We start from the raw sequence: 57,671 nt of genomic DNA on the forward strand, positions 1-57,671 counted from the left end.
TCCGCAGTAGCTCAGTGGTAGAGCTATCGGCTGTTAACCGATCGGTCGTAGGTTCGAGTCCTACCTGCGGAGCCATATTATAGAGAAGTACCCAAGTGGCTCAAGGGGCTCCCCTGCTAAGGGAGTAGATCGCGAACGCGGTGCGAGGGTTCGAATCCCTTCTTCTCTGCCAGTAATTGGCCCGTTGGTCAAGTGGTTAAGACACCGCCCTTTCACGGCGGTAACACGGGTTCGAATCCCGTACGGGTCATACTAAAAGAGATAGCATAATCTGCTATCTCTTTTTTGTTGTGTATAAATATAAAAGAAGCTATAACAGATTATAAATAATCAATTTAAAAAAGTTATATTAATTTAAATAGGATTACCTCTTCTTATACATAAGAAAAGAGGTAATCCTATTTTTTGAATATGTTTTAACTCTCTGCTGAGCGGCCATCCGGTTTCATAACAGCATGACTATATGCGGAGTGAAGAGTTTTGTATCCTAAAAGTGCAATAGTTAAGGCAAGGCCTCCTGCTATAATAGCCACACTAAATCCTGCCCGAGCTCCAAAGTTATCAATAACTAAACCAGCTATCGCCGATCCTAGGGAGACTCCAATACCAAGTCCTGTAATTGCCCAAGTCATTCCTTCAGTTATTTTTGATTCAGGTACGATTTTTTCCACAAGTCCCATAGTAATAATCATTGTAGGAGCGACAGATAACCCTGCAAAGAAAACAATAACTACTAGCCAAGGAATAGTGTTTACGAAAACTAGTGGCAGCATTGTTATCATGGACAGTGTGACTGCTATTAAAAACTGATTATAGGGTGGAGTATTGAGTTTAAGAGTACCGAAAATTAGACCTGCAAGGCATGAACCGATTGCATAGACAGAAAGCACAAAGCTAGCAGCTACCGTGTTTTCTTGATGTTCAGCAAAAGCTACACTAACGACATCTATTGTGCCAAATATAGTCCCTATGGCGATGAGTGTGAATACTAGTACTCGTAAAGAACCAATTTTAAACACTGTTCCTTTGTTTGTAATGTCGTGAGGGTGTACAGGCGGTTCTGTGCTTTTTTGCATGGTGAATAGGCATACCCCAATTGTAAGAAAAACAGATGATAAAAGTGGGCCTGCTTCTGGGAAGAACATAACACTTAAACTGACAGATAATACAGGCCCAATTATGAAGCAAATTTCGTCGACAACCGACTCGAAGGAAAATGCTGTATGCAATTTATGGGATCCACGGTATAGTTTAGTCCAACGTGCACGCACCATGGCTGACATGTTGGGCATACAACCTGCACATAAGGCGGATAGAAATAGCGTCCAATAAGGAGCTTCATATTTCGTGCATAGAAGTAAGAGGATCGTAAAGAAAACACTGATACCTGTAGTCGGAAGAAGTATGCGAGATTGCCCTAATTGATCGGCCATCCGAGAAATATGAGGAGCTAGTAAAGCTGATGATAATGTAAAGGTGGCTGCAACAGCTCCAGCAAGCCAATAGTCACCACGTAACTGAGATAACATTGTAACAATACCAATGCCCATCATTGATATGGGCATCCGAGCTATAAATCCTGCTAATGAGAATCCTTTTGTACCAGGAGCACTGAAAATTTCACGGTAGGAATTAAACATAATAATCACCAAAGTATTTGACGTTTACATATACATTCTTCATTCTTTTAACTCCTCCTCTGTTTCATTAATACCTTCTATAAAAAGGGACAGTGAGTCAATGTAGGGGATGGGTAAGAAGTTATATTATCTTGTAAGCTAGAAATAATTGACATACGCACCGTATGCCAATATCATATTAACATACGGTGCGTATGTCAATTGAAATGTTTTATCTCTGGATAGAGAGCTGACGTTCAAAGGAGTTATTCTTTTACATAGAGAACGATACTATAATGCGATTTATTTTGAATAAAGAGAATGAATAGAAATAGGAGGAAAAGATGGTTAAAAAAACGAGAGCAGAAATGATTACTGAAACACGTGCTAAATTGCTGAGTGCAGCAAGAGAGGCTTTTGGTACAGTTGGATATGTAAACACGTCTATGGATGATTTTACAGCATCTGTCGGTTTAACACGTGGTGCAATTTATCATCATTTTGGTGATAAAAAAGGGTTGTTAGAAGCAGTTGTAAAAGAAATTGACATGGAAATGGATAATAAATTAGGGGAAGTATCAAATGAGGCGGAAGGAAAATGGGAAGGATTTGTTGGGCGTTGTCGTGCGTATTTAACAATGGCACTTAATCCAGAAATTCAGCGAATCGTACTTCGAGATGCACCAGCAGTATTAGGAAATAGTTATTATCAATCATCACAGTCGCAATGTTTAACGACGATGGCGGAGATACTTCAACAATTAATGAAGGACTTTATTATTGAAAAAACGGACTGTGAAGCCTTAGCAAGATTCATAAATGGCGGACTAGTGGACCTTGCTTGTTGGATTGCGAATTCTGAAGATGCAGAGATGCAGTTGTCTAAAGCTTTGCATGGCCTATCACTTATATTGGATGGTTTATTACTAGAAAAGAACGCTTAATTTTAACGGATATTTTTTAATATACAGTAATGGTTAAAAGGGAGGTGATAAAGTATAGGCTAATTCATTTATTTCACCGTAGTCTATATAGGCCAACTGACGTCCAGCTTATAAGGGGATAATGTGTTAGTTTGATTATAGAAATTGAATTTAGTTATAGGGAATAATCGAATCACATTCTTTTTGTTCACAATCTAAAGAAAACGCCTCCATTGAAATGGATTCCACACCTATTCTAATAACTTTACACTCTATGTGAAAAAGTTCACAAATAGGTCATAATTTGTGAACTTTTTCACAATAATACGTGCTACAATATGAATGTAAAGAAGTTAAACAACATTAAATTAGTATTTTAATTAATTACTTAAACAATCATAAAAAATAGATGTGAACAATAGAGAGGGGAAATTACCATGAAAAAAGGTATCAATCGTGTAGTATTAGTAGGAACAGGAGCTGTAGGTTGTAGTTACGCTTACTCAATGATCAACCAAGGTGTAGCTGAAGAGTTCGTATTAGTAGATGTTAATGAAGCAAAAGCAGAAGGGGAAGCAATGGACTTAAGCCATGCGGTACCATTCTCTCCATCACCAACAAAAGTTTGGAGCGGTAGCTATGCAGATTGTAAAGATGCAGATTTAGTAGTTATCACTGCTGGATTACCACAAAAGCCAGGTGAAACTCGTTTAGACTTAGTTGAGAAAAATACAAAGATCTTTAAACAAATCGTTCGCGGTATTATGGATAGTGGATTCGATGGAATCTTCTTAATCGCAACTAACCCAGTTGACATTTTAACTTACGTAACTTGGAAAGAATCTGGTTTACCAAAAGAGCGCGTAATCGGTTCTGGTACTACTTTAGACTCTGCTCGTTTCCGTTACATGTTAGGTGACTACTTAGATGTAGATCCACGTAACGTTCATGCTTATATCGTTGGTGAACACGGTGACACTGAACTTCCAGTATGGAGCCACGCTACTATCGGTGTACAAAAACTAGAAACAATCTTAGCTAACAACGAACAGTACAATCAAGAAGACTTAGATAAAATCTTCGAAAACGTACGTGATGCAGCTTACCATATTATCGAGCGTAAAGGTGCAACTTACTACGGAATCGGTATGTCACTACTTCGTGTAACTAAAGCAATCTTAAACAACGAGAACAGCGTATTAACTGTATCTGCATACCTTGAAGGTCAATACGGAGAGAAAGATGCTTACGTAGGTGTTCCAGCTGTAATTAACCGCGAAGGTGTACGTGAAATCGTAGAACTTGAGCTAAATGAAGATGAAAAAGCGAAATTCGCTCATTCTGTAAAAGTATTAAAAGAAACAATGGCACCAGTACTATAATAATTGCTAAATAATTCAGAGGTGGGAAACTGCTTCTTACCTCTGAACTTATATAATTTAATATAAATTCCTTTTCCGGTTTCCCTTGTATATCCCCAATATACCCCTTTTGCTGGATAAGGGTCGTTTATAGAAAAGAGCACTCTACTTTACGTAGAGTGCTCTTTATTATCCCGCATTAACGGGCAGTAAGATCCCCACCTCAAAATGCAGCGAAAGCAAAGAAGTTAGTTTGGTGATCACCTGCCCGTAAAAGCCCGATTGGTTCAACTAATAATCAGTGGGGGATGAACCCCCCCACTGATTAAAGTTTCACTTTATCATTTTTTAGGCGTTAATCCCAATTTCTTTAAAATATCTGTCAGTGTACCGCTTTTTGATTTTTCTACAGGTGTTTGTGATTTAGATGCATCTGGCCCTTTTTTCAAGAAGTTCTTTTCAACGAAGCGAATATCTTTTTCGTCGACAATCCCATCTTTATTAAGGTCTCCGTCTTTTACAGTTAGTCCTTTTTTACCATAGTTGCTAGCGATAATTTCAGCATCTTTAATATCGATTACTTTATCAGCATTTACATCGCCGGCAAGGTTTTCGTCAGGTCTTGCATAATAATATTGGCCAAGCAGCTTACCGTCTTTTTCAGTACCAAGTTTCGTTGTTAGGCGGCTTGTTAAATGTCCTGGCACTTCTACATATAGGTTATAGTCGCGTTTATTAACTGGAAGTCCATTTAGTTTGAAGTACCCATATTTATCTAGTGAGCCTTCAAACTTATGACGGTAAGAATCAGTTGCGTATACTTTTACGCCAAGCTTTGCATAATCAAACTTTTCATCTAAATATCCACGTTCATTTAAGAATGCACCAGGTTTAATATTTCCTTCTACTAGTGAATTTAAGGACATAACTGAGAATGTTTGATCTTGAAGTACACGCATTCTATTTGGTTCTGATTCACCTTGTTTCCAGTAAACAAAAATTGGTGACTCTAATTGAGCGTTTGCTTCATAAAATTCATCATTTTCTACTTTGAAAGTTACATCAATGAACGGGAAATCACCATCTAATCCAGCAAAGTTTTTGTCATCGATAGCGCCACCAACTGTAACCGAACTTGCCTCTAGTTTCGGTTCATTTACTTTTGCGGTTACTCCTTTTTCGGAAAGTAGCTTTTCAAAAGCAGGATTAAACTTCGCATTTGCAAATTTGAAGTTCTTCTCTAGGAAGTTTACATTAAATTGCCCAGCAACAAATTGTTTTACGTGTTTTGCGTTTAGTGTTACTGTGAACTCGTCATTTTTATATAATTCTTTTTTATCGTAACTAGCTTTCGCATATTGAGCACCTTGTGGGATAAACCAGTAGTTATTTACACCGCTTGGATAGTCAGCTCCTGCAGTTGCATAATCGAAAATATATACGCCTGTGTTCATTGGACCTTCCGTTTTGAAGGAGTCAGATGTAATGCCAACTTTAAAGTCGCCATTTGCATTAATCGGTAAAAACTTATGCAAGTATGGAGAATAGTCATAGTACATAACGCCATTCGCTTCTTGCGTAATGTTTAATCCTTTTCCTTTTAAGTAGTCAACGTTTGAATCGTATACATTTCCTTTAATCCATAGTGCTTTTTTGCCATCTTCTACTGTATAATTTTCTTCATTTAACTCGTAAATACCAGGTTTTAATCCAGTTAGTTTCACTTCTGGTGGGGTATTATCAATTACAACATAATCACCTTTTACACGTGCTTTCCCAGCCTTATCATAACCGACAAACTCAATTGTGTAGTCTCCTTCTGGTAAGTTGATTTTCTCATCACCAATTGGTTTTGCAGGATCATTTGTAAAAGGATACACTTTTCCATTAAAGAATGAGTCTAAGTAGTAATACACATCAGTTTTTAGTCCACTTGTGTTTAATGTCCCAATGAAGCCCAGAGCTTTATCTGTTTTGGAATCTTTTACGATAAGATCTAACGTTTCAAGTTCGCTGTTTAATTGGAATGCCCCGTGAACATACGATTCACCGTATGGATTAAATTTAGATGTATCAGTTGAAATTGCTTTTCTTGATAGTATTGCATTTTCAATACCAGGCTCTGATACACGAATAGAGAATGGGATTTGATATGTTTCTTCTTTATTTTTCGTGTTCGTAATATGAATATATCCTTCATATCGGCCTTGTTTTACACCGGCTGGAACATTAATTTTTGCTTCAATTTCATCTGCTTTGCCAGCATCAAGAGTAATTGTTTCTGGAGCTGAGATTTTTACACCGTTTGCGACAGCATCGTTAATAGTAGAAGAAGCCGGTGTATAAGAAATTTCTGTTTTAAATTCTTTTTTCTCTTGTTTATTATGATTAGTTACTTTTATATTTCGTTTTTGTTCAAGAGCTTCACCGTCTTTTTGATAAAACTTACCGAATGCAATAGATCCAGTTTCTTCGGGCACTTCAATTACTTCATCATTTACAACAGTTTGTGTCGTATCTAATACTTTAAAGCTTGTTTCTGTACGAACGGCGTTGTAAGCATCTACTCGCCCAGCTCCAACTTCATACACCGAATATTTTTCTTTTAAATCATCAGCTGTGTTCATAAGAGACGCTTTTACATCGAACGGAGAGTAGTCTGGGTGTTCTTGTAAAATTAGAGCAGCAACGCCAGCAATATGAGGGGAAGCCATAGATGTTCCTTGCATACGCTCATAGGAAACAGCGTAGTTTTCACCCTCTTGCGGGTCGTTAATATATTCAGGAACTGTTGAAAGGACAGCGACACCAGGCGCTGTAATATCAGGCTTAATATCATCATTTGCTGTAACAGGACCGCGTGAGCTAAAGTCTGCAAGATGATCGCCTTCTGTTTGAATGTAATTAATTTCATCGAAAGTTAAGGATGTGCTACCTTGTTCAATTTGAGCTTTTAGTTTTTCACCGTCTTCTTTCGTTAGGCGGAATGCTGGAATGTATTTTGTGCTTTCACCAACGTAGAAAGGAATTTCTCCATCCACGTTGTTATAAATAATAACGGCTTTTGCACCTGCTTGTTTTGCGTTAGCAATTTTTTCATCAAATGAGGTTGTACCACGTGCAACGAGAGCGATTTTTCCTTTTACATCTTTTTTACTAAACTCGTCAGGCGTACCGATTCCTACAGATTCAATAGGTAAAGTTTGTCCCTTGAAATCTTCTATTTTATCAGTGAAGTTTTTGCCGAACAAAATTAGGTTAGGGAATTGTAATTGTCCAGCATGACCTGATAGTTTCGGTAAGGAAATAGAGCTATCACTGGCTCCAACCGTAATAGCAAATGGCGAAGCACCTGGTGATCCGAGTGTTGATGGATTCGGTCCAGAGTTACCAGCAGCAACGACTGTAACAACGCCTGAAAGCATCGCGTTATTAACAGCGATAGATGTTGGATCAAGAGGATTGTTGCTATCATCACCTAACGATAAGTTAATAACGTTCATACCGTCAGAAATAGATTTATCAATTGCAGCGATAATACCTGAACTATCTCCACTTCCGTATGGACCGAGTACACGATAGTTATACAGTTCAATGTCAGGTGCAACACCTTTTACTGCTGAATCAGATTGGTTCTTCTTTTGAGCAGAAACGATACCTGCTACGTGAGTGCCGTGGGCTGTGTAGAAGGAAGAACCACGGTTATCAAATTCAGGAGCACCAGATTGTTGCCATTCTGAATAAGTAGTTTCCATTGGATCTGCATCATTATTAATAAAGTCCCAACCCTTTACTGAATTTGGATCTACTTTGCTAGAGTCCTCACCAGGTTTTGCGCGATAGCCTTTATATACGTCTTTTAAGTCAGGGTGATTGTAATCAATACCTGTATCTAATACACCAACTTTAATTCCTTTTCCGGTAATACCCTCACTATGTAACTTATCTATCCCGATTTGAGGGATGCTGTCTGTTAGTTTTTGGGGTGCTTTTTGCTCAGCTTGTTTTGGTAAATTTAATTTCACTTCGTAATCTTTCCAAATGCGTTTTACAACACCAATTCGTAACAACTCTTCAACTGTATTTGCTGGTAATGTCATTGCAACACCATTTAGCGCATGCTTATAAGAGCGTTTAATTTGTACAGACTGGAAGTTTCCTGATTTTACTGATGGGCTGAATTGATAAAGACGTTTTAGTCCTTTTTCGAATTCTTCATGTTCTTGATCAATACGTGCTTTTATATTTTCAGGAGCAGATTGTAATCCTTTTTCTTTTTGTTTTAATTCATTAATCTTTACTGGAGCAGTTTGAAATTCTACAATGATATTTACAGGCTCAGAACTACTCGTATTAATATCTGGTGAAATTGTAAAACCAGGGTTGGCATCTACCGTTTGTAATGCCAGGCGTTGTTCTTTAGAAAGCTTCGATAATATAGAATGAGCATTTGAAGATTCAATTTGGTTAATAGGACTTTCAGCAAGTACATTGAACGGAATGGCAGTTGAAAACAGAACGCCAGCCGTTACAATTCCAGTAACAAAACGATTTTTCTTTTTCATTTATAGGCCTCCGGTAATTTATATTTTTAAAAATTATTTCTCCACACCTGCTGTTTGCTCAGCATGGAAAGTCCAGTTTAGCTGCAGGGAATCACCTTGAAATTTATTTTGATCTTGGTCGTTATCTTCAAATGAGAAGAGAACGTGTAAGTAATCTGTTTCACCAGATTTAATACCATCTATTAAGTTATGACGTTCTAGAGACGTAGCGACATCTTCAGGTTTCATAGTTTTTAATTTTGATAGTTTTGTTTCCCACAAAATCTCATGATCATCGTTTGGATTAGATGGCTGTCCATCATTCACTAGAAACTTGACGATAATGTGATCACCTAAATCTTCACCGTCATTATTTTGCTTTGCATCTGTAACTTCATATGATGTTTCAAGTGCTACTTTTGCGATATCCAATGTACCTTTATTTTCAAGCTTGAAGTTCCTTTCAATAAAATCACCTGGTTTTAAATCTTTCACATTAACGATTACACTTGGATTAAGAGAAAGATCTAGTGTTCCAGCTTGAAATGAGTTACTCGATGTTTCTGAATCACTGAAATAGGCGAATACACCTCCGAATGTAAGGGATAAACCAAGTGAAGCGGTGACAACTCCCATTCCTACTTTTCGTTTTAATGACATAAGAAAGCCCCCTAGTTAAATTTTTATAGCAATCGTTCGCAACAAGGATAAATAAGTAAACATAGTAGTCCGCTATGAATTATAGTTACGAAAGATAACGGTTCTTTATTGAGAACAAGTATATGCTTATGAATTTCGCATTTCAATAAAATCATGACAAAAAATGTTGAGAAACATTTTTTTATGACAGATTATTTTATGGTTATTTTAAGTGGAAAATAGGGTGAAAGATAGAATAAACCTAATAAAATAAAGGTTGAGAAAAAAATAATAGGAGGAAATATAGAAGTAGAATGAAGCGTTTACAATGAATATTCGTCAAAATTCGATATTTTACACGGAAATGTGAAGAAAAACTAACATTTTTAAGAAAAAAACGAATGTTTTTTATAAATTAACAAGGATATTGCAGTTTTTCGCAGAAATAGTTAAAGTATAAAAAATTCTGTCATCTAAGTGAGGTGAGCATATTGAGTGTAATAAATTGTGAAGAAGTGAAACGAGATGAGTTTCATACAGAAAAGTACTATGAAAGTTATAACATCTTTGGTGCACATGTTGTGACGGAAGGTGAGATTCAAGGGGTACGGTTCACAGTGTGGGCTCCTCATGCGAAAGCAATGAGTGTTGTTGGAGATTTTAATGAGTGGGATTATGAGCAACATAAGATGCTACAAGTGACAGAAGAAGGCATTTGGTCCTTATTTATACCGCATATTGAAGAAGGAGAAATATATAAATATGCGATTGAAACGTTGGCTGGTGACGTCATTTTAAAGGCAGATCCGTATGCTGTATATGCAGAAGTAAGACCGAATACGGCATCTGTAGTTTTTGATATAAAAGGATATGAATGGAATGATAAAAACTGGAATCGTAAGAAAAAGAAAAAATCGATTTATAAAGAAGCGATGACAGTTTATGAATTACATTTTGGTTCTTGGAAAAAGAAAGAAGATGGAACGCTGTACTCTTACAGGGAAATGGTTGAAGAGCTCATCCCGTATGTGGTGGAACATCAATTTACACATATTGAAATTATGCCGCTTGTTGAGCATCCATATGATCGTTCTTGGGGATACCAAGGAACGGGATATTATGCAGCGACGAGTAGATTTGGTACGCCGCATGATTTAATGCATTTTGTCGACGAATGTCATAAATATGGAATCGGTGTCATTTTAGATTGGGTGCCGGGGCATTTTTGTAAAGATGCTCACGGTTTATATTTGTTTGATGGCACACCGACCTATGAATATAAAGATAAAGATGTACAAGAAAATCCAGTATGGGGAACTGTCAATTTTGATTTAGGGAAGAGAGAGGTACGTAATTTCTTAATTTCAAATGCGTTATTTTGGATGAGATATTTCCATATTGATGGTTTCAGAGTAGATGCAGTTGCGAATATGTTGTACTGGAATAAAGAAGGACAAGAGCAAAGTAATGAGCTTGCTGTTTCATTTTTAAGAGAGTTAAATGAAGCAGTGTTTGCAGAGGATGAAGATTTTCTTATGACGGCAGAAGATTCAACAGCTTGGCCATTTGTAACAACTCCAACGTATGAAGGTGGGCTTGGATTCAATTACAAATGGAACATGGGCTGGATGAATGACGTGCTGAAATATATGGAGTGTGCGCCTGAATATAGGAAACACATTCATGAGAAAATGACGTTTTCTTTACTATATGCGTACTCTGAAAACTTCATATTACCGCTTTCTCATGATGAAGTCGTTCATGGGAAAAAGTCGTTATTAAATAAAATGCCAGGTGATTACTGGGATAAGTTTGCTCAACTTCGTTTATTATATGGATATTTCTTTACTCACCCAGGAAAGAAGTTACTTTTCATGGGAGGAGAATTCGGACAGTTTGATGAGTGGAAAGACCTTGAAGATTTAGATTGGAATTTACATGATTTTGAAATGCATCGTTATATGCATGATTACTTTAATGAGCTCATAGCATTGTATAAGCGCTCAAAACCACTTTGGCAGCTTGACCATTCACCTGAAGGTTTTCAGTGGATTGATGCTAATAATAATGAGCAAAGTATTTTCTCTTTTATCCGCCAAGGGGATAAACAAGAAGATGCGTTAGTTGTCGTATGTAATTTTACGAAAGCTACATATGAAAACTATAAAGTAGGTGTACCAGATTTCGAGTATTATAACGAGATTTTAAACAGTGATGCACAGCAATATGGCGGTTCGGGGCAAGTGAATAAGAAACGTCTTAAGACAATTCTAGAACCGTACCATAATCAAGCGGCACATGTAGAGATTACAATTCCACCATTCGGCGTATCCATATTACGACCAGTGAAGACGAGAAAGGGGAGCAAAAAACAAGATGGCTCAAAAACAAAAGTGCGTAGCAATGTTACTAGCAGGGGGAAAAGGTAGTCGTTTAAGTGCATTAACAAAAAATTTAGCCAAGCCAGCTGTTCCATTTGGTGGTAAATATCGCATTATTGATTTTACGCTAAGTAACTGTGCGAATTCTGGTATTGAAACGGTTGGGATTTTAACACAATATCAACCACTTGAACTTCATAATTATATCGGAATCGGAAATGCGTGGGATTTAGACCGAGTAAACGGTGGGGTCACAGTATTACCTCCTTATGCGGAGTCTTCAGGGGTTAAGTGGTATACAGGTACGGCAAGTGCCATTTATCAAAATTTAAACTATTTAAGTCAGTATGAACCGGAGTATGTTCTTATTTTATCAGGTGACCATATTTATAAAATGGATTACAGTAAGATGCTAGATTACCATATTGAGAAAGAATCGGACGTATCCATTTCTGTTATTGAAGTACCTTGGGATGAAGCGAGTCGCTTTGGCATTATGAATACAAATGAAGAAATGGAGATTGTTGAGTTTGAAGAGAAACCACAATTTCCAAGAAGTAATCTTGCATCAATGGGAATCTATATTTTTAATTGGTCAATTTTGAAAGAGTATTTAGAGATGGATGCGAGAAACCCTGAATCTAGTAACGATTTTGGAAAAGATGTACTTCCGCTTTTATTGGATGAAGGGAAGAAGTTAATGGCGTATCCGTTTGAAGGATATTGGAAAGATGTTGGAACGGTGAAGAGCTTATGGGAAGCGAATATGGATTTGCTTCGCGATGAAACATCACTGAATTTAAACGATCGTAATTGGCGTATTTACTCTGTCAATCCAAACGAACCGCCTCAATATATTGCTGAAAAGGCGAAAGTAGAAGAATCGCTTATTAACGAAGGGTGCGTCATTGAAGGGGACGTGAAGCATTCTGTGTTATTCCAAGGAGTGACGGTGGAAGAAGGAAGTATGGTGATTGATTCTGTCGTTATGCCAGGGGCTAAGATTGGTAAAAATGTTGTGATTGAAAGAGCGATTGTTGGATCAGAAATGGTTATTGAAGATGGAACAATCATTCGTCCAGAAAAGAATGTTGACGATGTAGTATTAATTGCTGAAGGGAAATAGAAAAGGGGGATGAAATGAATGGGAGAAAAAATGTTAGGAATTATTAATGCAACGGGAAGTTTTCCTTCCTTAAAGAAAGTAACAGGGCATCGTTCACTAGCGGCGTTACCGTTTGGGGGCCGTTATCGACTCATTGATTTCATGCTTTCAAATATGGTGAATTCTAGTATTCATAGTGTAGCAGTTTTTACAAGCCATAAAAATCGTTCGTTAATGGACCATGTTGGTTCAGGAAAACAGTGGGATTTAGATAGAAAACGAGACGGACTATTTTTATTCCCGCCAAACTGCCAATGTGACCAAGATGAATTTGGGTCTTTTGCGCACTTTAGAAGACATATTGATTATTTTCTAAGAAGCAGAGAAGAGTACGTTGTTATTACGAATAGCCATCTCGTAACAGCATTAAATTTTCAAGCGGTGTTAGAGCGACATATACATACGGCAGCTGATATTACAGAAGTTTGCCATGAAGGGGTTTCGCTTCAAACATACGTGTTAAAGAAACAATTATTGTTAGACTTATTTGAGTCATATAAAGATGTGGAGCAATACAGTTTATTTGATGTAGTGAGAGAAAAACGCGGAAAATCATTACATATTGCTACATATGAGCATACTGGATATGTAGCAATTATTGACTCGATTGAAAGTTACTATAAACATAGCTTAGAAATTTTGCAACCTGCTATTTGGAAGCAATTATTTAAGAAAGAAGCGCCGATCTTTACGAAAGTAAAAGATGAGCCACCAACTCGTTATCTAAAGGGTGCAGTCGTGAAAAATACAATGATTGCAAATGGCAGTATTATTGAGGGGGAGGTAGAAAACAGTGTTATTTCCCGTTCAGTTAAAATTGGAAAAGGATCAATTATTCGTAACAGTATTATTATGCAAAAGAGCCAAATTGGAGATAACTGTATAATAGACGGTGTTATTATTGATAAAGACGTGAAAATTGGTGACGGTGTCGTATTAAAAGGAAACATCGATGAGCCGTATGTTGTAGAAAAAGGAAGCGTACAAAACAGTACGATTAATAGTTATTCCTAAAGAATCAGTGGGGGCTTTTTCCCCCACTGATTAAAGTTTTAATTTAAATGAAAACTCGAAGGGAGGAAGCTGCAAGAGGAGTAATAAAAACTTTTCGCGCAGTGGGACAACAAGTGAATATTTTATTTGCAGTATCAGAATGTGTACCGTTTGTGAAATCGGGAGGATTAGCTGATGTAGCGGGTGCGCTCCCAAAAGAGCTGAAAAAATTAGGAGTGGACGTTCGTATTATACTTCCGAATTATAGTCTCATTCCGCAAAAGTTAAGAGATGGATGTACGTTACATAAAGTAATTAACGTCCCGCTCGGGTGGAGAAATCAATATTGTGGAATTTTAAAAGGTGAGCAAGACGGAATTACGTATTACTTAATAGATAATGAATATTATTTTAAGAGAGATTCTCTGTATGGTCATTATGATGACGGGGAGCGTTTTTCTTATTTCTCAAAAGCAGTGTTAGAGTGTATTCCGCACCTTGATTTTGAAGTGGATGTTCTTCATAGTCACGATTGGCATACGGCTATGGTTAATTTCTTACTTCGTGAAAAGTATCAAGATAACCCGTTATATGAGCGTATTAAAACGGTATATACGATTCACAACTTGCAGTTTCAAGGAGTATTTCCTCCTGAAGTGATGTACGACTTGTTAGAGCTTGGTGATGAATATTTTCATAGTGAGCAGCTAGAGTTTTATGGAAACGTAAACTTTATGAAAGGCGGTATTATCGCTTCGGATCAAATTACAGCGGTGAGCCCGACGTATAAAGAAGAAATTCAATATGAATTTTTTGGTGAGAAGTTAGATGGATTACTGCGAAAATATAATGATAAGCTTAGCGGTATTGTAAATGGCATTGATACGAGCGTATATAATCCAGAAACGGATTCGTATATTAAGGCTCAGTATGATGCAGAGTCATTATATGAAAAAAGTGAAAATAAACGCGCTTTGCAGCGTTATTTTGGTTTGCCAGAAAAAGAGGATACACCAATTATTTCAATGGTAACGAGATTAACGAAGCAAAAAGGGCTTGATTTAGTACGTACTGTATTCCGCGAAATAATGGAAGAAGATGTACAATGTATTATTTTAGGTTCAGGTGATTCGGAATATGAGCAATTCTTTGAGTGGATGGCATATGAGTATCCGGAGAAGGTAAAAGTTTATATCGGATTTAATGAAGAATTAGCTCACCAAGTGTATGCGGGAAGCGATTTGTTTTTAATGCCATCGCTGTTTGAACCGTGTGGACTTGGACAACTTATCGCATTAGCGTACGGTACGATTCCAATTGTAAGAGAAACAGGTGGATTAAACGATACAGTACATTCTTATGATGAAGAAACAGGCGAAGGAAATGGTTTCAGTTTCACGAACTTTAATGCACATGACATGCTGCATACGATTCATCGTGCAATTGAATTCTATCACGATAAACCGGTATGGGAGCAGCTTGTAAAACAAGCGATGACTGAAGATTATAGCTGGGAGCAATCGGCTCTTGCTTATAAGGAATTGTATAAAAGTCTCATGGAATAACATGTAGGTGGTGAAAAAATGTTTACTCATGTTGAAAGTTTTAAATCAACTTTTCTAGAAAAGTTAGAGACGATGTATGGTAAAAGTTTTAAAGATTCTACAACTCGTGATCAATATAATACACTCGGCCATATGGTACGTGAGTATATGAATAGTCAATGGATTGCAACGAACGAGAGTTATCGATCCGGAGAGCAAAAGCAAATGTATTACTTGTCTATTGAGTTTTTGCTTGGACGTTTGCTTGGAAGTAACATCTTGAATTTAGGTATTAGAGATGTATGCGAGCAGGGGTTATCTGAACTAGGGATTTCGTTGCAAGAGTTAGAAGAAGTGGAAGCAGATGCAGGCCTTGGTAATGGTGGGCTTGGACGCTTAGCAGCCTGTTTTCTCGATTCACTTGCATCTTTAAACTTGCCAGGACACGGCTGTGGAATTCGTTATAAACATGGTTTGTTTGATCAGAAAATTGTTGATGGTTATCAAGTTGAATTTCCAGAACAGTGGCTTCTTCATGAAAATGTATGGGAAGTAAGAAGGCATGATCAAGCTGTGGAAGTAAGTTATTTCGGCAGTGTTGAACCGCTAGAAATTGACGGGCGTTTAGAGTTTAGGCATACAAATGCAGAAGTCATTATGGCAGTGCCATATGATGTGCCGGTAGTAGGCTATGAGACGAGTACTGTAAATACACTTAGACTTTGGAATGCTGAACCAGTTCCGTTCCCGCAAAACTGCAAAGATATTTTGAAATATAAGCGCGAAACAGAGGCTGTATCGGAGTTTTTATATCCAGATGATACGCATGATGAGGGGAAAATACTTCGTTTAAAACAACAGTATTTCCTCGTATCAGCAAGTTTACAAAATATCGTTCGAATGCATAGAGAAAGATATGGTCACCTTCGTCAACTACATGAAAAAATTGCGATTCACATTAACGATACACATCCGGTTTTAGCAATTCCAGAACTGATGCGTATTTTACTAGACGAAGAAAAGTTAACATGGGAAGAAGCTTGGCACATAACGACGCAGACGATTTCTTATACGAATCATACGACGTTATCAGAAGCGCTCGAAAAGTGGCCAATTCACATTTTTAAACCGTTATTACCGAGAATTTATATGATTATTGAAGAGATTAATGAACGTTTCTGTCATGAACTTTGGGAACAGTATCCGTATGAGTGGGATCGTATTGAAGCAATGGCAATTATTGCACATGACCTTGTGAAAATGGCTCATTTAGCGATTGTCGGTAGCCATAGCGTAAATGGTGTAGCGAAAATTCATACGGAAATATTAAAGCAGCGGGAAATGCGATTGTTTTATGAATTTTATCCAGATAAGTTTAATAATAAGACGAATGGAATTGCTCATAGGCGCTGGCTTATGAAAGCAAATCCACAGTTAACAAATCTCATTTCAGAGGCGATTGGAACAGAGTGGAAGAAAGAACCGATTAAGCTTCAAGAGCTACAATTAGTTCAATATGATGCGAGTTTCCAAGAGAAATTTGCAGAAGTAAAACAAGAGCGTAAAGAGATTTTAGCGGAGCGTATTCATAATACAATGGGGATTACCATTGATCCAAATTCTATTTTTGATGTGCAAGTGAAAAGATTACATGCTTATAAACGACAATTATTAAATGTTCTTCATATTTTATATTTGTATAACCGTTTGAAAGAGGATGCTAGTTTTACATTTTATCCGCGTACTTTTATTTTTGGAGCGAAAGCATCACCTGGCTATTATTACGCGAAAAAAATTATTAAATTAATAAATGAACTCGCAAGAAAAGTAAATAATGACTCGTATGTCAGTCAATATATGAAAGTTATCTTTCTAGAAAACTATCGAGTTTCTTTAGCGGAAGATATATTCCCGGCAGCGGATGTAAGTGAACAAATTTCAACGGCGAGTAAAGAAGCATCGGGAACAGGTAATATGAAATTTATGATGAATGGTGCGATTACACTCGGAACGCTAGACGGTGCTAACGTTGAAATAAAAGACCGGGTCGGTGATGATAACTGTTTCATTTTCGGTTTAACAGCAGAAGAGGTTCTTCATTACTATCAAAATGGTGGATATCGTGCAAGTGATTATTATCACCACAATGGGCACATTAAAAAGGTAGTAGATCAGTTAACGAATGGTTTCTTTGCACAGTCGGGAGCCGAATTTGAAGCAATTTACGATTCTCTCGTTATTCAAAATGATGAATATTTCGTTCTGCGAGATTTTGGTCCATATGCTGAAAGGCAAGAAGCTGTCGGTAGAGCTTATGAGAACCGAACGAAGTGGCTAGAAATGTCGATTTTAAATATTGCACAGTCTGGTCATTTTGCGAGCGATCGAACGATTTTGCAGTACAGTAATGAAATTTGGGGTATTGGTAATGCAGTTAAACAGTTTTAAAGAGGTTGCTATATTGGGAGATATATTATCGATTTACCAACAGAAATGGATATTAATAAATAAAACGGGCTTAATAAAATTAAGCTCGTTTTATTTATTTTGCTTAAGAAAGAAATGGAACAGTGGTATATATGATACCTGCCCCATCATACTCTCCTGTCGCAAAGTATGAAAATGTAAAGAAACCTGTAACCGTAAAAATTACTATAAGGAAAAATGCGAAGATAAATTTTAACATGTAAGGTCCCCTCATCCAAAAATAACTTCATAGATTATTATAGTATACGAATATTTTATTTCCAATTGTTTACTGGTTAAAAATGAGAAGTCAGACATGTTTTGTATGTTGTAATGGAATGATTATTTGTAATGGATTTTGTGTTTTTTGTAAATGTCATGTTGTGATGGACGTGTGCATACTCCCAATCATGATCATTAAAATTTATGTTTCGGGGAGGGAGAAGTGGAACGACATCGAATAAGTTGACGAAACGAAAGCTACTAGCTACTTGTAGTTTATAATAATTTCGAAAAGCGATATCTCCTACTTTTGGAGAAGCGAATGTATAAAGTCCATACTGTGCGAAGGCAGTATTTATACGTGCATCTAATATGTGTAATGTGGCAAGCGCGCCACCTAGACTATGCCCAGTAGCTAGCAGTTTTTTATGTGCTGGCAATGATACGAGCATATCCATAATAGAATCACGACAAGACTCATAAATAGAGAGAAAACCGTTATGGACATTCCCGCCATTTAAAGCATAAGGATAAGGTTTTTGATTGACGAGAGAATCAATAATCCAATCTGGATCTGTTTGAGTGCCTCTGAAGGCAACGATAATTGTATCCTCAGATTCTAATATAAATCCGAACCATTCTGTTGTTTGAATGGCCTTTCCTTGAAAACCTTGTACATATTGAAAACCATCTGGTATTTCGAAAATACCATTTTGTTTATATTGTTCATACGTTAACTCACAACAAGAAGCTAACAGTATGGCAGTGTCTTTATCAAAGGATAAAGGAGTACGCATTAAGGTAGCCCTCCTTAAGAAAAGGTATAGTTTAATATATGCGGTGAGGAACTTGATTCATTCTTTTGGAAAAAAGACTTGAACCTACAGTTACGTGAGGGAGTATGATTTTTGTAAACATATTGTTAGGAGGAGTGTAAGATGAGCAAAAGGGAAGGCTGTTCAATTGGTGAGTTTGCAAAGAGGACAGGCACATCAATACGGACACTACAATATTACGATGAAATTGGACTACTTAAGCCTGAAAAGAATGTTAGCTCTGGTCACCGTGTGTACAAAGGAAAAGATATATTAGAACTACAGAAAATAGTGAGTATTAAAGTATTAGGATATAGTTTAGAAGAAATACGCGTTATGCTGAAAATGCCAAGTTTGAATGTAAATTTAAAAGAAACGTTGGAACAACAAAGAAAAGCCTTTGAAGAAAAGAGAAGACACATTGAAGTTTCGATAAAGGCGCTTGAACGAACAATGGTATGTCTTGAGGAAGATGAAGAGTTAGATAGTGACATATTAATGAGTCTAATTAACAGCATTCAAAAAGAAAACGAACAACGTTTATGGCTTGAAGGATATGTATCAAAAGACTTGGCTGATGGATTATATAATAAGTCGGAAGAAGAGGGCATAGCACTTGATAAAGAATTTGTGCGTTTAGCAAAAGAAGTGAAAAGGTTATTTGGAAGACAAATTGAGGATTCAGAAGTGCAAAAATTGGTTGATGAACATATGACGGCGACTCTTAAGTATGTTGGTGAAGAGACAATGTATTCTCTAGGTAAATTAGAGAATGTAGAAGAACAATATAATAATATGATGCCATCTCCTTACACGGAAGAAGAAGAGGCATGGCTTAATGAAGCGATGGAGTATTATATGATTCGAAATGGTATGTATAGCCCTCCGCAGTAAAAATAAAGTGCCATAGTCATAAACTTTAGAGAAATGCCTCCGATGTTTTTTTGCATTGGAGGCATTTTTTACTCTTTTCCATCTAAAAGGTGAACAAGGCCACCTAATATACTACTTTCACCAGTACTTTATAATGCTGGGCTTGTAAGAGGTTTGAAAAAATAGCCTGTATATATTTGAACGATGATTACCTATTTACTTGTGTTTGTTCGCACTATATACCGAAAATTTCGGGAAACGAAACATATTATTTATCTGTTTGTTTTTGCTTTTTTTTCAAATACTCCGCACGTAATTGTTCAAGTTGCTGCTTTTTATCAAATTTGGCAGGCTTCTGTTTTTCATGAAACTTTGCCACAGCTACCTGACTTTTGGAATCCAATTGATATTTTCCCACTTTGTTCACCTACTTTTCTTGTCTTGAAAGAGAATCTATTCAACAAATATAATATACCTTATTTTACTGAAGTAAACCTTATTACTTTATTTCATCTGCTTTTTCTCGTTTGTAGACGTAAATTAAAACACCCTTTCACTGCATTACTGCAAGCAAGGGTGTTTAATTTTAGTATTATATTAGTCGATGGACAAGCCTGCATAAGGGCCCTTTTTACTCTTTCCCATCCAATAAACGACCAAGGCCACCTAATACACTACCTTCGCCAGTACTTTGCGCTGCTGGGCTTGTAAGGCGTGCTGCTAATCGGCTAAGTGTTAAGGACTGAATCCAAACTGTTCCAGGACCTTCTAATGTTGCGAAGAATAAACCCTCGCCGCCAAATAGAGCTGTTTTTACTTTACCAACGAATTCGATATCATAGTTAATATCTTTTGTCATGGCAACGAGACAACCTGTATCAATGCGAAGTTTCTCACCAGGTTTTAATTCACGTTTATATACAGTTCCACCTGCGTGCATGAAAGCAAGGCCGTCACCTTCAAGTTTCTGCATGATAAACCCTTCACCACCGAAGAAACCAGTTCCTATTTTTTTCGTAAATTCAATTCCGATAGAAACACCTTTTGCGGCACAAAGAAAGGCATCTTTTTGACAAACTACTTTTCCTTGATATTCTGTTAAATCTACAGGAATAATTTTACCAGGATAAGGAGCAGCAAATGAGACGTGGCGTTTGCCGTGACCTGTATTTGTAAATACAGTCATAAACATACTTTCGCCTGTAACGAGACGTTTACCAGCGCCCATTAATTTGCCGAATAAACCGTTAGATGGGCCAGAACCGTCACCAAAGATTGTTTCCATTTCAATGTAATCTTCCATCATCATCATTGCGCCAGCTTCTGCGATAACGCTTTCTTTTGGATCTAATTCAATTTCAACAAACTGCATATCATCGCCATATAACTTATACTCGATTTCATGTGCTTGCATTTTTTCACCTCATAAATATGTAGTAATTATATTGTACAGAAGTTAAAAGAATTAGAGTACTGTATTTTTGTTAATTTTTGAATAAAAATAGAATGAAAATTTAAGGTTATACTAGGATTATAAAAAATGATGGAATGAAAGTGTTCTCATTTGACGTTTTCGATATAGCATGATATAGTGAAAGCACTATTGAGCTACATAATGTGGTACGGAAATAAAGCACGTTGTATTAAAGGCTGTAAGCTTGTTATACATTCATGTCCTTTATATCCACCTTTTCATGTGGATTCATAGTTTCATTTTTATTTAGGAGGTACATGACATGCAAACAGGTAAAGTTAAATGGTTTAACGGCGAAAAAGGTTTTGGCTTCATCGAAGTTGAAGGCGGAGAAGACGTATTCGTACATTTCTCAGCTATCCAAGGCGACGGCTTCAAAACTTTAGAAGAAGGTCAAGAAGTTTCTTTCGAAATCGTTGAAGGAAACCGCGGACCACAAGCAGCTAACGTTACAAAAAACTAATTAGCTAGCGATAAAAAGCATTCCGATTTTCGGAATGCTTTTTTTTATTCTTTGGAACTAGATTCATTTGAAGATAATTCACCTTTGAAGGTACGTTCTTCAAAATCATCAAGCATTTGTTCATATTCTTCATGCTCTTCTGTAGCGAAAACTTGTGGGTTTTTCCCGTACATATCCGTACCGATAAAGTTTTCAAAATCCTCCACGTAGCCTACGTTTTCTTCACTATTTACATACATGCCATTATAGTTTTTTGAATCTTGTCTTTCTAAATCAGACGGCGTTTCAGATGTTCCGTAATTTGCGACATCTTGCCACGCATCTTCCGCATCGTACTCAACAGAATGGTCCTCATCATGCTTGTGGAAAGAAGGAGACAACACTTCTTCTTCAACTGGTCGTGTATTCATATTTAACTTATTTGTCGCGTGCTGTATGCATGTTGTAGCAGTCGGCATTGCTTCCAATCTTTCAAATGGAATTTCTTCGCCAGACACCTCGCAAATGCCGTACGTACCCGCTTCTATTTTTTGTAGGGCATGTTTCGTCCCCTCAAGCTGTTTATGCCAAAGTTCAATAAGCCCGAAGTCTTTTTCCCGTTCATATAGCTCTGTAGCCATATCACCTGGATGGTTGTCATAGCTAGACAGTTCTCCTACTGAATCGCGTTCAGAAGCACGATCTGTATTTTCATGAGTTTGTATCGTTTGTTCCAGTTCTTGTTTTTGTTTTTCTAAAATGGATTTAAATTGACCTACTTGTTGTGGAGTTAACATAGTCGTCCACCTTCCTACAATTCAGTTTCTTTACATAGTATGAGCGTTGAGAGTAGGAATTATGAGATGAATTTCAGATATGAAAAAGGAGCCGTATAAGCAGCTCCTTTTATAGAAAGTATCCAAGTAATAATCCGATTCCCATTAGGAAACCGAAGATTGTATTTGTTTTTGCTGTTGCAATCATCGCAGGTACCATTTCCATTGGAATGCTTTTGCCGATAAAGCCTTTCGTCGCTTTAAATGCTTTCGGTGCACTTAAAAATACGATAAGCATCCATGGTGATACGATGCCCACGATAATTAAAGCAATTGTCCAAATGTAGGAAACGATGAACATCGAAGCAAGTACACCAACAGCTCTTTCACGTCCAACGAGAATTGCTAACGTTTTACGACCGTTTTCTTTATCGCCATCCAAGTCACGAATATTATTAGCTAGTAAAATGGCACCAATTAAAATGGAGCTTGGAATAGATAGTAAAATGACTTCTGATGTTACAGTGCCAGTTTGAATAAAAAATGAAATCCCAATAATAATGACACCCATAAATAATCCGGCTGTCAACTCTCCAAATGGTGTATATGCAATTGGAAGTGGGCCACCTGTATAAAGGTAAGCAACGGCCATACAAACAAGACCGATTGCAGCAAGCCACCAACTAGAATTTATACAAATATAAATACCTAATAGTATTGCGATGCCGAAAAATCCAAATGCTAAGTTAAGCACTGTTTTTGGCTGAATGCCATCGCGAACGATAGCGCCGCCGATACCAACTGAACCTTCGTGATCAAGTCCTCTTTTATAATCAAAATATTCATTAAACATGTTTGTTGCTGCTTGAATGAGAAGACAAGCAAGAAGCATCATAAGGAAAAGAAGAAGATGTATTTGATTTATACCTCCGACCTGCATCGAATATGCTGTTCCGATGAAAACAGGTACGAAAGCGGCTGTTAATGTATGGGGACGTAGTAAACTCCACCAGATGCGCCAGCCTGTTTGCTTACTTGGCTTTGGCGCCGTAGGAGAGGAATTCGTTTTGACGTTCATTTCCATGGTGAATCCTCCTTTGGTCACATATTGTACACAACTAAGTGTAGAAAAAGCATCATTTAGTGTCAACGTTTATTTTCTAGGAAGAGAAGGTGAATTTCTCAGAAATGCTAAACGTTGACAGGCCTTTCGTTTGAGGTGTATCTTAAAATCAAGCGTAATTATGACTATTTTTCGCCCATAGGGGGGAGACAATTGTGATTCAAACGAAACAAAAAGGTTTGCAAGAAGTTCTTATTGCAGCTATCAAGCGTGCAACTAACGAAAAAACATTGGTTAGTTTTGTAAAACAAATAGACTGGGTGGATCCACTTCTGTTCTATGCAGCAGGAAAAAGGATTTCATTCGAAAATAGATGTTATTTTGCAGACCCGGCTCAGCATGTAATATTTGCAGGAATTGGCTCTGTTTTCACTATAGCAAATTCTTCTCATAAGCGCTTTCAAACCGCTCGCGACGAGTGGGAGAAAGTAAAAGAGAATGCATTTGTCCAAAGAGATGAATATGAATTTGGAACGGGTCCACTTTTATTTGGTGGTTTTTCCTTTGATCCAGAAAAAGAGAAAACGGACCTATGGAAAGAGTTTAAAGATACGACATTTTCACTACCAGCATTTTTATTAACTGTAAAAAATGAAAAAGCATGGTTAACGATGAATATATTTGTTTCAGCAACAGATTGTGCAGAAACTCTTTATAACGAAATGATTTCTTTAGAAGAGAAAATTTTGGGAGAGAGTAAATGTGCGCTAAACGGATCGAAATTAGCTGTTATTTCTAAAGTAGAAGTGGATCCGAAAGGCTGGATGAAAGCAATTGAAAAAGTACAAGATGAGATGAAGCAGGGTAACGTGCAGAAGGTTGTATTGGCGAGGGAACTTAAAGTAGAGATGAATCATTCGATTGATTCTGCTCTCGTTTTAGAAGCACTTCGCATTGGTCAACCAGATTGTTACGTATTTTCTTTTGATTATAAAGGAGCATGCTTCTTAGGAGCGACGCCTGAGAGATTAATTCGCAAAGAAGATGAGAAATTTACATCGATGTGTCTTGCGGGTTCAATCGGTCATGGTCATTCTATAGAAGAAAGTGAACGAAATAGTAATGCGCTTCTTCATGATGAAAAGAATTTAGCTGAACATGGGTATGTTGTTAACATGATTCGCTCGGTACTAAATGAACATTGCGAATACGTTAATATTCCGGAAAGCCCAGGCTTATTAACAACGAAAAACTTAATTCACTTATATACGCCTGTAGAAGCAAAAGGCGATGCGAGTCTTTTAACAATGGTAGAAGAATTACATCCAACACCAGCTCTTGGCGGGACACCTCGTTTGGAAGCGATGAAACTGATTCGTGATGTTGAATTGTTAGACAGAGGATTGTATGGTGCACCGATTGGCTGGATAGATGATGAAGGAAATGGTGAATTTGCGGTTGCACTGCGCTGCGGATTATTAAACGGCGAGAAAGCATCCTTATTTGCCGGTTGTGGTATTGTAATTGATTCAATCCCGCAGCTTGAATATGAAGAAACAAGTTTGAAGTTTAGACCGATGCTTGGTGCTTTGGAGGAATTAATGAAATGAACAATCATATAGAAGCATTATCATATTATTTAGGCGCGTTCGTGGATGAACTGACGCGTCTAGATGTATGTGATGTTGTCATTAGTCCAGGCTCACGGTCAACGCCGATTGCTTTACTAATGGAACAACACGAAGGAATGAACACATATTTACATGTAGATGAAAGATCAGCAGGATTTTTCGCGCTCGGTATTGCGAAAGCGAAAAAACGCCCAGTAGCATTATTATGTACGTCAGGAACAGCAGCAGCTAATTACTATCCAGCTGTATGTGAAGCTTTTCATTCAAGGGTCCCGCTTATCGTCTTAACAGCGGATAGACCGCATGAATTAAGAGATGTGGGTGCACCACAAGCAATGAATCAATTTAATTTATACGGTACTTTTGTGAAACAATTTACAGAGATGGCACTGCCAGAAGCGAGTGAAGCGATGTATCATTACGCTCGTATGACGACGCAGCGCATAGTAGCAAGTGCTTGTTTAGCGCCGCAGGGTCCTGTTCATCTTAATTTTCCAGTTCGCGAGCCACTTATCCCTGATTTCTCACTAGAAAGCTTATGGGATAAAGGACGTAGTGAATATACAGGAGTAGTTCAGCAAGGAAACGTGACGATGCCGAGTGAATATGTAGATTCTCTTGTAGGGCGCCTTTCACATATGGAAAAGGGGCTTATTATTTGTGGAGATGATAGTCATTCAGAAATTGCAATGTTTGCAACGCAACTAGCTGAAAAAACTGGCTATCCTATATTAGCAGACCCACTTTCTAATATTCGTAGCGGACACCACGATAAAACGATGGTAATTGACTGTTATGATACATTTTTACGAAATGAGCAGTTAAAAGAAAAATGGAAACCGGACGTGTTAATTCGCTTTGGTGGTATGCCTATTTCTAAATCATTAACGCAGTTCATAAAAAAACAAACGAAAGCAGTTCATATCGTTGTCGATGAATCAGGACAATGGAGAGATCCAGCTCTTGTTGCGACAGAAGTTGTGCAAGCAAGTGACATTGAATTTTGCAAGGCAGTAATAGAAAAAATGCCAGTTATGAAGAAGAATGATTGGTTCGTAATGTGGCAACATATAAACGAAAAAACGAAGGAAACGCTTCGTGAAATGGAAACATATGAAACTGCATTTGAAGGAAAGGTTATTACAGATATTGTGCGCGTATTACCAGAAGACGCAACGTTATTTGCGAGCAATAGTATGCCAATTCGTGATACAGACTCATTCTTCTTCACATCGGATAAAAACATCCATGTGATGGCAAACCGTGGCGTAAATGGTATTGATGGAATCATTTCGACAGCTTTAGGAGCGAGCATTATTTGCGATCCACTTGTATTAGTGATTGGTGATTTATCATTTTATCACGATTTAAATGGGCTATTAGCAGCGAAATTACATGAATTAAACATAACAATTGTCGTTGTAAATAATGATGGCGGGGGTATTTTCTCATTCTTACCACAATATGAGAAAAAGGAACATTTTGAATCATTATTTGGAACACCAATTGGACTTGATTATGAGCACGTTGTCAAAATGTACGGTGGTTCATTTAGCCGTGTAAATGGTTGGGAGCAATTCCGTGAAGAAGTACAAAAGGGAGCAACGACAAAAGGTTTACACGTTGTGGAAATTTGTACGAACCGTGATGAAAACTTAACATTGCACCGTACGTTATGGGCAAAAACACAGGACGTAATTACTACATCGTTGCAAGGTGAATCAAAATGAACGTAACACTGCAAGGTGTATCGTATGAATATGAAGTAGTTGGAAGCGGGGAACCACTTCTACTTCTTCATGGTTTTACGGGAAGCATGGAAACGTGGCGTTCTTTTATCCCTTCATGGAGCGAGCAGTTTCAAGTCATTTTAGTAGATATTGTTGGGCACGGAAAAACGGAAAGCCCTGAAGATGTGACGCATTATGACATCCGAAATGTGGCATTGCAAATGAAAGAACTATTAGATTACCTTCATATTGAAAAAGTACATATACTTGGCTATTCAATGGGCGGTAGATTGGCGATTACGATGGCATGTCTATATCCAGATTATGTACACTCTCTTTTATTAGAAAACTGTACAGCTGGGCTCGAAAACGAAGCAGATAGAAAAGAACGTCGTGAAAAAGATGATCGACTTGCTAATAAAATTGAGCGAGAAGGCGTTCAAAGTTTTGTTTCTATGTGGGAAAATATTCCGCTTTTTGAAACGCAAAAACGTTTAGCAGAAAACGTACAAGAAGCGGTGCGAAAAGAACGGCTTGCTAACAACCCAAAAGGGCTCGCGAATAGCTTGCGCGGCATGGGAACAGGGGCTCAGCCTTCATGGTGGGATGAGCTGAAAAACTTAAAAATACCTGTTCTTTTAATGAACGGAGAATATGATGAAAAGTTCTTTCGCATATTAAAAAACATCGAAAAATGCGTTTCTGATGCGAAAATTGTCAAAATTGATGGTGCTGGCCATGCAATTCATGTGGAACAACCGGAAAAGTTTGATACAATAGTAAAGGGATTTCTAAAAACTATGCAGTGATGCTTTTTTCAGCAAGAAGGAAGTCACACTTATAGAGGAGATCAGAAATATACAAGGAGGTAGTTGTAATGGCTATTGAATGGGTAACAGAAGGCAATTACGAAGATATTATTTATTCAACATACAATGGTATCGCAAAGATTTCGATTAACCGCCCTGAAGTACATAACGCATTCCGTCCAAAAACGGTAATGGAGTTAATCAATGCATTTGCACACGCTCGTGATGATGCAAATGTTGGCGTTATCATTTTAACAGGAGAAGGTGGACGTGCATTCTGTTCTGGCGGCGACCAAAAAGTTCGCGGTCATGGTGGATATGTAGGTGACGACCAAATCCCACGTCTAAACGTATTAGACTTACAACGTCTAATTCGCGCAATTCCTAAACCAGTTATCGCAATGGTAGCAGGTTATGCAATCGGTGGAGGACACGTACTTCATATCGTATGTGACTTAACAATCGCTGCAGACAACGCTGTATTCGGACAAACAGGTCCTAAAGTAGGAAGCTTTGACGGTGGATACGGAGCTGGTTACTTAGCTCGTATGGTAGGCCACAAGAAAGCTCGCGAAATTTGGTACCTATGCCGTCAATATAGTGCTGGGGAAGCACTTGATATGGGCTTAGTAAACACTGTAGTACCATTAGAAGAGCTTGAAGCAGAAACAGTACAATGGGCACAAGAAATCTTAGCAAACAGCCCAATGGCACTTCGTTTCCTAAAAGCTGCATTCAACGCAGACACAGACGGTCTAGCTGGTATTCAACAACTAGCTGGAGATGCGACGTTATTGTACTACACAACTGACGAAGCAAAAGAAGGTCGCGACGCATTCAAAGAAAAACGCAGTCCGGACTTCGGTCAATTCCCTCGTTTCCCTTGATCAAAAGCGGAAGCGGCTCGCTTAGAATGTGAGGGGGATGGAGCTTCTGACGTAGAGGCGCTTTTTGCCTCGTAGGAAGAAGTGAAGCCACCGAACATTCTAGCTGCTGTAGCTGGATGTTTTAAAAGCGGAGCCGACTGTTTAGCCCCGTTGGCTAAGGTTCTTTCGCACAGAAAGTGTTTTTTACTTTCTCGTGCGGAAGGTTCTTAGACGGAAGGGGCTAGGAGGCGCAGCTGAATAAGGTCAAACCGGAAACAAAACAACTAAGAGACTTGATATCATATCAAGTCTCTTTCTTTCATGAAAGGAGAATGAATGATGGAGACGATGCCAAATTGGTTAATGCAACGTGCATTTTTAACACCAGATCGCACTGCAATTGAAATAGAGGAAGAGAAAGTTACTTTTATGGAGCTACATGAAAAAGTAGTATCTGTTTGTGAACACCTCACGCATGTTGGAGTGGAGCGAGGGCAAAAGGTGGCTGTTCTGATGAAAAATGGTATGGAGATGATTACAGTTATTCACGCCCTATCTTATGTAGGTGCAGTAGCTGTGCTTTTAAATACGCGTCTTTCAAGAGAAGAGCTACTTTGGCAAATGGATGATGCTGAAGTTGTTTGTTTAGTAACGGATCAAGATTTTGATGCTAAAGATGTTCCTGTTTATTCATTCGCCGAAGTGATGAATGGACCAAAAGAGGAAGCCTCTATACAAGAAGAGTTTTCTTTAGAAGAAGCGATGACAATTATTTATACGTCTGGGACGACAGGCAAACCGAAAGGCGTTATTTTAACGTACGGCAATCATTGGGCAAGCGCAGTCGGTTCGTCGCTTAATTTAGGACTTCGTGATGATGATTGTTGGTTAGCCTGCATGCCGATGTTCCATGTTGGCGGGCTATCTCTTTTAATGAAAAACATTATGTACGGCATGCGTATTTTACTTGTTCCGAAATATGATGCTAATTTTATTCATAAAGCACTTCAAAAAAGAGGAGTAACAATTATTTCTGTCGTTTCTAAAATGTTAACTGATTTATTAGAGCGACTTGGGGCAGAGACATATCCATCTTCTTTACGATGCATGTTACTTGGCGGAGGACCAGCGCCAAAACCACTATTAGAAGCATGTGTAGAAAAAGGGATTCCTGTATATCAAACGTACGGTATGACAGAAACATCTTCGCAAATTTGTACGTTATCCGCAGATTACATGTTAACGAAAGTAGGATCAGCTGGAAAACCACTATTTCAGTGCCAACTTCGTATTGAAAAAGATGGCGTAGTAGTGCCACCATTTGAGGAAGGTGAGATTGTAGTAAAAGGACCGAACGTAACAGGCGGTTACTTTAACCGTGAAGATGCGACGCGAGAGACTATTCAAAACGGGTGGCTTCATACTGGCGACCTCGGTTATTTAGACGAAGAAGGGTTTTTATACGTATTAGATCGTCGCAGTGATTTAATTATTTCTGGCGGAGAGAATATATATCCAGCTCAAATTGAAGAAGTGTTGCTTTCTCATCCGGCAGTAGCGGAAGCTGGTGTTGTCGGCATGGCTGACGATAAATGGGGACAAGTACCAGCTGCTTTTGTTGTGAAAAGCGGGGCGGTAACAGAAGAAGAAATTCTTCATTTTTGCGAGGAGAAGTTAGCGAAATATAAAGTGCCGAAGAAAGCATGTTTCTTAGAGGAATTACCACGTAACGCTTCGAAAAAATTGTTAAGACGAGAGTTAAGACAATTAGTGGAGGAGATGTAGGTGGAAATAAAAAAAGCGACACTGTATATAACGGAAATGCCACTCGTAATCCCGTTTGCTGCAAGCTACGGGACTTACGAAAAGCGTGAGAGTATCGTTATTGAATTAGAGGATACGGACGGGTACATCGGATTTGGGGAAGTCGTTGCATTCTCTGAACCGTGGTATACGGAAGAAACGGTGAAGACAGCGCTGCATGTACTGCAAGACTTTTTAATACCTGATTTATTAAAGGCTGAAATTTCTCATCCGAATGAGGTACCGGGTCTATTTCAACATATAAAAAGAAACCGAATGGCAAAAGCCGGAATAGAGGGGGCTGTTTGGGATTTATATGCGAAGCGTCAAAAGAAATCGCTAGCGACAGTACTTGGCGGAACTAGTCATGAAATTGAAGTCGGCGTTGTAATTGGGATCAATACAATTCCGGTTATGTTAAAACAAATCGAGAAGTACGCCGAAGAAGGATACGAGCGTTTTAAAGTGAAAATAAAGCCAGAGCATGATTATGAGTTATTAAAAGAAATTCGAAAAGAGTTTCCGCATATCCCGCTAATGGCAGATGCGAATTCAGCGTATACATTAGCGGATACGGAGAGGCTGAAACGACTAGATGAATTCCAATTAATGATGATTGAACAACCGTTAGCGGATTACGATTTTCTTGATCACGCGGAGTTGCAAAAGAAAATTGAAACGCCGATTTGTTTAGATGAAAGTATCCATAGTTTAGAAGATGCGCGCGTTGCGATTACGCTTGGTAGTTGCCGCATCGTTAACATTAAGCCAGGGCGAGTAGGCGGATTAACAGAGTCGGTTCAAATTCATAATTATTGCATGGAGCATAACATACCAGTTTGGTGCGGTGGTATGGTAGAAATGGGGATTTCACGAGCGCAAAATGTTGCTCTTGCTTCATTACCTAACTTTATGATTCCAGGAGATATATCCGCTTCTAGTAGACATTGGAAGAGGGATATTATTTCACCGGAAGTGATGCTTGAGGGCGGGAAAGTGATGGTGCCGCAAAGCGTTGATGCTGAGTATGAAGTAGATCGCGGAAGGCTGGCGGAAATCACGAAGCAGCGGATTGTGTTTGAACGGTAAATGGAAGTTTCATTAGGATGCCCGCAAGTAGCGAGAGGATTTTGTCGTTCATTGTCGGTAAGTCGATATATTTCAATAATCGCTGATATAATTTGAGTTACGGTCGATATATTTGGAAAATAGCTGATATAATTTTATTTACCAAGGTTACTTTAACGAGTAGCCTTTTCGTATTGTACAAATTGGATAGACTAGTTTACAATCGAGCGTATAAAAATGGAATGGAAAAGGGGGAGTAAAATGAAGCGCATTTCAATTTTAATAGCTGATGATGAGGCGGAAATTGCTGACTTAATTGAGATACATTTAGAAAAAGAAGGGTACCATGTTGTGAAAGCAGCGGATGGGGAAGAGGCAGTTCATATTATTGAAACGAAGCCAATCGACTTGGTAGTTTTAGATATTATGATGCCGAAAATGGATGGTTATGAGGTGACGCGTCAAATTCGCGCGAAACATCATATGCCGATTATTTTTTTAAGCGCGAAAACTTCGGACTTTGATAAGGTGACAGGTCTTGTACTAGGTGCGGATGATTATATGACGAAGCCTTTCACACCAATAGAATTAGTTGCACGTGTAAATGCACAACTGCGTAGGTTTTTTACGTTAAATCAACCGAAAGTAGCGGAGAGTAAATCTGCTTTAGAAATAGGCGGAGTCGTAATTAATCCTGAGCGCAGGACGGTTGATGTGTATGGTGAGCAAATTGAATTAACGCCGAAAGAGTTCGATATTTTATATTTATTAGCGAGTCATCCGAAGAAAGTATACAATGTGGAAAATATTTTTCAGCACGTATGGGCGGATGATTATTATGAAGGTGGAAATACAGTAATGGTACATATTCGTACTTTGCGGAAGAAACTTGGAGAAGATAAAAGAAAGGATAAATTAATAAAAACAGTGTGGGGAGTAGGTTATACTTTCAATGGCTAATATGATGAAAAGTTTTCGATTTAAAATGATTGCCTTATTTGCGTTAAGTATGGTGCTTGCAGCAACTGTAACTTATATAATTTATAAAGGATTGCAGTTGTATTATAAAACGATGGTTCGCTACGAAGAGCCTTTAGCACAATTTAGGTCAATGGTAAGGGAATTTGGAGACATTAACTTCTTTTTAATTTTCTTTATTCCGTTATCTATTATCTTTTTCTTCTTTTTGACAAAAACGTATTTAAAATACTTTGATGAAATTTCTAATGGGATTCATCATCTTGCGAACGGTAACTTTACGAATAAAGTTCAAGTTTCATCAAATGATGAGTTTGGAAATATCGCGCGTGAAATAAATGTTGCAAGTGAAAAGTTAAAAGAAGCTGTTGAAAGAGGAGATTTTGCAGAAAGTAGTAAAGATCAGCTTGTTGTGAATTTAGCTCATGATTTAAGAACACCGTTAACATCCGTGTTAGGATATTTAGATTTAATTCTTAAAGATGAAAATTTAACAAAAGAACAAATTAAACATTTCTCCACAATTGCATATACGAAATCGCAAAGGCTGGAAAGTTTAATTGATGAGCTATTTGAAATTACACGTATGAATTATGGCATGCTAAAACTGGATAAAAAGCCGATTGATATAAGTGAGTTGCTTATACAGTTAGAGGAGGAATTGTATCCGTTATTAGAAAAACATCATTTAGAAGCTAGATTGAATGTGGATCCTCATTTACCGATGCACGGTGATGGGAAATTGTTAGCTAGAGTATTTGAAAACTTGTTAACAAATGCCGTTCGTTACGGGTATGATGGGCAATTTGTTGATATGAATGGATATGTTGATAATGGAGAAGTTGTCGTACAAATTATGAATTATGGAGATAGCATTCCAGAAGAAGATTTACCGTATCTTTTTGATATGTTTTATACAGGTGATAAAGCGAGAACTGAGAACCGTGGCGGGACTGGCCTAGGACTATTCATTGCGAAAAATATTGTCGAGCAACATAACGGTACGATTTCTGCTGAGAGCAATGTAGTTAGAACGCTATTTGAAGTACGATTGCCAAAAGACGAGAATGTAACAATTTAATAAAAATTTAAACTTTACCCCACTTTTTATTTTAATAGTTTTTTCTATTCTATACGTAAGTTACGTTAAGGAGGAACTAGAAATGAAAAAGTGGGTATTTATTTCTTTTTTTATAGCATTCACAGTATGTGTAGGCGTTTATATATCACCGTTATTTCAAAAGGAAATCGATGTTAAAATTGTCGGGAAAGATGAGCTAGTAAAGGCGGCAAACACCGAGGGGAAAGAGATTACGAAGGAACAAATTTATAAGGGCGATTTATTATTAGTTAACAGGGATTATCCAGTAAAAAAAGATAGTATTAGGTCTGATATTATAAATGTAAATCATAATAGTGAATTAGTAAGAGGTTATGTAATATTTGATAGAAATCTTCGTTTATCAAAGGATGTTGTGAAAAAGTTTTTGAACGTTGTCGATGCGGCTGGAAAAGAAAGTGTTAACCATTTTTTGATTAGTAGTGGTTATAGAGATTTCCAAGAGCAAAAACAGCTATATGAAAAAATGGGATCTGATTATGCACTTCCAGCAGGATACAGTGAACATAATTTAGGATTATCACTGGACATTGGGTCTACTCAAAAGAAAATGGAGAAAGCGCCTGAAGGAAAATGGATTGAAGAGAACGTATGGAAGCATGGCTTTGTATTACGTTATCCGAAAAATAAAAGTAACATTACTGGAATTCAATATGAGCCATGGCATATCCGTTATGTCGGCCTACCTCATAGCGCAATTATGCAAAAAAAGAATTTTACACTAGAGGAATATTTAGAGTTTTTAAAAGAGGAAAAAGAGGTTTCAACTGAAGTAGAAGGTAAGAAATATACTGTTTCTTATTATAAAGTTTCTGAGAATACGAAAGTGAACGTTCCAGCAAACAAGCAGTATGAAATTTCCGGGAACAATATGGATGGGGTTATTGTGACGGTTCAGGAATAGAGAAAAAGGCTGTGCCATTTGGGACAGCCTTTTCTTATATAAGAAAGGAAGTGACGTTTTTTGTCGGTAAATCGATATTCTTTGTCGAATCGTTAATATATTATAAGTTATGATAGATATAATTGAAAAATCGTTGATATATTGTAAGTTATGATAGATATATTCAAAAAATCGTTGATATAATTTCCTATACTATTAGCATTTTGGAGGAGCATCTTTTTATGTATTTTTAAACATTATAACGTTATATTTACTTCTCCCTTTTTTTGTGTTACGCTAAACGTGTGAAAGAGATATAAAATGAAACTTTAATGTAAGCGTATTCTTATGGCTTCTTATAGAAAAGGGTGGAAATACAATGACAGAACGATTCGTACTACGTAATGTGAAACGTGTGAACGGGGAAGAGATTGACATTGTAATTGAAAATAACAAAATCGCACAGGTGACGAAAGCTGGTGCTGGCGAGGGTGGAAAGGTTCTTGATTACTCTGGTACTTACGTATCGAGTGGCTGGATTGATTTGCACGTTCACGCTTTTCCAGAGTTTGATCCGTATGGCGATGAGGTAGATGAAATTGGCGTTAAGCAAGGGGTAACGACAATTGTTGATGCGGGTAGTTGCGGTGCTGATCGCATTGCAGATTTAGTAAAAAGTAGAGAGCGGGCAAAGACAAATTTATTTGCCTTTTTAAATATTTCTCGCATCGGTTTGAAACGAATTGATGAATTATCCAATATGGAATGGATAGATAAAGAGAAAGCGATAGAAGCAGTAGAAAAGTATAAAGATGTAATCGTTGGGTTAAAGGCGAGAATGAGTAAAAGTGTCGTTTGTGATAGTGGAATTGAACCGCTGCATGTAGCGCGCGCTTTATCTCAAGAAACATTATTACCGATTATGGTACATATCGGTTCAGCGCCTCCCCGTATAGAGGAAGTTGTACCTCTTTTAGAAAAAGATGATGTGATTACACATTATTTAAACGGGAAAGAAAATAATTTATTTGATGAAGAAGGGAAACCGCTACCTGTGTTGTTAGATGCGGTGAATCGCGGCGTGCATTTAGATGTTGGTCACGGTAATGCTAGCTTTTCTTTTAAAGTAGCAGAAGCGGCGAAGCGTCACGATATTGCCTTTAATACAATTAGTACGGATATTTACCGGAGGAATCGTATACATGGTCCAGTGTATAGTATGGCTCACGTTCTTTCGAAATTCCTTTACTTAGGTTATCCACTAGAAGAAGTGATTGATGCGGTTACGAAAAATGCGGCAGAGTGGCTTAAGAAACCAGAGCTTGGCCGTATTCAAGAAGGGGATATTGCAAACTTAACTTTATTTACGGTTAAAGATGAGAAGGTTACGTTAATTGATTCAGAAGGGGATCAGCGCATTGCTGAAAAAAGAATTGATACGAAAGGGGTTGTAATTAATGGGTCATTCATTGAATGCTAAGTACGGATTAAAAAGAGTGATTAATGCGAGCGGTAGAATGAGTATTTTAGGTGTATCTGCTCCTACAGATACAGTAATGGATGCGATGAAACATGGTGGACAAAATTATGTGGAAATTGCTGATTTAGTAGATAAAGCAGGAGACCATATTGCGAGAATTCTAGATTCAGAGGCAGCGGTCGTTGTGAATTCAGCATCGAGCGGAATTGCGCTTTCTATCGCTGGTATCGTTACAGAAGGAAATCGCCGTAAAAGTGAAAGACTTCATCAAGAAGTAATCGCGAAAAACGAAGTGATTATGTTAAAAGGTCATAACGTTCAATACGGTGCTCCTGTTGAAACGATGATTTACTTAGGTGGAGGAAAACTCGTTGAAGTTGGCTACGCAAATGAAGGGAAAGCAGAACATATTGAAGATGCGATTGGCGAAAATACAGCAGCAATTCTTTATGTGAAATCACATCATGCAGTGCAAAAAAATATGATTTCTGTTGAAGAAGCATGGGAAGTAGCGCAGCGAAATAACGTACCACTTATCGTTGATGCGGCAGCTGAAGAAGACATTCAAAAATATGTGAAGTATTCAGACCTTGCCATTTATAGTGGTTCAAAGGCAATTGAAGGACCTACTTCTGGTATTGTTGGCGGTAAACGAAAATATATCGAATGGCTGAAAGTGCAATTACATTGCATCGGAAGAAGTATGAAAGTCGGGAAAGAGACAACTTTTGGCTTACTTCAAGCGCTTGATGAGTACGGAGTAAAAGAAGATAAGAGCGAGCAAGAAAAAGAATTGCTACAAGTACTTATGCCGCTAAAAGAATTAAATGGTGTAAATGTAACGATCGTTCAAGATGAAGCTGGAAGAGCAATCTTTAGAGCTCGTATTCATATTAACGAGAAAGAGTTAAACAAATCAGCAAGAGATGTTGTGACTGCATTACGCGAAGGGGAAATCGCCATTTATACACGTGATTACGGAGTAAGACAAGGATTCTTTGATATTGATCCACGTCCACTTCAAGGTGATGACATACATGTGATTGAAGAAAAATTGAGAGAAATCGTAGGGGGAAACTAAAATGACAAACATTCAAAAACGTTTTTATAAAGGCCGCGTAGCATTAAATGTATTAGCAAACAATATAGAAAATGCAAAAGATATTTTTGAAGCAGCAGAAGGTTATGTAGTAGTGGGAGTGTTATCAAAAGACTATCCAACAGTAGAAGAAGCTGTTACAGCTATGAAGGCATACGGAAAAGAAATTGATGACGCTGTATCAATCGGACTAGGCGCAGGAGATAATCGCCAAGCAGCAGTTGTAGCTGAAATTGCGAAGCATTATCCTGGTAGCCATATTAACCAAGTGTTCCCTTCAGTTGGAGCAACGCGTGCAAATCTCGGCGAAAAAGATAGCTGGATTAATAGTTTAGTATCACCAACAGGAAAAGTAGGTTACGTAAATGTTTCTACTGGCCCAATTAGTGCGGCTGGAGAAGAAAAAGCAATCGTTCCAATTAAAACAGCGATCGCACTTGTACGTGATATGGGCGGAAATTCATTGAAATACTTCCCGATGAAAGGGCTAGCTCACGAAGAAGAATATCGCGCAGTTGCGAAAGCTTGTGCAGAAGAAGGATTCGCATTAGAGCCAACAGGTGGAATTGATAAAGAAAACTTTGAAACAATTGTACGTATTGCGCTTGAGGCAAATGTAGAGCAAGTTATCCCGCACGTATACTCTTCTATTATTGATAAAGAAACTGGTAATACGAAAGTAGAAGATGTTCGTGAATTATTAGCAGTCGTGAAAAAGCTAGTTGATCAATATGCGTAAGAAAATTGCAGCGTTCGGCGAAGTAATGATGCGCCTGCAAGTACCTGGATATGAATTGTTGTCGCAAGCTAACACGTTAAATTACTCATTTTCAGGTACAGGTGTGAACGTTGTAGCGGCACTTTCTCACTTAGGGCATGAAGGGCTTCTTATTTCAACTTTACCGGAAAATTCGGTTGGAGATGCAGCTGTATCTTACATTCAAAAGTTAGGGATTCAAACTTCTCTTGTTTCAAGAGGCGGTAAATATGTAGGTATGTATTTTTTAGAAAATGGATTCGGTGCACGTGCAAGCCGCGTTACATATTCGAATCGATTAGAAAGTAGCTTCAATACGGCATGTGAAGAAATGTATCAATTTGAAGAAATCGCAAAGGAAATTGATATCGTTCATTTTTGCGGTATTACACTTGCGATGAATGATACGGTGCGTCATCATATGAAATCTTTAGCGAGAGCAGTTAAAGAAAACGGAGGAACCGTCGTTTTTGATTGTAATTATCGTCCCTCACTTTGGGGAGAAGACGGATATGAACAGGCAAAACCGCATTATGAAGAAATGCTAGGACTTGCTAATATCGTTATGATGAATGAAAAAGATGCGATGTTCGTTCTTGGGATGAAAACAGAAGAGACGGAGCGTGAGGCGCAGCTGCTGGATCTCATTCCAAAGGTAGCTGAAACGTATCATATCGCTACAATCGCTGGTACTCATCGCTCTATTAACAGTGATAATACACATTGGCTTCGCGGGTTTATATGTAAAGATGGTTCGTTCACTTTTGCAAAAACACTTACGTTTTCTGTATATGATAGAATAGGTGCTGGAGATGCTTATACGAGCGGGATTATTCATGGCGAGATAGAAGAGTTTGCACCAGAGAAAGCTGTTTCATTTGCGTCAGCAGCTGGAATGCTAGCACATACAATCGTCGGTGATACGCCAATGTCATCAGAGAAAGATATACTTCGGGCGATGACGGCATCAGTAGGTGATGTAGAAAGGTAGTGGGTGTAACAGTGAACGTAACGAGGAAAAAAGGACCATTATATTTACAAATAAAAAATATTATTCGTGATCGAATATTGCATGGCGTATATGCGATTCATACGAATATTCCTTCAGAACCGCAATTAGAAGAAGAGTTCAAAGTTAGTAAGATTACAGTGCGTAATGCCATTAAAGAACTCGCTCAAGAAGGATACTTGGAAAAGAAAAGTGGTAAAGGAACGAAAGTGATTCGTAATACTTCTGCGACAAAACTGTCAAAGGGTAAGAAATTTACAGAAGTATTAGTGGAAGAAGGATATAAAGTACAGAAGAAATTGCTAAAAGCAGAAGTCGTGCATAATGAAGAAGGAACAGTGCCATTTCGATTATTCGGGAAAGAGAGTTTCCGTATCGAACGTTTATATACGTTAAATGATGCACCGTACATTCATTATACGCACTATTTCTCAGCAGGAATGGCAAGTACAGATTTATCGGACTTTGATTTACAATCGCTTTATGATTTAGTTGAAGACCGAGGTATACATTTAGAAAACTTCAGAGATGAATTCGCTGTTGGGCTTGCGCCTAGCTTCGTTGCAGAAGCGCTAGGTGAAAAAGAGGGAACAGCGTTATTAAAACGTATGCGCTATTCTTATGATGAAGTTGGCGAAGTAATTGAATATAGCGAAGGCTACTACAATACAGAAATGCAGCATTATGTAGTGAATTATGACGTATAAAAAGAGGGGATGTTCCCTCTTTTTTTATAAAGTAAAACTTTAATTAGTGGAGGAGGGCATCACCCACTAATTATTAGCCCACACCAATCGGGATAAAAGTAAGGAGAATGAGAGATGGATATATACTTATTAATCGTCACGTTACTTGCGATCACAATTGTTATTTTAGGGGTATCATGGTGGAAATGGCATGCATTTATTAGTTTAACAGTTGCGAGTTTATTTTTAGCTATTATGTCTGGACTGAACTTAACGAAAATAGTGGCTGCCTATGAAACTGGTGTTGGTAGTGTACTAGGACATTTAGTTGGTATTTTGGCACTTGGAACTATATTAGGGAAAATGATGTCTGATTCAGGGGCAGGCATGCAAGTTGCAGATTTCTTTATTCGATTTTTCGGCGTAAAAAAATTACCTTGGGCTATGTTATTTGCAGGGTTTGTTATAGGGATTCCCGTCTTTTTTGAAGTAGGTATTGTTATTTTATTACCACTTGTAATTTCAATTCGAAAAACAACGAAGCAAAACATATTATTAATTGCTTTACCTGTTATTGCGGGATTATCTATCGTACATGGGCTAGTACCTCCGCATCCAGGTGCCATGACTGCAATCGGTATTTATAACGCGAACTTAGGAAAGGTACTTTTATATTCATTAATTATCGCGTTACCGACGGCTATTATAGCAGGCCCAATATTTGCAAAGTGGGTACATAAGAGGGTTATACCTGAAAATGAACCGGAGCTTGTTCGAGTTACGACAGTATCAACTGATTTGCCAAGTCGTAAAGTTTCATTCTTTATTATTTTATTACCAGTTGTATTGATGATTTTATCAGTAGTTGCACCATATATTTCATTACCGAAAAAATTGACTGAATTTTTCGTATTTATAGGAAGTCCAGTAATCGCCTTACTTATTTCATGTTTCGCAGCATTTTATTTACTTGGTATCAAACAAGGTATTAATAAAAAGATGATTAAAAAATTAACAGATGAAAGTTTATTGCCTGTCGGTTCTATTATTTTAATAATTGGTGCAGGCGGTGGATTTAAACAAATATTAATTGAAAGCGGCGTTGGAACAGCTATTGCACAAATGGCAGAACATATTTCGTTATCACCAATCGTATTAGCTTTCATGGTAGCTGGTTTAATTCGAATTGCAACAGGTTCAGCTACAGTAGCATTAACGACAGCAGCAGGGATTGTTTCACCAGTTATTCAGCACATGTCTGGTGTGAATTTAGAGCTTCTCGTTATTGCAACCGGTGCAGGTTCATTAATGTTTTCTCACGTAAATGATGCAGGGTTCTGGCTTGTAAAAGAGTATTTAGGTTTGACGGTGAAGGAAACATTTAAAACGTGGACGGTGCTGGAAACATTGTTATCATTTATTGCATTTGGTTTTGCTCTTTTGTTGAATATGTTTCTTTAAAGGATACCTGAATAGGTATCTTTTTTTTGATTAAGCCCAATTCCTAAAACAAGCCCGTTTTTAGGTAAGCCAAGCTTCCTATTCGCCCTGAAAACATAATATAAATGGAATCCCCTCATTTAGAGCAAGGTGAACTTGTTATGAATGATACTAAAGGAGGAATAGGGTAATGAGCGAAAAGTGTGAACACAGACATGATGATTGTAACCGCAGACATGGTTGCGGAGGCGGTTTTGCGCTTCTAATCGTATTGTTTATTTTATTAATTATCATCGGTGCTAGCTGCTTCGGCGGAGGCGGCGGTTGTGGCTATGGTGGTTACGGCGGTTACGCAGGCGGCTACGGTGGATATTGCTGCTAATTATTAAAAACTATTGAAAATAGCCTTGTGCATATTGCACAAGGCTATTTTATTCATATTTTTATATGCTGTGATAATTTATTAATGTACAGAGAACGGATTAAGAAGAAGAAAATGATCTCGATAATCCCGAAAAAGGTGAGTACGATACATGTCTCTTTTAGTAAGGAGAAAGAAAACATGCTTTGTAAAAACTTAACCGCAAATAATGTGTGAACACCAGCAACGATGTAAGGAACGAAAAATAAAATTCCTAATTGAATCGTTGCAGAGCGAAACATTTCTGATTCAGTTAAGCCAAGCTTTGTAATCGTAATATACTTTTGTCTTTCAGTTGTTAAGTCATTATACATACGGAAATATAAAACACTAGCTGCTCCGATAAAGAAAATAAAGCCGAGAAATGCCCAAATAAAGAATTGAGCGACTGCATTTCCTTTACTATGAACGAGTTCATCCGTAGCTGTATAAATATAAAATGGTTTAATGAAATTTTCTTCATTTTTATGTGCTTCATACAAAATTTCTGCATCATGATCTAAGCTTTTTAATATATTTTTTGTTGGGACAATTGCATTTTCCCAATTTTCCACGAAGTAGTTATAGACTGTAATTGTTTCAATATGAGGAATCATATTTTCAATTACTTCATCTTGCATCACAATTAAGTGAGGTAATGCAAAGGGAGGCTCAATTCCTCTATTAATAAAACCTTTAATTTGAAATTCCTTTTTATTAGAGCCAAGTGTAATTGTGTTCTGCTTCGCAAATGGGTTAGACACGAGATTTAATAACGCTGGTGAATAGCGAGAAATATTATAAACTTGTGAAGAATCGAGAGTGATTTCTGGTCTGTTTAATTGCTGTGCTATTGCGTTATAATCACTCATTTTCATAATGGCAATTGACTCTTTTGAAGCTGTATCTTTTAAAACGGTAAACTTATATTTGTCATATTGAAAATTAGCATTTGTAAGTTCAGTTTCAATCGTAGTAATATGCTTTTGTTCAAATGCATTAACACCTTCTGATGTATAGGTGAATGGTATTGGATATCTTTCTAGTATGGGTGCTTTCGTATTATTGTTTGCAGCAAATAACCCGATAATAATTGTAAATGCAAGTGCAGATAGCATAGAAACAATAAAGAGTACATTAATATTACTGCGTGTACGAGAAACTAAATCTGAAATCCATAACATATTTATTTGTTTTAAGTAAAACTTTCTTCGTTTCTTTAAAATATAGATAAAGAGAAGAAATGTTTGTGAAAAAAATAAATACGTCCCAATCACTACAAGCGGTAAAATAGATAGCATAATTAAGAATACAGATCCATTTTGTGCATTTTTTTCCGTTATGTAGCCTTGCGGATAACCGGCAATATAATAACATAGTCCTAAACAAGTTAAAGCAAATAGTGAAATGAGTATAGATGGTTTTTTTTCGCTCTTCTCTTTGTTAACACCCTTAATAAGCTTCGTTGTTTTTCGAGTACGAATAAACATTGGTGTAAATGTAGAAACGATTAAAAATAAAATGATAAACGTTACGGTTGTAACGATAATCGCTTCTGTTGGCCAATATAAATAGAGACCTTTCGCGTTTGTTAATTTCGAAGTGACTAATAAGAAAAAGTTAGAAAATACAAGTCCACCTTGAATGCCGATAAAGATGGATAATATCCCAATTATCATGTTTTCGGTAAATAACAATCTTTTTAATTGTCTCTGTGAGATACCAAGAATAGTGAGTATCCCGAATTGCTGCTTCCGTACATTTAAAAATGTTCCAATTGAATATAAGAGAAAGAAGAACGAGAACATAACAATCACAAGCTGTGCTGTACTAGCTAAATTCATTAGAGGATCACGTTCTTGAAAGCTTTGTACACTCTGTAAGCGTGGATGATACGCGTATACAGTAAATGAAAAGAAAACCATGATAGAAAACGCACTACTTACAAAGTAGGCGAAATATGCTTTTGAATTACGTGAGACATTTTTAAATGCGAATTGCCAAAACGTCATCCACGTCTTCCTCCTAATAAGGCTAGAACATCTAATATTTCTTGATAAAACTTCTCGCGATATAATCCGCGGTGCAGTTCATTGTAAAGCTCTCCATCTTTAATGAAAATAACACGGTTACAATAACTTGCTGCAAATGGATCGTGCGTAACCATTAAAATCGTTGCATCTTCTTCTTTGTTTAATTTCGTAAATAACTCCATTACATCAATAGCGGCTTTTGAATCCAGGTTCCCTGTCGGTTCATCGGCTAGTAAGAGAGAAGGGTGATGAATAACAGCACGTGCTACTGCAGTACGCTGTGCTTGTCCTCCAGAAACTTCAAAAATACGTTTGTCCAAAATATGATCAATTCCAAGCTTTTTTGAAATGTTATCAAGCTTTTCATCCATTTCTTTTAATGGAACATTATCTAATGTTAAAGGTAGTACGATATTTTCACCGATTGTTAGTGTATCTAGTAGGTTAAAGTTTTGGAAAACAAATCCTAATTCTTGGCGGCGGAAAATAGCTAACTTCTCTCTACGAAATGTGTGTGGTTTTTTTCCGTTAATAACGACGTCACCAGAAGTAGGAGAATCAATTGTAGAAATAACGTTTAAAAATGTAGATTTCCCGCTACCAGATGGACCCATAATGGCAACGAATTCCCCTTTATCTACGTGTAAATTTATATTTTTTAAAGCAGTATGAGGGACTTTTCCCTCATATACTTTTGAGACGTTTTTTATGTGTAATACTTCTTCCATAGTAATCACCTTTCTACTTTTAAAACTTAATATGTTGTGATAATTTTTGCATATAAAAGGAACGAATTAAAAGGAAAAATAAAATTTCAACTGTTCCAAAAATCAACAGTACGACTGTAATCTCAGCGAAGAACGAGAGATGTAAAACTTCTTGTAGCATCTTTGTCGCAAACATCGTATGGATTGACGCCATGATGTAAGGCACGAAGAAAAGAATCGCAAGCTGAATTGTCGCTGAACGTTTCATTTCAGTTTCAGTTAAGCCAATTTTCGTAATCGTTATATATTTTTCTTGCTCATTTGTTAAATCTGTATACATTCGGAAGTAAAGAACACTACCAGCACCGATAAAGAAGATAACACCTAAGAAAGTACCAATTAAGAAGAACGAAGCGACATTTAGTTTTGTCTTATATAGGGAATCGCTCGCTTCACTTGCATGGAAAGGTGGATGCTCTGCTTGAATTGCTGCATTATCGTTATCAATTTTTGTTATAAACGATGAACCGATATTATGTGCTTTTTCCCAATCTGTAACTTTGAAGTTATATACACTCATTTGTTTGGAAACTGTGGATAAGGATTCTACATTTTCATCAGATAGTATGAGTAATTGGTATATTAAGCTGTTTGGGAATGGGCTATAACTTTTATATTCTTTCACTTGTAGTTGTAAATTGTTTTGAGTAAGTGTAAGAGTATTTTTCTTTTCTTCATTGTGAAGTGTTCCAATAACTTGATCATCTAAGTCTTTCATAAGAATATAAGATTCATTCTTATTTACCGTGAGTTTTTCCCAATTTAATGCTTTAGCAAGTACATTATAGTCACTTTGTTTAATTGCGTAATAGAGCTGCGTGTTATCTTCAGCTGAAGATACCTCATATATATCCGTTTTAAATTTTGTATAAGTAAAGTGCTCTTCATTAAATTTCTGCTCTAACCAGTTTAAATGTTCATCAGCTAATGTATTTTCAGTATGCGATAAATACGTAAACGGGAAAGGGTTCTGTCTAATTGCATCAAACTTTGTAAAATTCCCAAAACCGTATAAGAATGTAATCATTGTAAAAGCGAGTGTTGATAGCATCGCTACAATAAAAAGCATGTTAATGTTTGTCCGAATGCGCGCTGCTAAATCCGAAATCCAAAGCATATTAATTCGTTTCATATAAAACGTTCTTCGCATTTTTAAAATACGAATAAGTAAAAAACTAATTTGTGAAAAGAAAAAGTATGTTCCAGCTGCAATAAGCGATGGAATAACAAATATACTAGAGACGGCATATAAAAGCCCAATGATATCGCCTAACGACATAAAATATAATGGATTGGATTCTAATACATATCCAGTTATTAAACATGCCGCACCAAATAGAGAGATGAGCACGGATGCTTTTCTTTCTTTTTGTTGTTTTCCTTCTTTTAAAAGACGTACGGCTTTTCTCGTGCGAATGAGCATCGGTGTAAAAGATGATACGAGAATGAAGAGCCCGAGAAAGATGATGATAGTTAAAACGATAGCACTTGTAGGCGGATATAAATATAAACCAGGTACGTGTGTAATTTTGGCGGTAACTAATAAAAAGAACTGTGAAAAGACAACTCCAAGTTGAATGCCAAAAAATATAGAAAGAGCACCAATTAACATATTTTCTATAAATATGAGTCGCTTTAATTGTTTTTGGGATATGCCAAGTACTGTTAAAATCCCGAACTGTTTTTTTCGTACTTTTAAAAACGTCCCGATTGAATACAGTAAAAAGAAAAATGAAAAGAACACAATGACAACTTCTGAAATTGTCATTAATATGTTCAGAGAATAATTCACGTCTGTCATATGCAATTTAGGATGAAATAAATAAACTGCAAATGAGAAAAAGATTGCGATGGAGAACGCACTGCTTACAAAATAGGCGAAATAAGCTCTGGCGTTCCGCGTCACGTTTTTAAATGCAAACTGCCAAAATGTCATTCACCTGAACCTCCTGATAGGGTGAAGATGAGAAGAGCATAAGAAATACTCTTTTCATCAAGTTTGTTTTAAATATTTTGTCCACTCGTGTATTGTGATAATTTTTGCATATAAAGTGAACGAATGAATACGAAAAATACGATTTCAACGAATCCAAAAATAATAAGAACGGCTGAAACCTCTTTGAACAGAGATAAACCAATTACATCTTGTAGCATTTTTGTTGCGAACATTGTATGAATGGATGCCATAATGTACGGAATGAAAAATAAAATACTAAGTTGAATGGTTGCAGATCGTTTCATCTCTGTATCTGTTACACCGATTTTAGAAATCGTTATATATTTCTCTTGTTCGTTCGTCAAATCCGTATACATTCTAAAGTAAAGAACGCTACCAGCTCCAATGAAGAAAATAACTCCTAAAAATGTCCCAATTAGGAAAAATGCAGCACTGCCTGATGTTATTTTGTATAACGATCCTGCTGATTCAAAGGAACGAATAAGAGGTCCTTCATACTGGGATTTATTTCGATCTTTTTGAACTTTTTCTATAAAATTATCAGCAATTTCATATGTCTGTTCCCAGTTTTGAATTTTGTAATTGTATGCTGATATATGCTTTACGGTGCTAGGTAAGTTATTTACGATAACATCAGGCAAAACTATCGTTTGATATGAAAAGCCAGATGGAATTGCATTCACATGCTCATAGCCTTTCACTCGTAATTTCGTATTTGTACTAGAGAGTGTAATGTAATCTCTTTTGTAGCTTTGCTCAAATTCGTTGAATATGGTGATATAAGATGTCCCTGTTAGCACATATGCTTCGTTATCATCCATAAATAGTTGTTTCATTCGTAAAGAATATGCAAGTTTGTTATAGTCACTTTGCTTAATTGCGTATACGTCATTATAAATAGCTATATCTTTATCTTCTTTTAGTGGTGTTTCATATATATCAGCTTTTATTTTTTGATAGGGGAAATGCTCTTTTTGTAATTGTTGCTCAAGCCAATTTAAATGCTCTGTAACAAAAGGATTCGCATCATAAGAAAAATAAGAAATTGGAAAAGGAGAAGTTCTATTAACTTCTAGCTTAATAAATTTCCCGAATCCATATAGAAACGTAATCATTGTGAAAGCAATTGTAGATAGCATTGCTACAATAAAAAGCATATTAATATTCGTTCGAATACGGCTCGCTAAATCCGAAATCCAAAGCATATTAATCCGTTTCATATAAAACTTCCTTCTTTTCTTTAAAATATAAATCAGTAAGAAACTAATTTGTGAAAAGAAGAAATATGTTCCGATTGTAACAAGCATTGGGATAACGAAAATACTTGAAACCATATATATAACACCGATTTGCGGGCTTACTGATACGAAATATTTAGGATTTCCAGCTAACGCATAACCACCAAATAAACAAATCGCACCAAATAATGAAACAAGTATGGATGGTTTTCTTTCTTTTTGTTTTCCACCATTTGTTTTTAAAAGGTGTACCGCTTTTTTTGTACGAATAAGCATTGGTGTGAATGCAGATACAATGATAAAAAGACTAAGGAAAACAATGGTTGTTAAAATAAACGCGTTAGTAGGACCGTATAAATATATTCCTGGAACATGCGTAAGTTTGGATGTTACTAATAAGAAAAATTGAGAAAAAACAACTCCAAACTGCATGCCGAAAAAGATAGATAAAATCCCGATTAACATATTCTCCATAAAAACAAGACGATGTAATTGTTTTCTCGATATTCCTAAAATGGTCAAAACACCAAATTGTTTTTTTCTAACTTTTAAAAAAGTACCAATGGAATATAGTAAAAAGAAGAAAGAGAAAAATACAATTACTACTTCTGAAAATATCATTAATCCTGAAATTTCAGAAGTCATGTCAAAGTTTTGTAATTTCGGATGGAATAAGTAAACAGCAAACGAAAAGAACACAGCAATGGAAAAGGAGCTACTAACAAAGTAAGCAAAATAAGCTCTTGAGTTGCGCGTGACGTTTTTAAATGCAAATTGCCAAAATGTCATAGATTATACCTCCGGCTAGAAGATATAGAAGTAGTTGTATTGCAAAAAATGTATGAGAGTGAGTTCTCATACATTTTGCTTGCATATGTTACGATCATGCTTCGGTCACCTTCTCCGTATGTTCTGCTTGATTATTTGCAGCGTTGTGGAAGATGATTTTAATCGTCGTTCCTTTACCAACTTCAGAATCTAGTTTGACAGAGTGACCTAAATAATCACAAATTTTACTTACAATATAAAGTCCCATACCAGTAGATTCTCCGAATGCGCGACCGTTTTTCCCAGTGTAAAATGGTTCAAATACTCTTCGAATATCTTCTTGCGGAATACCAACACCTTCATCGCGAACTTCTAAAATAATATCTTTTCCGTTTCGGTAAGCAGATAAGAAAACTTTCTTTCCGCGCTCACCAGAGTAACGAACAGCATTTGTCATTAACTGATAGATGATAAATTTTAGCCATTTTGCATCAGAAGCAACTTTTAAATCAGAATGGACTTCTAAAACAGGGAAGACACCATTACGAATGAATAGTTCTTTTAATCCGTTAATATTTTTTGTTACCGTATCTTTTAATGAAATCGTCTCGACATGGAAATCTTCATGGAAGTTATTTAACCTAGCCATGTATAAAGCCATATCAAGCCCTTGGTTTAGACGCTCTAATTCTTTTTTAAACTTTGGAATTAAATGCTCATCTTCCATTTCTAGCACCATAAGCTGCATAACAGAAACAGGTGTTTTCATTTGATGTACCCAATGGTTAATGAATAATTGATGTTCTTGTTGTTTTACTTCATACGATTGTAGTTCTTTTTGGAAGAGACGGTACTGTGTACGTACGAGTTCATTGACACCGTGAGGCATCGGAGCAGTTGCTCTTTCAATAAACGCATCTTCCATTTTTTCTGGTTGCTCGCTTAATCTATGGTACATTCTACGATTGCGAACGTAACGGTAAGCGAGGAAACAAATAAATAAATATAAACTTAAAACGACGAAGTAAAATTTATTGTTTTGAAATCCATCTACTGCATCATAAAGAACGAAAATGATACCGAAGTTTAAAACGTACAGTAGGAAAAATGCAAAATGATCACGTAAAAATAGCTTCATGCTTATTCACTCCAAGTTGCGTTAAAGCGATATCCAAGTCCACGTACTGTTTCAATAGAGTTCTCAATGCCAAGCTCATTAAACTTTTTACGAAGACGCGTAATGTTTACGTTTAATGTATTTTCTTCAACGAAGCTCTCGTCATCCCAAAGCGCAGCTAATAAATCTTCACGGCTCGCTGTACGAGGGAATTTAGATAATAACATTTCAGCTAAAATAGCTTCTTTCTTCGTTAAAAGAACTTGTTCAGATCCGAAGTGAATTTCAGGACGTTCTGGGAATAGTTTTAAACCTTCTACTTCAACGATACGTTCAGAAATATTTGGTGCATAATCACCGTAAATACGACGTAATTGTCCTTTAATTTTCGCCATTACAACATCGTAGTGGAACGGTTTTGTAATGTAATCATCCGCACCGCTTTCAATTGCCATAATTTGTTCCATCTCACCAGCACGAGCTGAAATGAAAATAATTGGACAAGTAGATTCATGACGAATTTGACGGCACCAGTAGAAACCATCGAATTTCGGTAAGTTTACATCAAGTAAAACAAGATGTGGTTTCACAGCGTTAAACGATTCCATAATATCATCGAAATTCTCCGCTACCACAGCCTCATAACCGTACTTCTGAATGTGAGATTGCAGTAATGATGAAATATTTGGATCGTCTTCAACGATTAAAATTTTATACATATGTATATTCCTCCTCAAAAAAAACAATTGTAGCTATAGTGTATCATGTGTTTCAAGTCTTTTCATTATGTTGAAAGATAAGCTAGTAAACAGTATAGGTTAAAAGTGAGAAAAGTAAAAAGGGCGCTGGATTAAATTGACAAATAACGGTAATCGGTTTAACATTTAGATAAATATCTAAATGTCTAATTATCGAAAGGAAGAAAGACATTGAATCAAGCATTCAAAGCATTAGCAGATCCAACAAGGCGAAAAATTTTAGACTTATTAAAAGAAGGTGATCTAACCGCTGGTGAGATTGCTGAACATTTCAATATGACAAAACCAAGTATTTCACACCACTTAAGCGCACTTAAAAATGCTGAACTTATTCAAGATGAAAAGAAAGGGCAATTCGTTGTGTACTCTTTAAACACAACGGTCTTTCAAGATTTATTGACTTGGGTGTTTACATTTACGAATAAGGGGGAAGAGGGGAAATGAGGAAGCATATATTTCCGTTATTATTAATTGCTTTAACGATTATTGCATGGTGTGCTGCATGGCCTTATTTACCGGGAGAGGTTCCGAGTCATTGGAACATTGATGGTGAAGTAAATGGGCATATGTCAAAAATGGGAATGTTGATTTTTGATGTAGCAATTATGGTTTTTATATATGCTTTATTGACTGTATTGCCTAAGATAGATCCGAAACATAGGAATTATGAGAAGTTTTCTAAAGGTTATAATGTAATGAATTATAGCGTATTATTCCTATTATTTTTAGTAAGTACCATTGGAATTGGGGCTGGATTAGGTTATGACATTCCAATGAATAGTACACCGCATATTCTTGTTGGTCTTTTATTTATAATCATCGGCAATTATTTACCACAATGTAAACCAAACTACTTTGTAGGTATAAAAACACCGTGGACATTAAGTAACGAAGAAGTGTGGAGAAAAACGCACCGTTTTAGCGGAAAGGTGTTTGTTGTATTAGGCGTTATTATGATTTTAAGTATTTTTGCTCCGGCAGCGTGGAAAGGTTTCCTAATCATTGGCATTATTACCGGTGCAGTAGGATTAACAATGGGATATTCATATATTGCTTATAAAAAAGAAATAGGGGCTTAATAAAAAATTATGGGGGAGAGAGGATGAAAAGACACGTATTACCATGGAGTTTAATTATTGGTATTGCAATTGGATGGTATATTGTATGGCCACATTTACCAGAACAAATTCCACGTCATTATAATGCGTCAGGAGTAGTAGATGGATATTTTTCTAAAGTAGAAGCAAGTTCTGTTTCAATAGGTAGCATGATGTTGCTGTATTTGATATGGCTAGCTCTTGGGTATATTGACGTAACGAAAGATAAGTATAAACAGCATGCTAAAGTCCTTTCCGCAATCCGTTATGCTATTCTTTTGATAGGATTCGGCTGTAACTTATTTGCGCTATTAGCAGCGTCTAATTATATTGCATCGGGCTCCATTGCATTTAATTTTGGACTTGGAACATTGTTTCTTGTACTAGGTAATTACATGCAACAAACGAAGCCAAACGGGTTAGTAGGCATCCGAATGGGCTGGACATTAGAAAATCCTGTAGTTTGGAGAAAAACACATAGATTTGCTTCGAGAGTATTTGTAATAGGTTCACTTTGTATATATGCCGGGGCTTTGCTTCCAGATCCATTTAATATTTTTATGGGAATTGGAATCATATTAATATGTATTATCGTATCAAAAATAAAGTCATATAGTATTTATAAAGAAGAGTTGAAAATGTAAATAAAGCTGCTTTTCCTTTTAGGGAAGAGCAGCTTTGTTTTTTTATCACTTCTTCAAAACCGGTATCCAAATTTCACTTTTAAAGTTTGGATAAGATATGTCTTTCTGTTCATTCCACAATACTTCCGGTCCTTCCGCTAGTTCATAGTTCGAAGAAGGGAACCATTCAGAATAAATACGTCCCCATACATTTTGTAGTGCATCAGGAAATGGGCCGACAGCTTCGAATATAGCCCATGTTGAAGCTGCGACTTCGAGTTGTTTAAACTGCTCTGGACAATCCTTTGTTGTGGCTACTCCAATATAATGATCGAGTTCTCCTTTTTCTTCCATTCTTCCTTCAGAAAAATTAGTAGAAGCACTAATAATTCCAGTAGGTTCAATGTTTGAAAGGGACTTTAATGTTTGAATAGACTCTGGGTTTAAACTTTTCCACATAGAAGCAATTTCTTTATTTACACCGTTAAAAACGATTGGTACTCGTTTTGTAATACCTATAATTCGAAAGGGCTCTTTTTCTTCAATTCGATAGTTCATTTCATTTCCTCCTTGAATGGATAATTGGAAGGTCATTGGTGAATAAGCCTTCAAAGAATGGCTACTATTTCGGGCCTCTGAAGGTGTTATACCGTGCAAGTTTTGAAATGCACGAGCGAATGAATCTGGTGAGTTGTATCCATATTTTATAGCGATATCAATGACTTTTACATTGTTGTTTTTTAGTTCAAAGGCAGCGAGAGTAAGACGTCTACAGCGAATATATTCTGATAATGATATGCCAGCTAAAAAAGAAAACATTCTCTTGAAATGATATTCGGAGCAGTAAGCTATTTTTGCAACTTCTTTAAAATCAATTTCATTCGTAAGGTTATCTTCAATATAGCGCATTGCAGCATTCATATTTTTAAGTGAATCCATATTATGACCTCCTCTGTACATAGAATAGCAGGAACGAAATGGCCCCATCCGACATTTCGTGCACAACTTTGTAGGTAACTTTTTCACCTTACAAAATTGTAATGTTCCTGTAAGGAGAATGAATGGATGGTATGATATCCCAATGTTATAGTAACAAAGTACTTTAATTCATTATGTTAACTTTTTGATTTCTTTACTTATGTGCCTTACATAACTGTCATGTTTGTGTAAGAAATATCGATAGTGGCAAGAGTAGAGAGTGTATATAGTTGAAAATAGAGAATAGAAGAAATGAGGGATGTCGAGATGAAAACAGTATTAGAAGCAAAAAATATTGAAAAAGTATATGACACGGGTGGTAATAAATTTGCAGCGTTAAAAGGTATTAACTTACAAGTAAAAGAAGGTGAGTTCGTTGGAATTATGGGACCTTCTGGTTCTGGTAAGACGACTTTACTAAATGTTCTTTCTACAATTGATAATGCGACGAACGGTGAAATTTTAATTGATGGAAAAGATATTGTGAAAATGAATGATGATAAGTTAGCATTATTCCGCCGCGATCATTTAGGTTTCATTTTCCAAGATTATAACTTATTAGATACGTTAACAGTGAAAGAGAATATTGCTTTACCACTTGCGTTATCAAAGGTGAAAGCGAGTGAGATTGATCGCCGCGTTCTTGAAATCTCAAAGAAATTTGGTATTGATCATATTTTAAGTCAGTTCCCATATCAAGTGTCAGGTGGACAGAAGCAGCGCTGCGCAGCATCACGTGCAATCGTTACGAATCCAAGTATGATTTTCGGAGACGAGCCAACTGGAGCGCTTGATTCTAAATCTGCAACAGATTTACTTGAAAGTATGAAGTCATTAAATGAATATGATAACTCAACAATTTTAATGGTAACGCATGATGCATTTGCAGCAAGTTATTGTAAACGAGTTATTTTCATTAAAGATGGTGAACTATATAAAGAATTGCACCGTGGTGAATCAACGCGTAAACAGTTCTTCCAAAAAGTCGTTGACGTAATGTCTTCTATTTCTGGAGGTATGGCTGATGACCTTATCTAGCATTGCCCTCCGCAACATACAGCGGAACTTTAAAGACTACTTTGTATATTTCGCATCTATGATTTTTAGTATCGTTATTTATTTTACATTTAAAGCACTGCAATATAATTCACAAATGGAAAAAGCAGCAGAAGCTTCAAAAAAAATTAGCGGAGCATTCCAAGTTTCAAGTGTGATGCTTATCATTTTCGTAGCAGTGTTCATTATATATTCGAACGGATTCTTTACACGTAAACGTAAAAAAGAAGTTGGCTTATATTCGTTATTAGGTATTCGTAAAAGACAAATTGGTAAAATGCTCTTTTATGAAAATATGTTAATGGGATTAATGTCATTAGTAATCGGGATTGCGATCGGTAGTGTCCTTTCGAAATTATTCCTTGAGTTATTAGTAAATATGATGGGATTAAATTTAAACGTTCATTTCGAAGTACCGATGGCTGCCATTATTGATACAGCAATTATTTTCTTTGTGATTATTTTATATACATCACTTCAAGGATATCGTTTAATTTATCGCTTTAAGTTAATTGAACTTTTCCGTGCAGAACGTGAAGGAGAAGCAATGCCAAAAGGATCTGTCATTATGGCATTAATTTCAGTTTTCTTAATCGGTTCAGGTTATTTTTTAGCGCTAATGTACATGAAAGCAGTTATGTATGCAGACTTTATGGTCGTTGCATTATATATTTTATTAGCGACAGTAGCAGGGACTTATTTACTGTTCATGTTCTTCACAGTATTTGTATTGAAACGTGCAAGAAATAATAAGTCAGCATTTTATAATGGTATGAATATGGTAACGACATCGCAGTTACTATATCGTATTAAAGGAAATGCGAAATCATTGGCGACAATCGCTATTTTAAGTGCAGTTACATTAACAGCGGTTGGTACGTCAGTTACGATGTATTACAACACATTTACGCAATCAAAAGTTGCTGCGCCGTATAGTTATTCCTATGAGAAAAAAGATGCAGCATTAGATAAAAAAGTAAATGAAATACTTGCTGGAGAGAAGAATAATCACCCAGTCACCTATGAATCAGAAGTTGAAATGATTCCTGTGAAAGGAACATTTAAAGGTGAAAGAGCTGATCAAGTTCTGAACACACACTATAATGTTACGAATCAGTACCAGCTTATTTCTCAATCAAGCTTTAATAAACATGTGAAACATTTAGATGTAGAACCTGTAAATTTAAGTGCGAATGAAGCTTTCGTATATGATAGCTTATATATTGAGAAACTTGATTTTGGTCCTCTTTATACAGGAAATACAGCTGTATTCCCTGTTGGAAATGAGTCAAAAGAATTAAAAATTAAAGGTGTAAATAATAGAAGCCTTACAAATTTAAATGAACTATTTGTAATCGTTCCTGATAAAACATATGAGCAAGTGAAACAAGTAAACGAAACGCGTACTGTAAAAAATATTGATGTAAAAGGTGAGCGAAATAGTAAAGAGTTAACAGCAAAATTAGCAAGTATTATGCCAGCTGGAGAATCAGAAGTTTTAAAACCATTTAACGATTTCTATACAGGGTTCCAAATGGGGCTTGAAACGACAGGCTTAATGATGTTTATTGGGTTATTCTTAGGATTAGTATTCCTATTAGCAACAGGCTCAATCATTTACTTTAAACAATTAACAGAAGCAAGTGCTGACCGTGATCGTTACATTGTCCTTCATAAAGTTGGTGTAACGAAGCAAGAAATGAAGAAAGCTATCGCAAAACAAGTAAGCTTTATCTTCGCTATTCCGTTAGTAATCGGTATTTTACACAGTTTATTTGCACTAAAAGGTTTATCAAATATATTACCATTTGAAATTATGATTCCGCTTCTCATTAGTATTGGAGTATACGGTGTCATCTATATTGGATATTACTTCTTAACGGTTCGTTCTTATTATAAGATCGTGAGTGCGAAGTAATAAGGGGCAGCTATCGCTACACGCGATAGCTGTTTTTTTATTCTTCATAAAATCTTAAGAAACTTCCTCAATTTTTATTAAGAAACGATAGTTATACTTAGACACAAGTTAAAAACTATCGAACGAATGAGGAGAGGTTTACATGCAGCTCATTACATTTTTACATGAATTTATAAAGCATCCAAAACATACTGGTGCAATTGCGCCAAGTTCAAAAATATTAGCGAAGAAAATGGTCGATGTAATTGATTTTAATAAAGCGAAATGTATTGTAGAGTTAGGGCCTGGCACAGGGGTTTTTACGAAAGAGATTATGAAGAGAAAAAAGAAGGAAACAATATTTCTTCTTATTGAAATTAATGAAGTATTTTTCAAAGAATTAAAAAAAAAGTTTAAAGATGAGCAGAATGTCATTGTTGTACACGGTTCAGCTGAAAATATAAAGAAGTATATGGAGGAGCTCAATATAGAATGCATTGATTACGTTTTATCAGGGTTGCCTTTCACTTCTTTACCAGAAGAAGTTTCAAAGCGCATTTTAAATAATGCGATGGAAGCGATACATGAGAATGGTGAGTTCATTACATTTCAATATTCACTTGTGAAAAAAGGGTTTATACAGCATTTCTTCCCTGAAATTACACTAGAAAAAGTATGGCTCAATTTCCCGCCAGCCTACGTCTTTAGTTGCAAAAAAGAACTAAGGAGAGCGTATGCATAATGGAATTACATGAATTATTATCCTATATCGAGCAATACGGTTATTGGGCATTATTTTTCTGTTTATGGTTAGGTATTATCGGTATGCCAATTCCAGATGAAATGATTGTTATGAGTGGTGGTTTCGTATCTTCAGTAGGTATATTAAGTGTTGTTCCTTCATTTGTATTAACATATTTAGGTGTTGTATCAGGGCTTTCTTTAGGATATATATTAGGGAAGGTATTTGGCACGAAGGTACTCCATAAATTGATGAAAAAGAAAAAAGCAAAGTATTTAATAAAATCACAAGAAATGGTTGATAAATACGGACAGTACGCGTTAGTTACAAGCTATTTCATACCAGTTGTAAGACATATCGTGCCGTATTTAGTTGGAATGAATAACATGTCATTTAAGACGTATGCATTGTATTCTTATACGACAGGATTTGTTTGGACACTCGTTTATTTTGTGCTCGGTGCTTTATTTGGAAAGCATATTGAAAGTATTGTAGCGATTGCGATAGAATATGGCGTGTATTTTGGCGTGATTGTTTTTATAGTTACAGGTATTCTTTATTTATATAGACAAAAAAGAATCACGCTGATGAGTAAATAGAAGTAAAGAAAGTTTCTTCCAGTATGAAGGACAAGATAGGATTATAAGTATAAAATTATCTTTATTTAATGGTAAAATATAGGTAAGTAGTTAAGGGAGGAAGAGCGTTGTGCTACTCATTTTTAGCCTTATCTTAATTGGAATTATGTGCAGTATGAAAATAGTATCCTTACACATGATAGAACGACAAAAGGTAGAGGAACGATATGTATATTGTCCAAAATGTGATACGAAAATTAGAAGAGGAAATTCAGCTCCTTTTTGTTCGAAATGTAATTTAATATTTTAAAAATAAAAAGTCCGAAATCACTTTATATAGTTTCGGACTTTTTATTTTTAAGTAAACATTAATCCACCTAGTTCTCTTTCGTTTGTTTATTAGCTAAAATGGATTATGAATAACAATAGTATGTAAACGAAAATAAATATAAATGTACACATGGAGTGTTATATTTGGAGATTTTAATCATAGTAGGATGCCTATTAATAGGAATTATTTTGATTAGTATAAGTATCTATCGATTTGTTAAAGAAATAAAAGAAAAAAATTCAAAGAAAGAGAAATGGAAAGTAGTAGCTGGAAATTTGATAGAGTTATTTAGTGATCCATTGCACGGAGCACCGTTCTATTTTTTAACTGGGGGTCTCTTTTTTGTAATTGGGCTGTTATTTCTTTCTATGGGAATGGGATGGCTTGAAATTGATTAAGGCGTATTAACAAAGATGTTTGATCATGTTAGTGAAGTGGCTTGGAAGTTAAACCATAAAGTGCTGCTGATGAACGATAAAGGAAAAACTGTATGGATGTTAACCTTTTTAGAGAAAGATATCCCATTATTATGAAGTCTTTTGCAGAGATGGATCGAGAAGTTTTGAGGGTTTTATTACCTGATGAAAGAGGGATTCTTCCTACGAGGCCAGAGTGTGATGAGTGTTATAAGACTCAATTGGATGATATTGAGGAGAGTTGATAAAAAAAGAG

At 36.6% G+C, this 57,671-nt stretch carries 50 protein-coding genes and 3 tRNA genes; 37 read left to right on the forward strand and 16 right to left on the reverse strand.

The window, feature by feature from the left end:
• The 3 genes from AC1Q8M_RS14750 (at window position 1) to AC1Q8M_RS14760 (ending at window position 250) form a co-directional block, all read left to right on the forward strand.
• Window positions 1-75 (forward strand) — tRNA-Asn (locus tag AC1Q8M_RS14750).
• A gap of 6 nt (window positions 76-81) precedes the next feature.
• Window positions 82-172 (forward strand) — tRNA-Ser (locus AC1Q8M_RS14755).
• 6 nt (window positions 173-178) lie between these two features.
• Window positions 179-250, forward strand: a tRNA-Glu gene (locus tag AC1Q8M_RS14760).
• 166 nt (window positions 251-416) lie between these two features.
• Here AC1Q8M_RS14760 and AC1Q8M_RS14765 read toward each other — a convergent pair.
• Window positions 417-1,640 (reverse strand): MFS transporter, encoded by a 1,224-nt coding sequence (locus AC1Q8M_RS14765; protein WP_075720466.1) that lies wholly within the window; start codon window positions 1,638-1,640, stop codon window positions 417-419.
• Between the two features lie 323 nt (window positions 1,641-1,963).
• Between AC1Q8M_RS14765 and AC1Q8M_RS14770 the strand changes: the two genes are divergently transcribed.
• Together AC1Q8M_RS14770 and AC1Q8M_RS14775 are read left to right on the forward strand one after the other, a co-directional pair.
• Entirely contained in the window at window positions 1,964-2,563 is a 600-nt protein-coding gene (locus tag AC1Q8M_RS14770; protein ID WP_098361100.1) for a TetR/AcrR family transcriptional regulator, read from the forward strand.
• Window positions 2,564-2,979: 416 nt separating this feature from the next.
• Entirely contained in the window at window positions 2,980-3,924 is a 945-nt protein-coding gene (locus tag AC1Q8M_RS14775; RefSeq protein ID WP_000715346.1) for an L-lactate dehydrogenase, read from the forward strand.
• 320 nt (window positions 3,925-4,244) lie between these two features.
• On the opposite strand, the gene AC1Q8M_RS14780 is transcribed toward AC1Q8M_RS14775, so the two are convergent.
• Both AC1Q8M_RS14780 and AC1Q8M_RS14785 read right to left on the reverse strand, forming a co-directional pair.
• Complete coding sequence (locus AC1Q8M_RS14780; protein ID WP_098361101.1) at window positions 4,245-8,468, reverse strand: S8 family serine peptidase; 4,224 nt, start codon at window positions 8,466-8,468, stop codon at window positions 4,245-4,247.
• A gap of 33 nt (window positions 8,469-8,501) precedes the next feature.
• Window positions 8,502-9,107 carry a CalY family protein gene (locus AC1Q8M_RS14785; RefSeq protein WP_000054003.1) on the reverse strand — a complete coding sequence of 202 codons (606 nt, stop codon included), beginning with the start codon at window positions 9,105-9,107 and terminating at the stop codon, window positions 8,502-8,504.
• Window positions 9,108-9,577: 470 nt separating this feature from the next.
• On the opposite strand from AC1Q8M_RS14785, the gene glgB reads away from it, so the two are divergent.
• The 5 genes from glgB to glgP all read left to right on the forward strand — a co-directional run bounded on the left by glgB (window position 9,578) and on the right by glgP (window position 17,617).
• Window positions 9,578-11,515: a 1,4-alpha-glucan branching protein GlgB gene (gene glgB, locus AC1Q8M_RS14790; protein WP_000111412.1), complete on the forward strand. Its 1,938-nt coding sequence runs from the start codon at window positions 9,578-9,580 to the stop codon at window positions 11,513-11,515.
• Window positions 11,463-12,593 carry a glucose-1-phosphate adenylyltransferase gene (glgC, locus tag AC1Q8M_RS14795; protein WP_000057604.1) on the forward strand — a complete coding sequence of 377 codons (1,131 nt, stop codon included), beginning with the start codon at window positions 11,463-11,465 and terminating at the stop codon, window positions 12,591-12,593. Before glgB ends, glgC begins: the two co-directional genes overlap by 53 nt.
• An 18-nt stretch (window positions 12,594-12,611) precedes the next feature.
• A complete protein-coding gene (glgD, locus tag AC1Q8M_RS14800) occupies window positions 12,612-13,646 on the forward strand; it encodes a glucose-1-phosphate adenylyltransferase subunit GlgD (RefSeq protein WP_000504162.1) in 1,035 nt (344 codons plus the stop codon).
• A 113-nt stretch (window positions 13,647-13,759) separates the two neighbouring features.
• Entirely contained in the window at window positions 13,760-15,190 is a 1,431-nt protein-coding gene (gene glgA / locus AC1Q8M_RS14805) for a glycogen synthase GlgA (RefSeq protein ID WP_023901191.1), read from the forward strand.
• An 18-nt stretch (window positions 15,191-15,208) separates the two neighbouring features.
• Entirely contained in the window at window positions 15,209-17,617 is a 2,409-nt protein-coding gene (gene glgP, locus AC1Q8M_RS14810; protein WP_098855643.1) for a glycogen phosphorylase, read from the forward strand.
• Between the two features lie 103 nt (window positions 17,618-17,720).
• Here glgP and AC1Q8M_RS14815 read toward each other — a convergent pair whose 3' ends face one another.
• Both AC1Q8M_RS14815 and AC1Q8M_RS14820 read right to left on the reverse strand, forming a co-directional pair.
• Complete coding sequence (locus AC1Q8M_RS14815; RefSeq protein WP_000911065.1) at window positions 17,721-17,855, reverse strand: hypothetical protein; 135 nt, start codon at window positions 17,853-17,855, stop codon at window positions 17,721-17,723.
• Window positions 17,856-17,931: 76 nt separating this feature from the next.
• Entirely contained in the window at window positions 17,932-18,654 is a 723-nt protein-coding gene (locus AC1Q8M_RS14820) for a lipase family protein (RefSeq protein WP_001260111.1), read from the reverse strand.
• A 141-nt stretch (window positions 18,655-18,795) separates the two neighbouring features.
• On the opposite strand from AC1Q8M_RS14820, the gene AC1Q8M_RS14825 reads away from it, so the two are divergent.
• On the forward strand, window positions 18,796-19,566 hold the full coding sequence (locus AC1Q8M_RS14825) for a MerR family transcriptional regulator (RefSeq protein WP_098361103.1): 771 nt from the start codon (window positions 18,796-18,798) through the stop codon (window positions 19,564-19,566).
• 247 nt (window positions 19,567-19,813) lie between these two features.
• Here the strand turns inward: AC1Q8M_RS14825 and AC1Q8M_RS14830 are convergent, their stop codons facing one another.
• Both AC1Q8M_RS14830 and AC1Q8M_RS14835 read right to left on the reverse strand, forming a co-directional pair.
• Window positions 19,814-19,963: a hypothetical protein gene (locus AC1Q8M_RS14830; protein WP_000521642.1), complete on the reverse strand. Its 150-nt coding sequence runs from the start codon at window positions 19,961-19,963 to the stop codon at window positions 19,814-19,816.
• 213 nt (window positions 19,964-20,176) lie between these two features.
• Complete coding sequence (locus tag AC1Q8M_RS14835; protein ID WP_001147841.1) at window positions 20,177-20,959, reverse strand: TIGR00266 family protein; 783 nt, start codon at window positions 20,957-20,959, stop codon at window positions 20,177-20,179.
• Between the two features lie 322 nt (window positions 20,960-21,281).
• Between AC1Q8M_RS14835 and cspD the strand changes: the two genes are divergently transcribed.
• Window positions 21,282-21,482 carry a cold-shock protein CspD gene (gene cspD / locus AC1Q8M_RS14840; RefSeq protein ID WP_001193052.1) on the forward strand — a complete coding sequence of 67 codons (201 nt, stop codon included), beginning with the start codon at window positions 21,282-21,284 and terminating at the stop codon, window positions 21,480-21,482.
• A 44-nt stretch (window positions 21,483-21,526) separates the two neighbouring features.
• Here cspD and AC1Q8M_RS14845 read toward each other — a convergent pair whose 3' ends face one another.
• Window positions 21,527-22,258: a yteA family sporulation protein gene (locus tag AC1Q8M_RS14845; RefSeq protein WP_098361104.1), complete on the reverse strand. Its 732-nt coding sequence runs from the start codon at window positions 22,256-22,258 to the stop codon at window positions 21,527-21,529.
• A 109-nt stretch (window positions 22,259-22,367) separates the two neighbouring features.
• The gene (locus AC1Q8M_RS14850; RefSeq protein ID WP_098855644.1) at window positions 22,368-23,321 is read right to left on the reverse strand and encodes a 1,4-dihydroxy-2-naphthoate polyprenyltransferase; all 954 of its coding nucleotides are present in this window, start codon (window positions 23,319-23,321) and stop codon (window positions 22,368-22,370) included.
• Window positions 23,322-23,515: 194 nt separating this feature from the next.
• Between AC1Q8M_RS14850 and AC1Q8M_RS14855 the strand changes: the two genes are divergently transcribed.
• The 16 genes from AC1Q8M_RS14855 (at window position 23,516) to AC1Q8M_RS14930 (ending at window position 41,041) form a co-directional block, all read left to right on the forward strand.
• Window positions 23,516-24,910 carry an isochorismate synthase gene (locus tag AC1Q8M_RS14855; protein ID WP_098390785.1) on the forward strand — a complete coding sequence of 465 codons (1,395 nt, stop codon included), beginning with the start codon at window positions 23,516-23,518 and terminating at the stop codon, window positions 24,908-24,910.
• On the forward strand, window positions 24,907-26,661 hold the full coding sequence (gene menD / locus AC1Q8M_RS14860) for a 2-succinyl-5-enolpyruvyl-6-hydroxy-3-cyclohexene-1-carboxylic-acid synthase (RefSeq protein ID WP_098855645.1): 1,755 nt from the start codon (window positions 24,907-24,909) through the stop codon (window positions 26,659-26,661). The genes AC1Q8M_RS14855 and menD overlap by 4 nt, the downstream gene beginning before the upstream one ends.
• Window positions 26,658-27,470 (forward strand): 2-succinyl-6-hydroxy-2,4-cyclohexadiene-1-carboxylate synthase, encoded by an 813-nt coding sequence (menH, locus tag AC1Q8M_RS14865; protein ID WP_098361105.1) that lies wholly within the window; start codon window positions 26,658-26,660, stop codon window positions 27,468-27,470. The genes menD and menH overlap by 4 nt, the downstream gene beginning before the upstream one ends.
• A 68-nt stretch (window positions 27,471-27,538) precedes the next feature.
• Complete coding sequence (gene menB / locus AC1Q8M_RS14870; protein ID WP_065229489.1) at window positions 27,539-28,357, forward strand: 1,4-dihydroxy-2-naphthoyl-CoA synthase; 819 nt, start codon at window positions 27,539-27,541, stop codon at window positions 28,355-28,357.
• 318 nt (window positions 28,358-28,675) lie between these two features.
• On the forward strand, window positions 28,676-30,121 hold the full coding sequence (locus AC1Q8M_RS14875) for an o-succinylbenzoate--CoA ligase (protein ID WP_141549514.1): 1,446 nt from the start codon (window positions 28,676-28,678) through the stop codon (window positions 30,119-30,121).
• The gene (gene menC / locus AC1Q8M_RS14880; protein ID WP_098361107.1) at window positions 30,122-31,228 is read left to right on the forward strand and encodes an o-succinylbenzoate synthase; all 1,107 of its coding nucleotides are present in this window, start codon (window positions 30,122-30,124) and stop codon (window positions 31,226-31,228) included.
• A gap of 240 nt (window positions 31,229-31,468) precedes the next feature.
• Window positions 31,469-32,167 (forward strand): response regulator transcription factor, encoded by a 699-nt coding sequence (locus AC1Q8M_RS14885; protein WP_090976770.1) that lies wholly within the window; start codon window positions 31,469-31,471, stop codon window positions 32,165-32,167.
• A complete protein-coding gene (locus AC1Q8M_RS14890; RefSeq protein WP_098361108.1) occupies window positions 32,160-33,266 on the forward strand; it encodes a sensor histidine kinase in 1,107 nt (368 codons plus the stop codon). The genes AC1Q8M_RS14885 and AC1Q8M_RS14890 overlap by 8 nt, the downstream gene beginning before the upstream one ends.
• 82 nt (window positions 33,267-33,348) lie before the next feature.
• Complete coding sequence (locus tag AC1Q8M_RS14895; protein WP_000759402.1) at window positions 33,349-34,209, forward strand: D-Ala-D-Ala carboxypeptidase VanY; 861 nt, start codon at window positions 33,349-33,351, stop codon at window positions 34,207-34,209.
• A gap of 358 nt (window positions 34,210-34,567) precedes the next feature.
• Window positions 34,568-35,668 (forward strand): amidohydrolase/deacetylase family metallohydrolase, encoded by a 1,101-nt coding sequence (locus AC1Q8M_RS14900; protein ID WP_097877602.1) that lies wholly within the window; start codon window positions 34,568-34,570, stop codon window positions 35,666-35,668.
• The gene (locus AC1Q8M_RS14905; RefSeq protein ID WP_000510109.1) at window positions 35,646-36,749 is read left to right on the forward strand and encodes a DgaE family pyridoxal phosphate-dependent ammonia lyase; all 1,104 of its coding nucleotides are present in this window, start codon (window positions 35,646-35,648) and stop codon (window positions 36,747-36,749) included. Before AC1Q8M_RS14900 ends, AC1Q8M_RS14905 begins: the two co-directional genes overlap by 23 nt.
• Before the next feature lies 1 nt (window position 36,750).
• Entirely contained in the window at window positions 36,751-37,506 is a 756-nt protein-coding gene (gene dagF / locus AC1Q8M_RS14910) for a 2-dehydro-3-deoxy-phosphogluconate aldolase (RefSeq protein WP_098855647.1), read from the forward strand.
• Window positions 37,499-38,515, forward strand: coding sequence for a sugar kinase (locus AC1Q8M_RS14915; protein ID WP_090976782.1), 1,017 nt, complete (start codon window positions 37,499-37,501; stop codon window positions 38,513-38,515). Before dagF ends, AC1Q8M_RS14915 begins: the two co-directional genes overlap by 8 nt.
• The gene (locus tag AC1Q8M_RS14920; RefSeq protein ID WP_069356377.1) at window positions 38,515-39,240 is read left to right on the forward strand and encodes a GntR family transcriptional regulator; all 726 of its coding nucleotides are present in this window, start codon (window positions 38,515-38,517) and stop codon (window positions 39,238-39,240) included. The genes AC1Q8M_RS14915 and AC1Q8M_RS14920 overlap by 1 nt, the downstream gene beginning before the upstream one ends.
• A gap of 114 nt (window positions 39,241-39,354) precedes the next feature.
• Window positions 39,355-40,680 (forward strand): gluconate permease GntP, encoded by a 1,326-nt coding sequence (gene gntP / locus AC1Q8M_RS14925; protein ID WP_000356187.1) that lies wholly within the window; start codon window positions 39,355-39,357, stop codon window positions 40,678-40,680.
• Window positions 40,681-40,849: 169 nt separating this feature from the next.
• Window positions 40,850-41,041 (forward strand): YjcZ family sporulation protein, encoded by a 192-nt coding sequence (locus tag AC1Q8M_RS14930; RefSeq protein WP_001290392.1) that lies wholly within the window; start codon window positions 40,850-40,852, stop codon window positions 41,039-41,041.
• Between the two features lie 53 nt (window positions 41,042-41,094).
• On the opposite strand, the gene AC1Q8M_RS14935 is transcribed toward AC1Q8M_RS14930, so the two are convergent.
• The 6 genes from AC1Q8M_RS14935 to AC1Q8M_RS14960 form a co-directional block, all read right to left on the reverse strand.
• Window positions 41,095-43,071, reverse strand: coding sequence for an FtsX-like permease family protein (locus tag AC1Q8M_RS14935; RefSeq protein WP_098361109.1), 1,977 nt, complete (start codon window positions 43,069-43,071; stop codon window positions 41,095-41,097).
• A complete protein-coding gene (locus tag AC1Q8M_RS14940; protein ID WP_000393250.1) occupies window positions 43,068-43,820 on the reverse strand; it encodes an ABC transporter ATP-binding protein in 753 nt (250 codons plus the stop codon). Before AC1Q8M_RS14940 ends, AC1Q8M_RS14935 begins: the two co-directional genes overlap by 4 nt.
• A gap of 19 nt (window positions 43,821-43,839) precedes the next feature.
• Window positions 43,840-45,795, reverse strand: a complete 1,956-nt coding sequence (locus tag AC1Q8M_RS14945; protein WP_492334160.1) for an FtsX-like permease family protein — start codon at window positions 45,793-45,795, stop codon at window positions 43,840-43,842.
• 68 nt (window positions 45,796-45,863) lie between these two features.
• Complete coding sequence (locus AC1Q8M_RS14950) at window positions 45,864-47,843, reverse strand: ABC transporter permease (RefSeq protein WP_098361111.1); 1,980 nt, start codon at window positions 47,841-47,843, stop codon at window positions 45,864-45,866.
• Between the two features lie 94 nt (window positions 47,844-47,937).
• The gene (locus AC1Q8M_RS14955) at window positions 47,938-48,960 is read right to left on the reverse strand and encodes a sensor histidine kinase (protein WP_000765341.1); all 1,023 of its coding nucleotides are present in this window, start codon (window positions 48,958-48,960) and stop codon (window positions 47,938-47,940) included.
• 2 nt (window positions 48,961-48,962) lie between these two features.
• Complete coding sequence (locus AC1Q8M_RS14960) at window positions 48,963-49,658, reverse strand: response regulator transcription factor (protein WP_000276738.1); 696 nt, start codon at window positions 49,656-49,658, stop codon at window positions 48,963-48,965.
• A 210-nt stretch (window positions 49,659-49,868) separates the two neighbouring features.
• On the opposite strand from AC1Q8M_RS14960, the gene AC1Q8M_RS14965 reads away from it, so the two are divergent.
• The 3 genes from AC1Q8M_RS14965 to AC1Q8M_RS14975 are packed head-to-tail and all read left to right on the forward strand — an operon-like array spanning window position 49,869 to window position 51,438.
• A complete protein-coding gene (locus AC1Q8M_RS14965; protein WP_001070531.1) occupies window positions 49,869-50,141 on the forward strand; it encodes an autorepressor SdpR family transcription factor in 273 nt (90 codons plus the stop codon).
• The gene (locus tag AC1Q8M_RS14970; RefSeq protein ID WP_098855648.1) at window positions 50,138-50,776 is read left to right on the forward strand and encodes an SdpI family protein; all 639 of its coding nucleotides are present in this window, start codon (window positions 50,138-50,140) and stop codon (window positions 50,774-50,776) included. The genes AC1Q8M_RS14965 and AC1Q8M_RS14970 overlap by 4 nt, the downstream gene beginning before the upstream one ends.
• Before the next feature lie 23 nt (window positions 50,777-50,799).
• Window positions 50,800-51,438, forward strand: a complete 639-nt coding sequence (locus AC1Q8M_RS14975) for an SdpI family protein (protein ID WP_098361112.1) — start codon at window positions 50,800-50,802, stop codon at window positions 51,436-51,438.
• Window positions 51,439-51,483: 45 nt separating this feature from the next.
• Here AC1Q8M_RS14975 and AC1Q8M_RS14980 read toward each other — a convergent pair whose 3' ends face one another.
• Window positions 51,484-52,356, reverse strand: a complete 873-nt coding sequence (locus AC1Q8M_RS14980; RefSeq protein ID WP_098361113.1) for an AraC family transcriptional regulator — start codon at window positions 52,354-52,356, stop codon at window positions 51,484-51,486.
• A 306-nt stretch (window positions 52,357-52,662) separates the two neighbouring features.
• Here AC1Q8M_RS14980 and AC1Q8M_RS14985 point away from each other — a divergent pair, with 306 nt between their 5' ends.
• From AC1Q8M_RS14985 to AC1Q8M_RS15010, 6 genes are all read left to right on the forward strand, one after another.
• Window positions 52,663-53,433 carry an ABC transporter ATP-binding protein gene (locus tag AC1Q8M_RS14985; RefSeq protein WP_000859656.1) on the forward strand — a complete coding sequence of 257 codons (771 nt, stop codon included), beginning with the start codon at window positions 52,663-52,665 and terminating at the stop codon, window positions 53,431-53,433.
• Window positions 53,420-55,369 (forward strand): ABC transporter permease, encoded by a 1,950-nt coding sequence (locus AC1Q8M_RS14990; protein WP_000176150.1) that lies wholly within the window; start codon window positions 53,420-53,422, stop codon window positions 55,367-55,369. The genes AC1Q8M_RS14985 and AC1Q8M_RS14990 overlap by 14 nt, the downstream gene beginning before the upstream one ends.
• 142 nt (window positions 55,370-55,511) lie before the next feature.
• Complete coding sequence (locus AC1Q8M_RS14995; RefSeq protein WP_001176062.1) at window positions 55,512-56,090, forward strand: class I SAM-dependent methyltransferase; 579 nt, start codon at window positions 55,512-55,514, stop codon at window positions 56,088-56,090.
• Window positions 56,090-56,689 (forward strand): DedA family protein, encoded by a 600-nt coding sequence (locus tag AC1Q8M_RS15000; RefSeq protein WP_098855649.1) that lies wholly within the window; start codon window positions 56,090-56,092, stop codon window positions 56,687-56,689. The genes AC1Q8M_RS14995 and AC1Q8M_RS15000 overlap by 1 nt, the downstream gene beginning before the upstream one ends.
• 109 nt (window positions 56,690-56,798) lie before the next feature.
• Window positions 56,799-56,978 (forward strand): hypothetical protein, encoded by a 180-nt coding sequence (locus tag AC1Q8M_RS15005; protein WP_001986677.1) that lies wholly within the window; start codon window positions 56,799-56,801, stop codon window positions 56,976-56,978.
• Window positions 56,979-57,142: 164 nt separating this feature from the next.
• On the forward strand, window positions 57,143-57,397 hold the full coding sequence (locus AC1Q8M_RS15010) for a hypothetical protein (RefSeq protein ID WP_000404319.1): 255 nt from the start codon (window positions 57,143-57,145) through the stop codon (window positions 57,395-57,397).
• The last annotated feature ends 274 nt before the right edge of the window (window positions 57,398-57,671 follow it).

The organism is Bacillus sp. GW823-FHT06A10 (assembly GCF_058795375.1).

Coding starts and splice junctions, on each gene's coding strand:
- AC1Q8M_RS14905 (WP_000510109.1), top strand. CDS start 35,646: ATGGGTCATTCATTGAATGCTAAGTACGGATTAAAAAGAGTGATTAAT.
- AC1Q8M_RS14765 (WP_075720466.1), bottom strand. CDS start 1,640: ATGTTTAATTCCTACCGTGAAATTTTCAGTGCTCCTGGTACAAAAGGA.
- AC1Q8M_RS14900 (WP_097877602.1), top strand. CDS start 34,568: ATGACAGAACGATTCGTACTACGTAATGTGAAACGTGTGAACGGGGAA.
- menH (WP_098361105.1), top strand. CDS start 26,658: ATGAACGTAACACTGCAAGGTGTATCGTATGAATATGAAGTAGTTGGA.
- AC1Q8M_RS14945 (WP_492334160.1), bottom strand. CDS start 45,795: ATGACATTTTGGCAGTTTGCATTTAAAAACGTGACGCGGAACGCCAGA.
- AC1Q8M_RS14875 (WP_141549514.1), top strand. CDS start 28,676: ATGGAGACGATGCCAAATTGGTTAATGCAACGTGCATTTTTAACACCA.
- AC1Q8M_RS14770 (WP_098361100.1), top strand. CDS start 1,964: ATGGTTAAAAAAACGAGAGCAGAAATGATTACTGAAACACGTGCTAAA.
- AC1Q8M_RS14985 (WP_000859656.1), top strand. CDS start 52,663: ATGAAAACAGTATTAGAAGCAAAAAATATTGAAAAAGTATATGACACG.
- AC1Q8M_RS14970 (WP_098855648.1), top strand. CDS start 50,138: ATGAGGAAGCATATATTTCCGTTATTATTAATTGCTTTAACGATTATT.
- AC1Q8M_RS14845 (WP_098361104.1), bottom strand. CDS start 22,258: ATGTTAACTCCACAACAAGTAGGTCAATTTAAATCCATTTTAGAAAAA.
- menD (WP_098855645.1), top strand. CDS start 24,907: ATGAACAATCATATAGAAGCATTATCATATTATTTAGGCGCGTTCGTG.
- AC1Q8M_RS14915 (WP_090976782.1), top strand. CDS start 37,499: ATGCGTAAGAAAATTGCAGCGTTCGGCGAAGTAATGATGCGCCTGCAA.
- AC1Q8M_RS14990 (WP_000176150.1), top strand. CDS start 53,420: ATGACCTTATCTAGCATTGCCCTCCGCAACATACAGCGGAACTTTAAA.
- AC1Q8M_RS14835 (WP_001147841.1), bottom strand. CDS start 20,959: ATGCAAGCACATGAAATCGAGTATAAGTTATATGGCGATGATATGCAG.
- glgD (WP_000504162.1), top strand. CDS start 12,612: ATGGGAGAAAAAATGTTAGGAATTATTAATGCAACGGGAAGTTTTCCT.
- AC1Q8M_RS14930 (WP_001290392.1), top strand. CDS start 40,850: ATGAGCGAAAAGTGTGAACACAGACATGATGATTGTAACCGCAGACAT.
- glgP (WP_098855643.1), top strand. CDS start 15,209: ATGTTTACTCATGTTGAAAGTTTTAAATCAACTTTTCTAGAAAAGTTA.
- AC1Q8M_RS14850 (WP_098855644.1), bottom strand. CDS start 23,321: ATGGAAATGAACGTCAAAACGAATTCCTCTCCTACGGCGCCAAAGCCA.
- AC1Q8M_RS14890 (WP_098361108.1), top strand. CDS start 32,160: ATGGCTAATATGATGAAAAGTTTTCGATTTAAAATGATTGCCTTATTT.
- glgC (WP_000057604.1), top strand. CDS start 11,463: ATGGCTCAAAAACAAAAGTGCGTAGCAATGTTACTAGCAGGGGGAAAA.
- gntP (WP_000356187.1), top strand. CDS start 39,355: ATGGATATATACTTATTAATCGTCACGTTACTTGCGATCACAATTGTT.
- AC1Q8M_RS15000 (WP_098855649.1), top strand. CDS start 56,090: ATGGAATTACATGAATTATTATCCTATATCGAGCAATACGGTTATTGG.
- AC1Q8M_RS14940 (WP_000393250.1), bottom strand. CDS start 43,820: ATGGAAGAAGTATTACACATAAAAAACGTCTCAAAAGTATATGAGGGA.
- AC1Q8M_RS14935 (WP_098361109.1), bottom strand. CDS start 43,071: ATGACGTTTTGGCAATTCGCATTTAAAAATGTCTCACGTAATTCAAAA.
- AC1Q8M_RS14785 (WP_000054003.1), bottom strand. CDS start 9,107: ATGTCATTAAAACGAAAAGTAGGAATGGGAGTTGTCACCGCTTCACTT.
- cspD (WP_001193052.1), top strand. CDS start 21,282: ATGCAAACAGGTAAAGTTAAATGGTTTAACGGCGAAAAAGGTTTTGGC.
- AC1Q8M_RS14885 (WP_090976770.1), top strand. CDS start 31,469: ATGAAGCGCATTTCAATTTTAATAGCTGATGATGAGGCGGAAATTGCT.
- AC1Q8M_RS14815 (WP_000911065.1), bottom strand. CDS start 17,855: ATGTTAAAATTTATCTTCGCATTTTTCCTTATAGTAATTTTTACGGTT.
- AC1Q8M_RS14780 (WP_098361101.1), bottom strand. CDS start 8,468: ATGAAAAAGAAAAATCGTTTTGTTACTGGAATTGTAACGGCTGGCGTT.
- menB (WP_065229489.1), top strand. CDS start 27,539: ATGGCTATTGAATGGGTAACAGAAGGCAATTACGAAGATATTATTTAT.
- AC1Q8M_RS14820 (WP_001260111.1), bottom strand. CDS start 18,654: ATGCGTACTCCTTTATCCTTTGATAAAGACACTGCCATACTGTTAGCT.
- AC1Q8M_RS14895 (WP_000759402.1), top strand. CDS start 33,349: ATGAAAAAGTGGGTATTTATTTCTTTTTTTATAGCATTCACAGTATGT.
- AC1Q8M_RS14995 (WP_001176062.1), top strand. CDS start 55,512: ATGCAGCTCATTACATTTTTACATGAATTTATAAAGCATCCAAAACAT.
- AC1Q8M_RS14775 (WP_000715346.1), top strand. CDS start 2,980: ATGAAAAAAGGTATCAATCGTGTAGTATTAGTAGGAACAGGAGCTGTA.
- AC1Q8M_RS14980 (WP_098361113.1), bottom strand. CDS start 52,356: ATGGATTCACTTAAAAATATGAATGCTGCAATGCGCTATATTGAAGAT.
- AC1Q8M_RS14950 (WP_098361111.1), bottom strand. CDS start 47,843: ATGACATTTTGGCAATTTGCATTTAAAAACGTCACGCGCAACTCAAGA.
- AC1Q8M_RS14955 (WP_000765341.1), bottom strand. CDS start 48,960: ATGAAGCTATTTTTACGTGATCATTTTGCATTTTTCCTACTGTACGTT.
- AC1Q8M_RS14960 (WP_000276738.1), bottom strand. CDS start 49,658: ATGTATAAAATTTTAATCGTTGAAGACGATCCAAATATTTCATCATTA.
- dagF (WP_098855647.1), top strand. CDS start 36,751: ATGACAAACATTCAAAAACGTTTTTATAAAGGCCGCGTAGCATTAAAT.
- AC1Q8M_RS14975 (WP_098361112.1), top strand. CDS start 50,800: ATGAAAAGACACGTATTACCATGGAGTTTAATTATTGGTATTGCAATT.
- AC1Q8M_RS14825 (WP_098361103.1), top strand. CDS start 18,796: ATGAGCAAAAGGGAAGGCTGTTCAATTGGTGAGTTTGCAAAGAGGACA.